44 protein-coding genes and 1 pseudogene (1 of these 45 running past the window's edge) are annotated in these 57,671 nt (G+C 44.3%); 24 read left to right on the top strand and 21 right to left on the bottom strand.

Annotation, left to right across the window (positions count from 1 at the left end):
• Both AB4558_RS14370 and AB4558_RS14375 read left to right on the top strand, forming a co-directional pair.
• Window positions 1-470 (top strand): annotated as a pseudogene (locus AB4558_RS14370) (hypothetical protein); the annotation flags it as partial.
• 2 nt (window positions 471-472) lie between these two features.
• Window positions 473-2,152 (top strand): BatD family protein, encoded by a 1,680-nt coding sequence (locus AB4558_RS14375; RefSeq protein ID WP_372158876.1) that lies wholly within the window; start codon window positions 473-475, stop codon window positions 2,150-2,152.
• A 69-nt stretch (window positions 2,153-2,221) separates the two neighbouring features.
• Here the strand turns inward: AB4558_RS14375 and AB4558_RS14380 are convergent, their stop codons facing one another.
• From AB4558_RS14380 to AB4558_RS14400, 5 genes are all read right to left on the bottom strand, one after another.
• Complete coding sequence (locus AB4558_RS14380) at window positions 2,222-4,366, bottom strand: GGDEF domain-containing protein (RefSeq protein ID WP_372158877.1); 2,145 nt, start codon at window positions 4,364-4,366, stop codon at window positions 2,222-2,224.
• Between the two features lie 336 nt (window positions 4,367-4,702).
• A complete protein-coding gene (gene pstB, locus AB4558_RS14385) occupies window positions 4,703-5,452 on the bottom strand; it encodes a phosphate ABC transporter ATP-binding protein PstB (RefSeq protein WP_004732036.1) in 750 nt (249 codons plus the stop codon).
• A 90-nt stretch (window positions 5,453-5,542) separates the two neighbouring features.
• Window positions 5,543-6,406: a phosphate ABC transporter permease PstA gene (pstA, locus tag AB4558_RS14390; RefSeq protein ID WP_017064256.1), complete on the bottom strand. Its 864-nt coding sequence runs from the start codon at window positions 6,404-6,406 to the stop codon at window positions 5,543-5,545.
• A 15-nt stretch (window positions 6,407-6,421) separates the two neighbouring features.
• On the bottom strand, window positions 6,422-7,351 hold the full coding sequence (pstC, locus tag AB4558_RS14395) for a phosphate ABC transporter permease subunit PstC (protein WP_019822958.1): 930 nt from the start codon (window positions 7,349-7,351) through the stop codon (window positions 6,422-6,424).
• Between the two features lie 111 nt (window positions 7,352-7,462).
• The gene (locus AB4558_RS14400) at window positions 7,463-8,284 is read right to left on the bottom strand and encodes a phosphate ABC transporter substrate-binding protein (RefSeq protein ID WP_086714882.1); all 822 of its coding nucleotides are present in this window, start codon (window positions 8,282-8,284) and stop codon (window positions 7,463-7,465) included.
• A gap of 480 nt (window positions 8,285-8,764) precedes the next feature.
• Here AB4558_RS14400 and AB4558_RS14405 point away from each other — a divergent pair, with 480 nt between their 5' ends.
• The gene (locus tag AB4558_RS14405; protein ID WP_372158878.1) at window positions 8,765-10,408 is read left to right on the top strand and encodes a methyl-accepting chemotaxis protein; all 1,644 of its coding nucleotides are present in this window, start codon (window positions 8,765-8,767) and stop codon (window positions 10,406-10,408) included.
• A gap of 107 nt (window positions 10,409-10,515) precedes the next feature.
• Here the strand turns inward: AB4558_RS14405 and AB4558_RS14410 are convergent, their stop codons facing one another.
• Together AB4558_RS14410 and AB4558_RS14415 are read right to left on the bottom strand one after the other, a co-directional pair.
• Window positions 10,516-11,403 carry a lipase secretion chaperone gene (locus AB4558_RS14410; RefSeq protein WP_065583797.1) on the bottom strand — a complete coding sequence of 296 codons (888 nt, stop codon included), beginning with the start codon at window positions 11,401-11,403 and terminating at the stop codon, window positions 10,516-10,518.
• Window positions 11,404-11,441: 38 nt separating this feature from the next.
• Window positions 11,442-12,383, bottom strand: coding sequence for a lipase family alpha/beta hydrolase (locus tag AB4558_RS14415; RefSeq protein WP_372137852.1), 942 nt, complete (start codon window positions 12,381-12,383; stop codon window positions 11,442-11,444).
• A gap of 503 nt (window positions 12,384-12,886) precedes the next feature.
• Between AB4558_RS14415 and AB4558_RS14420 the strand changes: the two genes are divergently transcribed.
• Entirely contained in the window at window positions 12,887-14,134 is a 1,248-nt protein-coding gene (locus AB4558_RS14420) for an SGNH/GDSL hydrolase family protein (RefSeq protein ID WP_372158903.1), read from the top strand.
• 115 nt (window positions 14,135-14,249) lie between these two features.
• Here AB4558_RS14420 and AB4558_RS14425 read toward each other — a convergent pair whose 3' ends face one another.
• On the bottom strand, window positions 14,250-15,581 hold the full coding sequence (locus AB4558_RS14425) for a DEAD/DEAH box helicase (protein WP_017061883.1): 1,332 nt from the start codon (window positions 15,579-15,581) through the stop codon (window positions 14,250-14,252).
• Between the two features lie 361 nt (window positions 15,582-15,942).
• Between AB4558_RS14425 and AB4558_RS14430 the strand changes: the two genes are divergently transcribed.
• Window positions 15,943-16,209, top strand: coding sequence for an Lpp/OprI family alanine-zipper lipoprotein (locus AB4558_RS14430; protein ID WP_017061882.1), 267 nt, complete (start codon window positions 15,943-15,945; stop codon window positions 16,207-16,209).
• Between the two features lie 157 nt (window positions 16,210-16,366).
• On the opposite strand, the gene AB4558_RS14435 is transcribed toward AB4558_RS14430, so the two are convergent.
• A complete protein-coding gene (locus tag AB4558_RS14435) occupies window positions 16,367-17,341 on the bottom strand; it encodes a L,D-transpeptidase family protein (RefSeq protein WP_137001438.1) in 975 nt (324 codons plus the stop codon).
• A 346-nt stretch (window positions 17,342-17,687) separates the two neighbouring features.
• On the opposite strand from AB4558_RS14435, the gene deoD reads away from it, so the two are divergent.
• The 4 genes from deoD (at window position 17,688) to AB4558_RS14455 (ending at window position 23,186) form a co-directional block, all read left to right on the top strand.
• On the top strand, window positions 17,688-18,398 hold the full coding sequence (gene deoD, locus AB4558_RS14440) for a purine-nucleoside phosphorylase (protein WP_017061880.1): 711 nt from the start codon (window positions 17,688-17,690) through the stop codon (window positions 18,396-18,398).
• Window positions 18,399-18,480: 82 nt separating this feature from the next.
• A complete protein-coding gene (locus AB4558_RS14445) occupies window positions 18,481-19,950 on the top strand; it encodes a lactate dehydrogenase (protein WP_017061879.1) in 1,470 nt (489 codons plus the stop codon).
• 186 nt (window positions 19,951-20,136) lie between these two features.
• The gene (locus AB4558_RS14450; protein WP_017061878.1) at window positions 20,137-21,606 is read left to right on the top strand and encodes a hypothetical protein; all 1,470 of its coding nucleotides are present in this window, start codon (window positions 20,137-20,139) and stop codon (window positions 21,604-21,606) included.
• Window positions 21,606-23,186: a diguanylate cyclase domain-containing protein gene (locus AB4558_RS14455; RefSeq protein WP_372158879.1), complete on the top strand. Its 1,581-nt coding sequence runs from the start codon at window positions 21,606-21,608 to the stop codon at window positions 23,184-23,186. Before AB4558_RS14450 ends, AB4558_RS14455 begins: the two co-directional genes overlap by 1 nt.
• A 32-nt stretch (window positions 23,187-23,218) precedes the next feature.
• Here AB4558_RS14455 and AB4558_RS14460 read toward each other — a convergent pair whose 3' ends face one another.
• Window positions 23,219-24,121: a DMT family transporter gene (locus AB4558_RS14460; protein ID WP_017061876.1), complete on the bottom strand. Its 903-nt coding sequence runs from the start codon at window positions 24,119-24,121 to the stop codon at window positions 23,219-23,221.
• A 250-nt stretch (window positions 24,122-24,371) separates the two neighbouring features.
• Between AB4558_RS14460 and AB4558_RS14465 the strand changes: the two genes are divergently transcribed.
• The 6 genes from AB4558_RS14465 (at window position 24,372) to AB4558_RS14490 (ending at window position 29,973) form a co-directional block, all read left to right on the top strand.
• Window positions 24,372-24,767 carry a DUF3302 domain-containing protein gene (locus AB4558_RS14465; RefSeq protein ID WP_017061875.1) on the top strand — a complete coding sequence of 132 codons (396 nt, stop codon included), beginning with the start codon at window positions 24,372-24,374 and terminating at the stop codon, window positions 24,765-24,767.
• Window positions 24,767-25,897 (top strand): HlyD family secretion protein, encoded by a 1,131-nt coding sequence (locus AB4558_RS14470; protein WP_372057065.1) that lies wholly within the window; start codon window positions 24,767-24,769, stop codon window positions 25,895-25,897. The genes AB4558_RS14465 and AB4558_RS14470 overlap by 1 nt, the downstream gene beginning before the upstream one ends.
• A 302-nt stretch (window positions 25,898-26,199) precedes the next feature.
• Complete coding sequence (locus tag AB4558_RS14475; protein WP_017072411.1) at window positions 26,200-26,748, top strand: ECF-type riboflavin transporter substrate-binding protein; 549 nt, start codon at window positions 26,200-26,202, stop codon at window positions 26,746-26,748.
• A 6-nt stretch (window positions 26,749-26,754) separates the two neighbouring features.
• A complete protein-coding gene (locus AB4558_RS14480) occupies window positions 26,755-28,449 on the top strand; it encodes an ABC transporter ATP-binding protein (RefSeq protein WP_017061873.1) in 1,695 nt (564 codons plus the stop codon).
• Window positions 28,446-29,285 (top strand): energy-coupling factor transporter transmembrane protein EcfT, encoded by an 840-nt coding sequence (locus AB4558_RS14485; protein ID WP_017066577.1) that lies wholly within the window; start codon window positions 28,446-28,448, stop codon window positions 29,283-29,285. Before AB4558_RS14480 ends, AB4558_RS14485 begins: the two co-directional genes overlap by 4 nt.
• Before the next feature lie 223 nt (window positions 29,286-29,508).
• Entirely contained in the window at window positions 29,509-29,973 is a 465-nt protein-coding gene (locus tag AB4558_RS14490) for a TetR/AcrR family transcriptional regulator (protein ID WP_017061871.1), read from the top strand.
• A gap of 98 nt (window positions 29,974-30,071) precedes the next feature.
• Here the strand turns inward: AB4558_RS14490 and glgB are convergent, their stop codons facing one another.
• The 3 genes from glgB to AB4558_RS14505 all read right to left on the bottom strand — a co-directional run bounded on the left by glgB (window position 30,072) and on the right by AB4558_RS14505 (window position 37,247).
• The gene (gene glgB / locus AB4558_RS14495; RefSeq protein ID WP_017061870.1) at window positions 30,072-32,252 is read right to left on the bottom strand and encodes a 1,4-alpha-glucan branching protein GlgB; all 2,181 of its coding nucleotides are present in this window, start codon (window positions 32,250-32,252) and stop codon (window positions 30,072-30,074) included.
• A gap of 175 nt (window positions 32,253-32,427) precedes the next feature.
• Window positions 32,428-34,608, bottom strand: a complete 2,181-nt coding sequence (gene malQ / locus AB4558_RS14500) for a 4-alpha-glucanotransferase (protein ID WP_017067441.1) — start codon at window positions 34,606-34,608, stop codon at window positions 32,428-32,430.
• Between the two features lie 185 nt (window positions 34,609-34,793).
• The gene (locus AB4558_RS14505; protein WP_017068933.1) at window positions 34,794-37,247 is read right to left on the bottom strand and encodes a glycogen/starch/alpha-glucan phosphorylase; all 2,454 of its coding nucleotides are present in this window, start codon (window positions 37,245-37,247) and stop codon (window positions 34,794-34,796) included.
• A gap of 567 nt (window positions 37,248-37,814) precedes the next feature.
• On the opposite strand from AB4558_RS14505, the gene malT reads away from it, so the two are divergent.
• From malT to AB4558_RS14540, 7 genes are all read left to right on the top strand, one after another.
• Complete coding sequence (malT, locus tag AB4558_RS14510; RefSeq protein WP_372158880.1) at window positions 37,815-40,523, top strand: HTH-type transcriptional regulator MalT; 2,709 nt, start codon at window positions 37,815-37,817, stop codon at window positions 40,521-40,523.
• A gap of 599 nt (window positions 40,524-41,122) precedes the next feature.
• Window positions 41,123-42,043: a DUF368 domain-containing protein gene (locus tag AB4558_RS14515; protein ID WP_017066617.1), complete on the top strand. Its 921-nt coding sequence runs from the start codon at window positions 41,123-41,125 to the stop codon at window positions 42,041-42,043.
• Between the two features lie 203 nt (window positions 42,044-42,246).
• Complete coding sequence (locus tag AB4558_RS14520) at window positions 42,247-42,687, top strand: hypothetical protein (protein WP_017061864.1); 441 nt, start codon at window positions 42,247-42,249, stop codon at window positions 42,685-42,687.
• The gene (locus AB4558_RS14525; protein ID WP_372158881.1) at window positions 42,684-43,280 is read left to right on the top strand and encodes an SCO family protein; all 597 of its coding nucleotides are present in this window, start codon (window positions 42,684-42,686) and stop codon (window positions 43,278-43,280) included. Before AB4558_RS14520 ends, AB4558_RS14525 begins: the two co-directional genes overlap by 4 nt.
• Window positions 43,281-43,363: 83 nt before the next feature.
• Window positions 43,364-43,822: a copper chaperone PCu(A)C gene (locus AB4558_RS14530; RefSeq protein WP_017068936.1), complete on the top strand. Its 459-nt coding sequence runs from the start codon at window positions 43,364-43,366 to the stop codon at window positions 43,820-43,822.
• Window positions 43,823-44,291: 469 nt separating this feature from the next.
• Window positions 44,292-45,356, top strand: coding sequence for a ribosome small subunit-dependent GTPase A (gene rsgA / locus AB4558_RS14535; RefSeq protein ID WP_017072405.1), 1,065 nt, complete (start codon window positions 44,292-44,294; stop codon window positions 45,354-45,356).
• 387 nt (window positions 45,357-45,743) lie between these two features.
• The gene (locus AB4558_RS14540; RefSeq protein ID WP_372133773.1) at window positions 45,744-46,277 is read left to right on the top strand and encodes a DUF4136 domain-containing protein; all 534 of its coding nucleotides are present in this window, start codon (window positions 45,744-45,746) and stop codon (window positions 46,275-46,277) included.
• Between the two features lie 331 nt (window positions 46,278-46,608).
• Here the strand turns inward: AB4558_RS14540 and AB4558_RS14545 are convergent, their stop codons facing one another.
• Both AB4558_RS14545 and AB4558_RS14550 read right to left on the bottom strand, forming a co-directional pair.
• The gene (locus AB4558_RS14545) at window positions 46,609-46,800 is read right to left on the bottom strand and encodes a hypothetical protein (protein ID WP_102394268.1); all 192 of its coding nucleotides are present in this window, start codon (window positions 46,798-46,800) and stop codon (window positions 46,609-46,611) included.
• Between the two features lie 148 nt (window positions 46,801-46,948).
• Window positions 46,949-47,917 carry an alpha/beta fold hydrolase gene (locus AB4558_RS14550; protein WP_102394267.1) on the bottom strand — a complete coding sequence of 323 codons (969 nt, stop codon included), beginning with the start codon at window positions 47,915-47,917 and terminating at the stop codon, window positions 46,949-46,951.
• A gap of 284 nt (window positions 47,918-48,201) precedes the next feature.
• Between AB4558_RS14550 and AB4558_RS14555 the strand changes: the two genes are divergently transcribed.
• The gene (locus AB4558_RS14555; protein ID WP_017072401.1) at window positions 48,202-49,209 is read left to right on the top strand and encodes an AraC family transcriptional regulator; all 1,008 of its coding nucleotides are present in this window, start codon (window positions 48,202-48,204) and stop codon (window positions 49,207-49,209) included.
• Between the two features lie 56 nt (window positions 49,210-49,265).
• On the opposite strand, the gene AB4558_RS14560 is transcribed toward AB4558_RS14555, so the two are convergent.
• The 3 genes from AB4558_RS14560 to AB4558_RS14570 all read right to left on the bottom strand — a co-directional run bounded on the left by AB4558_RS14560 (window position 49,266) and on the right by AB4558_RS14570 (window position 51,697).
• Window positions 49,266-49,928, bottom strand: a complete 663-nt coding sequence (locus tag AB4558_RS14560) for an OmpA family protein (RefSeq protein ID WP_029235518.1) — start codon at window positions 49,926-49,928, stop codon at window positions 49,266-49,268.
• 224 nt (window positions 49,929-50,152) lie between these two features.
• Window positions 50,153-51,376 (bottom strand): HlyD family secretion protein, encoded by a 1,224-nt coding sequence (locus AB4558_RS14565; RefSeq protein ID WP_372131746.1) that lies wholly within the window; start codon window positions 51,374-51,376, stop codon window positions 50,153-50,155.
• Window positions 51,377-51,697, bottom strand: a complete 321-nt coding sequence (locus AB4558_RS14570; RefSeq protein ID WP_017072398.1) for a hypothetical protein — start codon at window positions 51,695-51,697, stop codon at window positions 51,377-51,379.
• A 636-nt stretch (window positions 51,698-52,333) separates the two neighbouring features.
• Between AB4558_RS14570 and sstT the strand changes: the two genes are divergently transcribed.
• Window positions 52,334-53,548 carry a serine/threonine transporter SstT gene (gene sstT / locus AB4558_RS14575; protein WP_004732110.1) on the top strand — a complete coding sequence of 405 codons (1,215 nt, stop codon included), beginning with the start codon at window positions 52,334-52,336 and terminating at the stop codon, window positions 53,546-53,548.
• 192 nt (window positions 53,549-53,740) lie between these two features.
• Here sstT and AB4558_RS14580 read toward each other — a convergent pair whose 3' ends face one another.
• From AB4558_RS14580 to AB4558_RS14590, 3 genes are all read right to left on the bottom strand, one after another.
• Complete coding sequence (locus AB4558_RS14580; protein WP_372057082.1) at window positions 53,741-54,961, bottom strand: tetratricopeptide repeat protein; 1,221 nt, start codon at window positions 54,959-54,961, stop codon at window positions 53,741-53,743.
• Window positions 54,962-55,273: 312 nt separating this feature from the next.
• A complete protein-coding gene (locus AB4558_RS14585; RefSeq protein ID WP_017064231.1) occupies window positions 55,274-55,876 on the bottom strand; it encodes a response regulator transcription factor in 603 nt (200 codons plus the stop codon).
• Window positions 55,877-55,887: 11 nt separating this feature from the next.
• On the bottom strand, window positions 55,888-57,671 hold the 3' portion of the coding sequence (locus AB4558_RS14590) for a PhnD/SsuA/transferrin family substrate-binding protein (protein WP_372158882.1). 88 nt of this gene lie beyond the right edge of the window; the window shows 1,784 of its 1,872 coding nt (coding positions 89-1,872); its start codon lies beyond the right edge, outside the window; it ends in the stop codon at window positions 55,888-55,890.

The raw sequence follows: 57,671 nt of genomic DNA on the forward strand, positions 1-57,671 counted from the left end.
AAGGTCAGCAAGGTCAGCAAAATGATTCTTCGCAAAGCTCTCAGGATCAACAACAAAGCTCCGCTGACAATGGCAAGTCGCAAGATCAAAGCAGTAACCAAGATCAACGCGGTAGCCAAGACCAAAACTCATCTCAAGGCCAACCTGAAAATCACTCTGACTCTGAAAAGTCTAAACAAGACGACAAGCAAGCCGGTCAACAAAGTAACAGTGACCAGCCGAAACAGAGTGACCAAGAAGGCGCTACACCTCAAAGTGCTAGCGCACAACAAGCTTCAAAAGAAGATGGTGAGCAAAGTGGTCAGCAAGCTGTAGCACAAACCTCAGATCAACCTCTGTCGAGCGACCCTGACATGCGAAAACTTGAGCAAGTAGAAAGCGCCCGTGACCCGAGCCAACTGCTTAAAGCGCAAATGATTTTACAAGCACGACAAAAAAGTGCTCCTAACAACCAGAACAAAAAGTGGTAACCATGCGATTTCTAAACAAGCCATTTTTATCCGTACTCCTAACATTGTTGTTGGGAGCTTTCTCGTCCTTCTCAGTATTGGCTGCAAACGCCGTGGCGAGTGTTTCACATAACAGTGTCACCAAAGATCAAGTATTCCTTCTTAGAGTCGCAACCGATGAAAAGGTCTCTTCTGATGCTCTAGATCTAACAGCGCTCCAGCAGAATTTCTATGTCGGCACACCAAACTTTGGGTCATCGATGCGAATCGTCAATGGCAGCCGTTCGGTGTCAAGTGAATGGAACATCAGCCTTGCTCCTCTGCGTTTAGGCAAGATCCAGATTCCTAGCTTCGATATTGAAGGGGCGAAAACTCAGCCTATCACCATCAATGTTGCCGTTAATAAAGCTGCGCCCACTCAACATGACATGGCAGAGTTCCAGCTTAATCTCAGCAAGAACTCGCTGTACCCACAAGAAGTGGCTGAGCTTGATGTAAAACTCATCATCAAAGCTGATCCAAGAAGGCTGCAAGATCCTAAAATAGCGCCACCGAGCTCGCCGGGTTTAGATGTGGAACCTATTGGTGAATCGAAGCAATTTCAAGATGTTCTCAATGGACAAGAGGTGACGGTAGTTCAACAGTCTTTCCGTATCTCTTCACAAAAGGCCGGACAGTTTAAGCTGAATGGACCGAAGCTGACTGGAGCCGTTGTTTACTCAACCAACAACTCCAGTACAACGCGTCTGTTCCAGCTCGACACGCCCGTTGAAATCTTAGATGTAACTGTGAAGGACGTACCAAAAGGCTACCAAGGTGAGTGGTTACCAACATCAAACTTCAAACTGATTCAACAATGGTCAGATAGCCAAGGCAATCAACTGGGAAATAGTAATGGTTTAGAAGGCGACAACCAAACCATTGAAATGGAAGCGGGTGATTCGTTAACTCGTACCATCACGATGACGGCTAGCAACTTAACGCAACACCAGCTGCCAAAACTGAATATCACCTACCCTAATTCGGTACGTGTTTATGAAGAGAAGCCGCAATTTGGCACAACTCAGTCAGGTGATTCTGTCGTTGTTTACAAGCAAGTCTTGATTCCGAAAGAGGCAGGAAACATCTCGCTTCCTGATGTGTCTCAAGCTTGGTTTAACACCGATTTGCAATCAGAACAAACAAGCAAAGCGCAGGGGCTAGAGTTAGCGGTAAAAGCAAGTGATCGCGCAACGTCAAGCACTCCACCAGTAACTGCTACGCCCGCCCAACAAGTAAGCCCGACGGTTGTTACTGTAGATAGCCCTGGGATCTGGCCTTATCTCACCGCCCTATTTGCAGCTTTGTGGCTAATCAGCTCAGCATTGGCATTCTACTTCTGGTCACGCCGCGGCGTAACGACAAAACCAACACACACTGTTGAACGTCAATCAGATACCGCAGAAGCGCTTATTGAAGCTCTAAGAACGAAAGATGGCGTGATGACCAGAACCTTATTTGAGCAATGGAAATCTGAAAATACAGATCTAAGTGATGAGACGTTACAAACCGTTGAAGCCGAACTCACCAAGCTAAACCAAAGCCTTTATGGTGAAGCCGGTTCACCAGCCCAAACATGGAGCCCTGAGCTGGCAATCAAAACGGTGAAGAAGCCCAAGAGAGTTGCGAGTAAAAAGCATAATAGTTCGCTAGAAAATCTTTAGTCGACGCTGTTCATCAAGAACAGTAAAGCACAAAGGCCGTTGATCATCTTGAGATCAACGGCCTTTATTTTAAGAAAGAGAGGCTGTGACTTTTTTACGTTTTAAGGCAGAAACGATTCGATTTCTCCCTGAGTCTTTGGCTTGATACAAGGCTTTGTCTGCCTTGCCATACAGTAGGTCGAAGTCAAACTGGCGCTGATCAGAAGTTATAGAAGCATACCCGACAGACGCGGTTAGATACTGGCTAGTACTGCTTTCACAATGGAGGATCTTCGCCTCTTCAATGCACTTTCTAATCGACTCGGCACGCTGCTTCGTTTCAGAGTGATTAGTGCCGATCATCAACAACATAAACTCCTCTCCCCCAATACGACAGAAAGTCTCTTGTTCATTGTAAACATGGTTATTTAGTATCTTACCTATCGAGCGTAAAGCAGCGTCACCTTCGGTATGGCCATAAACACTGTTGTACAAACCAAAGTGGTCGAGGTCGACAAGGATCAATCCAAATGTGACTTCATATTGTGTGGCAAACGCTCCTTGATCGTCGCAGTTCAAATCTTCTAACACTTGCGACAACATACGGCGGTTTCCAAGGCGCGTCAGCGGGTCTAATTTAGAAATGATATCCAACTGTTCGTTGGCTCTTTCAAGCTCTTGAGTGCGCTTACTAACCTCTTGCTCAAGCGTTTCATTGAGCTTTTTAAGCTCCTCTTGCGCCATGGTTCTTTGCAACACCTCTGCAAGGCTAGAAGCAAAGATACGAATCACTTCGCGAAGCTGGGAAGTTAAAGGGCTGCGTGTTAACAAGTTATCTGCGGCAATAAATGCAATCGGCTCACCCGTATTGGTGGTGAGCATGGTCATTGCCGTCCAACCTACCCCAACAATATTAAAGTCATGATAGATAGGTACTGATTCTTCAAACGCAACTTGATTGGGACAAGCGCGAGCCGCTGAAACAATGTTGCGTTCCACCAGCTCTGAACGATAGTAGGACTCGTCGACAATATCGCCTTTTATATCCGTACCCCAAGTACCTTGCATGTAGCTGCAATTCTTATCGGTCAGGAAAACCGCCAATCGGTCGATGCCTAGGTGTTGAATAGCAAAGCTAACCGCAGACTTACACACCTCACTAACACTGTCGCAGCGAGACAACTCCACCATGCTCGAGTGCAGCATGCGTATGTTCTGCTCTTGGCGTTTACGAATGTATATCTGAGAGAGCAGCGAGCCAAAGGACTCAAGCATCTGCTTTTGATAATTGGTTATGGGTGAACGGTGGATGTAGTTATCCATCGCAATCCAGCCGACCGGTTTATCCCCTTCACGCAAGATAAGCATCCCATTCCAGCCCTGCCCCACCACCTTGCCTTCGGTGTAGAGTGGCGCTTGTTCAATAATGACTAAGTTGGTGTGGTTGTCAGATAGCGCCTCAATGTATTCGGCCTCAAGCTGGTGTAAATCATATTGAGTATGATGTTCACTGTTGGTTTTACCCGTTTCGTCAGTGCCGTAAGTACCACTAAAACAGCGCTTTTTCATATCAAGTAACATGAAGATCGCACGATCAAAGCCTAGGCGATCGCGTACGGCTTCTACTGATGCTTTATAGAGTGCATCTAAAGTTTCTGGATTAGAAAGCTCTAACGCCACCTGATGAACTAGCTTCATGTTCTCGACAAACAATTCACGAAGCTTAATCTCATCAAGGTATTGAGCTTCTCGTGTGTCTCTGTGTTTGATCTCAAGTGCCGCGTTCTTCTCAGCACGAATACACTGCCAGCGAGCGGCGGCAAGTTGAAGAACATCTAGATCTTGGTCGAAGGTTTGATTGATCTTTTCGGCATCGCAATTTTGAATAATTAAATAAGTTCTACAGGCAGGCGCATTGTCGAGCATCATGATGAACGACTCCCCACCGAGCACTTTTATGTGATCCCAGTTACAAGTATTGATTGCCATAGGTAAAACACCGTCTGCGGTATCAAACTGTGAAACCCAAGGCCAAAATGTAGAGGGGTAATACTCAAGAGAGGTTAATTCGCCATGACAAAACAGCGGCAACGAATCGCTTTCCGGTATCGGCTCAGCAAATATCCCTATCCCTTTTGGAGCAAGCATTTTAGCCAAGTACTCAAAAAGAGACTCTGCCAATAAACGGTGATCGCGCGTAGCAGATATTTGTTTTGCAAAGGCTTTTACAGGCACAGCTTCCGTCCATTGGCTATTGAGAATACAGCAAAAATACAGAAGCCTTGATATGCAATCAATGTAACTAAAAATGAGATGTTAAGCGGGTCGCAATTTCACTTTTTACATTATCACAAGCATGAGAAGGACTACAAAAATGGGATTTCCTGCCCAAATTTTCATCGACATTGAGGCTTTTTTAAAGGCATAAAAAAGCCCCACATAAAGTGGGGCAAAACTTCCATCGCTTATAGTTATAGTGATAATTCTGTCGATCTATTCGATTATCTAACCTGCGTATCAGTTAGCGTGCTGGTTTTGCTAATAGGCCAAACACAGCACTTAAATAATCAATTAACCAAAGTCACCGTTTACGTAACCTTTAGTACGATCATCTTTTGGTTCGCTGAAGATAACACTCGTTTCGTTGTGCTCTACAAGCTCTCCCATTAGGAAGAAAGCAGTACGGTCTGAGATACGACGCGCTTGCTGCATTGAGTGCGTTACGATAACGATAGTGAAGTCTTTCTTCAGGTCTTCCATCAATTCTTCAATCTTGTGCGTCGCGATTGGGTCAAGAGCCGATGTAGGTTCATCCATCAGGATTACATCCGGTTCCATTGCAATAGTACGAGCGATACATAGACGTTGTTGCTGACCACCAGACAAGCCAAATGCGTGTGCTTTAAGACGATCTTTTACTTCGTCCCACAGTGCTGCACTGCGCAGTGAGCTTTCTACTACTTCATCAATGTGCTTCTTGTCTTTGATACCTTGAGCACGCAAGCCGTAAGCCACGTTCTCGTAGATGCTCATTGGAAATGGGTTTGGCTTTTGGAATACCATGCCTACACGAATACGTAGGTCAGCCACATCAATATTGCCGTAGATGTTTGTACCATCCATATCCAGCTTACCTTTGATAGTAACGCCTTCAATTAGGTCATTCATGCGGTTCAAGCAACGTAGTAGCGTTGACTTACCACAACCAGATGGGCCAATCAGTGCCGTAACCTGACGAGTAGGAATTGGCAGGTTGATAGATTTAAGCGCTTGGTTGTCGCCGTAAAACAGGTCTAGGTTCTCAATATCAAATTTGTTCATGTTCGTAATCTCTAAATTCTTAAATTCGTGTCTAACTTGATGCTTTCTTTATCACGGGGGCTCTCTCTATTGTTGAGCCAGCTAATGAGCTTAGTAAGTTGCCGTGTTGAAGCGTCTCGCAATCAGTTTTGTAACCATGTTGATCAAGAGAACCAATACGATTAGGACTGTCGCCGTGCCGTAGGCTTGGTTCCACTCATCGATAGTAAATAGCTCTGTTGTCAGCTTATATAGGTGAACCGTTAGTGTACGGCCAGAATCGAATACCGACTCAGGAACACGTGCCACCATACCTGCTGTTAAGAACACAGGCGCTGATTCACCAATTACACGACCAATACTAAGAATGACCGAAGTTAAGATACCTGGCATTGCGCTTGGTAATATCAAACGCCAGATAGTGTAGATTTTTGAAGCGCCAAGGCCGTATGAGCCTTCACGGTAAGTTTGTGGTACTGCCATCAATGCTTCTTCTGTAGTACGAATGATTACAGGAAGAATCAAGATACTTAGCGTTAGTGCGCCCGACAGAATCGAGAAGCCAAGACCAAGAATCGAAACAAAGAAGGTCATACCGAACAGACCAAAGATGATCGATGGAATACCAGCTAACGACTCAGTACAGAATCGAATCACTTTCACCAATCGGCTACCTACTTTCGCATATTCAGTTAGGTAAATCGCCGTCATGATGCCTAGTGGCGCAGCTACCGCAATCGATGCAATAACCATGTAGATCGTGGCAATGATCATTGGGAAAATACCACGTTCTTCACCAGTACGAGTGTAATCGTCAGTGATGAAGTTCCAATCTACGTATTGCAGACCGTTCGATAGGATGTACCAAATAATCCAGAATAAGAAACCAACGGTTACAGCTGCAGCTGCCCAGATAAAACCTTTTAGGATGTTATCTTTGGTTTGACGTGCTTGTTTTAGTTTTACGCGATCCATATTACTTATCCTCGCCTACTTCGCTTTTTCACGGTTAAGATAAAGTAGAGCACCATTTAACATCATGATGAACACTAGAAGTACAACACCTGTTGCGTACAGTGCGTTAGCGTGAACGCCACTTGCGTAAGACATTTCAATTGCAATGTTTGCTGTTAGCGTACGAGCAGAGTCCAAAATGCCTTCTGGCATTGCTGGCGCGTTACCCATAACCATGATGATTGCCATCGTTTCGCCAAGTGCGCGGCCGATACCCAAAATCACACCAGTCATAATGCCTGAACGTGCAGCAGGAACGAGTAGCTTAAAAATCGTGTAGATTTTCGAAGCACCCAGTGCAAGTGAACCTTCTTTGTATGTACGAGGTACAGCACGAATCGACGTTTCAGAAACCGTGATAACGGTAGGAAGAATCATGATACCCAGAACAATGATACCGGCTAGGATGGTGTTACCCGCTGGTACTTGGAAAATGTTCTGAATCATTGGAACGATAATTACTAGACCGAAGAAGCCGTATACAACCGACGGGATACCCGCTAGAAGCTCAACTGCAGGTCGAATAATATCTGCAAGACGCTTAGGAGCAATCTCAGCAATAAAAATAGCGGTTAGTACACCTACTGGTACACCAACAACTACAGCTCCAAGTGTCGAAACAATCGATGCAACAATCATGGTTGCAACACCGAATAGAGCTGGAGGTAACCAGTCAACACCCAGAACAATGCCAGAAACGCCGGCCTCTTGGAATGCAGGGATACTCTCTGCAACGATAAAGTAAGCGATAACGGCTAGTGATACGATGCCGATTACAGCACTCGATAAGAACAAGCCGTGAAAGATTCTTTCTCTCCAGTCGATGCGCTTCTTAGCACGTAGACTTGGCTTGTTGATTTGAGTCGCTTCAGTATTCATAAGCTTTTCACTATTTGCGATGGTCATATATAAAATCTCAAACTTTGTGGCTCAATAAGAGCTCGAAATAAACAAAGTTGAAAGAAAAGGCTCAGCCTAAAGCAGGCTGAGCAATAATTAAGATTGAGTCAGTTAAGATTAGTTAACTGTGATGTAGCCTTTCTTACCAGCGATAGCTTGAGCTTCGTCTGCAACCATCCAGTCTAGGAATTGTTGAGTTTCAGCTGTTGGAGCGTTTGCTTTGTAAAGGACTAGGAATGGACGAGCAACTTTGTAAGAACCGTTCTTAACGTTGTCTACAGTTGCAGCAGCGCCGTCGATAGTTAGAGCTTGAACAGATTCGTCAACTGTACCTAGAGAGATAAAGCCGATAGCGTATGGGTTGCTTGCTACAGAAACTTTAAGTGCGCCGTTACCGTTTGCAACTTGTGCACGTTGAGAGATAGCCGATACTTTCTTATCGCCGATCTTCTTCTTAAGCTTCATGATGTCTTCGAATGCACCACGTGTACCAGATGCAGTATCACGAGTGATTGCTACGATTGGCTTGTCAGCACCACCAACATCTTTCCAGTTAGTGATGTCGCCTTTGTAGATTGAAGTGATTTGCTCAGCTGTAAGAGCAGATACTTCGTTATTTGGGTTTACAACAACTGCGATACCGTCACGAGCGATAACGAGCTCTTTCAGGTCAGCTGTTTTCTCTTCTTCTTTTAGGTCACGAGAAGAGATACCAAGGTCAGCACTTCCATTTTTTGCTGCTTTGATGCCTGCAGAAGAACCTGGTGCTTGAATTTCGATGAACACTGGTTCGCCTTTATTCATGTAGGTTTCTGCAAAAACTTCAACCAGTGGAGAAGCACTGTTAGAGCCAACTACAGAGATAGTTTCTTTAGCTGAAGCTGTATTCACTGTTAGAGCGCCTAGTAGTGCGATTGCACCGATAACTGTCTTTTTCATCACAAATTTCCTTTAGTGGCGTTATTGCCGTAATGTTTTGCTTGAACGAGGCCTACTTTAGAATCCGAATGTGACAGTTGTGTTTCACTTAATTGAAGCCTATATGACAACTACAAATTAATGGCTAATTTCTCTCTTACTCGATGAATTGATAGTCGCGCCCCCATCAGATGCAGTTATTGAATGCAGGTGTCACCATCGTTTGAGCACCAAAAAACTAGATTCCCTTCCCTATTTATATCGAACACTAACCAATATACTTCTCTATTTATCAATCAAGTAGCCCTAACACGATGGATAAAAAGATGCACCTTTATCGCCATTTAGAACAATAAACAACCACCTATATCAAATACCTATCGCATATAACGAAATCAAAGCCTTTACTGATTGAATTGTCAGTCTCATTAGTTAGAATCGCCAACTAATTCTAATAATAATAATTCTCATCTATTTATTTTATTCAAAGAAGGACATTACATGCGCCAACTTCTCAGTGGCTTATCAATCAAAATACAAATTCTTATACCCGTACTATTTTCCGTCGTTTTACTTTTAGCCGGTGTCATTATCGGTGGTGAAAAGCTAGAAAGTGCATTCAAAGATGTGTCAGTAGCAACCGACCAATTAATCTTACATAAAGAAGAACTCAGCGAAATCGTCGACAACAGCTATGGTATGCGTATCAAAGCGATTTACAGTCTATTCAATGCTGATGACGTAAAAACACTGGTTGAAACGCTAAACCAAAAACGCGACCAGAATACTCGCCTACTGAATTCATTAGACACAGTGCCAGGCATGCAAGCTGAAGTGGCCGCGATGAACAAAGCGATGAATCACTATGTCGATTTTTCTCGCACCACCATGCTTCCTCTATTAAGAGCGAAACACGGCGATGCATCACTCTCGTCAGATTTTGAAAACCGCTACCAGATCGCAATCGACCAATACCGACATGCGGGTAATGAAATGGTGCAAGCGATCAACACTCTGTCTAAGAAGCTGAACTTGCTTGCCACTCAAGAAGTCGACATCAACGGCCAGCAACACGCTAGCACACTGACTACTGCGACCATTGCACTGTTGGTGATCCTGTCTGTAGCACTAATTATCAGTTGGACGCTGGCTGGCATCATTGTTAAGCCGATCAGCAACATTCAAGAAACCATGCGAGAAGTAGCAAAAGGTAATTTGTTGGTTAAAGCAGAAGAGTATGGCGACAACGAAATCTCACGCCTAGCGCAAGACGTAAACCAGTCTGTTGAACAATTGCGTGACACGGTAAGCTCGCTGTCTCGAATCAGTATCGAAGTGGCTTCTGCGTCGACAGAATTAGCGGCTGTAATGACACAATCGAGCGTTAACTCAGACCAAGAGAAGCAAGAGGTTGAACAGGTTGCTTCTGCTGTAAATCAACTTGAGAGCACAGCAGCACACGTCAACGAGAATGCAGTACAAGCCGACTCAGCTTCCAAGCAAGCCGACGAAATGGCAACACACAGCATGAGCTTGTTTAACGAGAGCAACCAAGCTAATGAGCAAATGGCGATTCAGCTGAGTGAAGCGGCAAACGTTGTAGGCACGTTAAAAGAGCACTCCGAGCAGATTGGTAAGGTAATTGAAGTAATTCAAAGCATCTCTGAACAAACTAACCTTCTTGCGCTTAATGCAGCAATCGAAGCCGCTCGTGCTGGTGAAAGTGGTCGTGGTTTCGCAGTGGTAGCCGATGAAGTTCGAATGCTGGCTGCTCGTACGCAAGATTCAACCAAAGAGATCCAAGCAATTATCGAAGGCTTGCAGGTTCAATCGGGTAACGCCAATGAAAGTATGAGCAGTTCACTGTCTATGTTAGAGCATAACCAAACGCTCTCTGGCGAGGTAAGCGCTGCCCTTTCAGGTATTGCTAACTCAGTAACCGACATGACAGAAATTAACACTCAGGTTGCCTCTGCCGCAGAAGAACAAAGCCAAGTGACTGCAGACATCAACCGTAATATCTCAAACATCTATAGCCTAGTAAGCCAAAACGTAACCGGTATTACTCAAGCCGCAGCAGCAAGCCACGAGCTTTCTAACCTAGCAGAACAACAGAAGCAGCAGTTGGATTACTTTAAGGTATAGGCTTCAAGGTACGAAGTTCAAGGCAAACAGATTCAGGCTGTATGCTCTTTAGAACTCGCCGATAAACAAAAAGCCAGCCATCATGGCTGGTTTTTCGCTTTTAGACACTACTGACGAGATTCAGCCGCTCGAATTCTTTCAATCGCTTCTACCCTTCTAAGCTGTTCTGGTAGGAAATGTTCAGTCCTAAGTTGCGCAATCTTCTCTTGTTGTTCGGTTTTTGATAGGAATGAATCTTTCAAGACATCATTTCGTTCTGCGAAGTAGACCTCTAACGAGTCTTCAAAGGCCGCTCTTTGTTTATCAAGTGCTTCAAGTCTCTGGGTTGCTTCTTCACCGACAAGTTCGCTTCTCTTTAAGTATTTACCCTGTTCATCGAGACCTTCAGAGCTAGAGAGCTGTTGGAGTAACACCTGATTCTGGTGACTCGACTGAACATAATCAGGTTGCTCAGATAGATAGGATTCGAGTCTTTGTTGGTATTCTTCATCCTCTAATCCCTCCTGTTTCAGAAGTAACTTTTCTAAGGCGATTTCTCTCATTCTGTTGTCGTGCGTAAACAGAATACTTATCTCGCTCTCACTGAAAAACTGAGCTTGGAGGTCAAGGAGCGCTTGATTGAGTGCACGTAGATCATCAGCGGAAATGGATGTGGTACCGAACTGCACGTCCAACGATGTCAGTGCCGACTTATACTCAAGATATTTGGCAAACAGTGCTTCATCAACCACGGTTGTTGATGATTGTTCGTGGTGTTTCGCCACGTTGTCTCGAATATCTTCAAGGGTTAATTCTGTATTACCTGACACGAAATATTCCATCATGTCTTTTGCTGATGCGTTATCGATGTCGGTATCTTGCTGAGAGGTGACTTTCAATGAGGAGACGCGTTGTTCGTCGTCAGTATGTGTATCTTGATTATTTAGATATAAAAAGACCGCCGCTGTGCTCATCAGGGCTATCGTGGTTATCGACAAAATGGCGGTCTTTTTCATCATACTTCCCTTGTTTTCTTGTTAAACGGCTTTGCAGACTACAAGCCAGCCAACTTCAATCGATTGGCATGCTGACGATATAGAGTTACAGGATCTGTCTCAAACAAGTGGTGAATTCCCAATAACCCATTAATCTCATCTAGGTGGTTCATTTTGTAATCATCACCAATCACTTTGCCCAAATGCGCGCTGCATGCTCCTACTAAGCCATCATTAGGTTCGTTGAAGGCTAAGCCTAGGATTGTCATCGCTCCGTCGGTAGGATCAAGAAGGTTGGTAAAAGTGGAAGACCCTGTCCATGAATAGTAATAAACGCCGTTACTTGCTTGCCACTCACCATCGCCACACTCAGACGTCGGAACGCCCTCAGGGTAAAACTGGTTGAAGGCTAGCGAGCCTTCTGTGGTCAATGCTTCAAGAGAAGCGAGGCCGTCTTGGTCGAGATCCGTTCCACCAGATAAAAGGTTAATCAGTGTCGTTAATCCACCTGCTAATTTAACCGCGATACCTTCTGTGACAGAGCCTTCAGATACGTTCCCTCGAACGAGATCAGCGACCTTAGAACCTTTATGCACACCGCCAATACTGGTCACTGAAGCAACAAGATCAGGTCGAACTGACGCAACATAACGAGCCGTAGGCCCACCGTGGCTATGACCAACCAGATTCACCTTACTTGCTCCTATTGCAGCTAACAGCGTTTCAACTTGGCTGAGTAACTGTTCACCACGGACCTCTGAACTGTTGGTTGCAGAGACGTGAGCGACATATACGTTCGCGCCATCTTTGGTTAGGGATTCAGGTACGCCATAGAAATAGTCAACGCCCGCTAATGTATCGAAACCAAACAGACCATGTACCAACATAATGGGGTATTTCGTTTCAGTGTATCCGCTGGCTTCTAATGCTGATGCGCTCGTTCCGGCATATACGCCAAAACTGGATAGGCAGGCTATCGTCCAAATTAATATCTTTTTCAATGCTCTTTCCTTAAACAGATTAGACCTCTGATGAGTAAAAGAACCGTAGATGATGATTTTATAAAACAGAAAGTAACGACTTCATATTTGTGATGGCGAACTTGAATTAAACAGGTGCGATGAACATCAGGCAAACAGAATCAGGAGAAAAAAACATAAGCAATTGATTAAATTAACATTTAACTAAGGTTGATGAGATTGTTCTTTCAATATCCCGACTCAAATATCAATTCAACATTCTCAATAAACCAAAATTATTCGACAAATAACCGTTTGGAAACAGGTATTTTTCAACCAAAACTCGTTGATAACTTGAGGCTTATTCCATTAACGACACACCACAACCCTGAATATATTGACGCTAATTATTGATTTTAGATATAGGTCGTACCAGTTATTTACTTATCCACTTATCCACTTATCCACTTATCAAGAAACAAGCAACAAGCAACAAGCAACAGCGTTTCTGTTTGGCTCATCTAAATATAAAAGAGAATACAGTGATGAAAAATACGGCTTTAATACTCACGTTAGCCCTGCCTTTTGGCGCTTATGCCGCTGAAGACTCAATACCAACACCTGAATCAATTACATCTGCACAAGTACTCAGTGCACAAGGCTCAGAGACCTATTCATATGTTAGATGTTGGTATCGAACCGATGCCTCTCATGATTCCCTAGCCACCGACTGGAAGTGGGCAAAGAAAGAGAGTGGTGATTACTACACGATCAACGGATATTGGTGGTCTTCTGTTTCTTTCAAAAACATGTTCTACAGTGATGCGCCTCAATCTGAAATCAAACAGCGTTGCGAACAGACGCTCGACATCCAACATGACGCCGCTGACATCACCTACTTTGCCGCAGATAATCGCTTCTCTTACAACCACTCCATCTGGACCAACGATAACGCGTTCCAGGCCAATAGCATCAATCGTATTGTCACCTTTGGTGATAGCCTGTCCGACACTGGTAATCTATTTAATGGCTCACAATGGGTTTTTCCGAACGCAGATTCGTGGTTTTTAGGGCACTTTTCGAATGGTTTAGTCTGGACGGAGTATTTAGCAAAAGCGAAAGATGTCCCTCTGTATAACTGGGCTGTGGGTGGCGCCGCAGGTACCAACCAATACGTGGCATTGACTGGTGTATATGATCAAGTCACCTCTTATCTGACCTACATGAAAGTCGCCAAAAACTATCGTCCGGAAAACTCACTGTTTACTTTAGAGTTTGGCCTCAATGACTTCATGAATTACAACCGAGAAGTCGCCGATGTAAAGGCTGACTTTAGCAGCGCGCTGATCCGCTTAACAGAATCTGGTGCGAACAATATCCTGCTGTTCACCTTACCCGATGCAACCAAAGCCCCTCAATTCAAATACTCTACCGAACAAGAGATAATAAAAGTTCGTGGCAAGATCTTAGAATTCAACCAGTTCATCAAAGCTCAAGCCGAGTATTACCAAGGTATGGGGAAAAACGTGGTGTTGTTCGATGCAAGTGCGTTGTTCGCCAGCATTACCGATAACCCAGAACAACATGGCTTTCGAAACGCGAGTGATGCTTGTCTTAATATCAATCGAAGCTCAGCCGCGGACTACTTGCGAAGCCACAGCTTAACCAATGACTGTGCCACCTATGGTTCAGACAGTTATGTATTCTGGGGCGTGACGCACCCAACCACCGCCACACACAAATACATTGCCGACCACATCTTGGCGTATTCGTTCTCGACGTTCAATTTCTAACTAAATATCGAAAAGTAATGGCTGAGCCAAGGTCGAGATACAAAAAAACCGCCTAATATTGGCGGTTTTTATTTATGTCAGTTTTACTAGCAAACGCTTTAAAACTGGCTGGTGATTACTCGTCGTCCACTTTTGGTGCGACTTTCTTCTTAGGGATAAACACGGTATCACCCACGGCCACATTTTGGTGGAAGCTCTTATCGCGCTTAACTGGTTTCTTCGGCGTTTTCTTCGCTTGAGTGTTGGTCTTCTTCTTAGCAGGACCGCCTTTAGCAAACGCAGGTTTACGTGGCTTAATGCCTTTGAATTTACCTTTTAGGCCTTCAAGTACAGAGAAGGTCAAATCTTGTTGAAGGTAAAGTTCAACACGCTTGAAGCTGTCCCAGTCTTTTGGACCAACCAAAGAAATCGCATCGCCTTTGTTACCCGCACGGCCAGTACGACCTACACGGTGCACGTACTCTTCCGTATGCTTAGGCATATCAAAGTTGATAACGTGGCTCACGTTTGGAATATCAATACCACGTGAAGCAACATCGGTAGTTACCAAGATCTTGTAAACCGCACGCTCGAACTGGCTCATAATAGCATTACGTTGCGTTTGGTTTAGGTTACCACTCAGTGCTACCGCTTTAAGCTTCTTCTCGTTCAACTTATCTGTTAAACGGTCAGTATCAGCGCGTGTTGCTGTGAAGATCATTACCTGACGGTATTCAGCTTCTTCCAGTACACGGTCTAAAATCGCTTCTTTGTGATCTAGGTGATCACATAAGTAGAATTTCTGTGTGATATCTAAGTGTTGCTCGTTAGAAACACCAACAGAGATACGCTTAGGTGCGTCTAGCATTTCATTTGCAATGCCATTTACTTCAGCGTGATCTAACGTTGCAGAGAACATCAACGTTTGACGACGACGGTGTTTAGCTGCATTGGCAATGCGACGAAGTTCTGGAGCGAAACCCAGATCAAGCATACGGTCCGCTTCATCAAGGATTAGCGTTTCAACACCATCTAGGAACAATGAACGATGTTCTAGGTGGTCAGCAAGACGGCCTGGAGTCGCAACGATAAAACGAGGGTACTTACGCAGTGCTTTAACTTGGTCGTTAAAGTTCTCACCACCTAAGATAAGCGCCGCTTCATAAGACAGACCACCAAGCATGCTACGCAGTTCGCCGTAAACTTGCTTCGCTAGCTCACGAGTAGGAGCCAAAATTACACCACGAGGATCTTTAGCAGAAAACGCTTTTGTTTTTAATGCTTTATGTATCATTGGCAACACAAACGCCAATGTTTTTCCTGATCCCGTTTTTGATGAAGCCAATAGATCCTTACCAGCAATAGCAACAGGGATCGCTTTTGATTGGATCTCTGTCGCCTTCTTGAAGTCGTAATGTTTTAAGTTCTTCAGTAAGCGGTTATCTAAGCCTAAATCTTTAAAGTGCAAAGGACTCTCCAGTCATGATGGTATTGAATAAAATTAATTTAACGTGACATGATACCGCGAAAGTACTTTATAAGGATAGAGATCACAGTAAATTTATCCCTTTATCTATCTTTAGCTAGAACAACGTATGCATTGCTAGCAAAGGGATAGCTCTCCAAAAACACCTTCAAGTCGTCTCTAAATCCTTCATCTCATAAATGAGACACAACGTGATACTTAGCTAATTACCTCAAAAATTTAGCAATTTCTTTAGTTATTGTTTTTGCAGTTAAAAAATTAGTCGCTACAATCATTAATGAAGCGACTATATGATAAAGAATGTATAGCGCATCTTTTGATGATAAATAAGCAAGGAGTTCTTATGAATAAGACGTTAATCGCAGCTGCAGCATCAGTTTTCATTTTAGCCGGTTGTTCTTCAGAACCAGAAGAAGCTGCAGTGTCAGAAATGGATCAACTAACTAACCAAGTGGCTCAACTTACAAGCGAAGTTGAAGCACTTAAGAGTGACAAAGCAGCCGCAGAAATGAAGGCTCAAGAAGCAGAAGCAGCCGCTATGGCAGCGAAAGAAGAAGCGGATCGTGCTAACGAACGCATCGACAACATCGCTGAGTCTTACACTAAGTAGTTTGAGATCTAATCGCGATTAAGCTGTAGATTAAATAAGTCGCAAAAAGCAGTATATAGACAGCACCACTTCTTATCGGATGTGGTGCTTTTTTTGGGTGACACTAATGCGAGTAAACAAGATAAAACCGCCCCTTGTTGCAGAAGAGGCAATCGAATTAAAACTCAATCACAGGTGGTGCTATCTCTACAGGTACGCCGTTTTGAGCAAAGATAACCGCTTTCGCCTTTGAATTTGGCAGTTCTGCGTCTTCAAGCCACCATTTTAGTTCCACAGGGATCTGTAATGATTTCTTTGAACCATCACTTCGAGTTAATGGCTCGTGCGCTTCTACAAACACACTTCTATCAGGCTCTAATGACACCTTAATCGGCTCATTGATAATGGTGACCTGTTCACCACGGTTCACTTGCTCAAACAGCCACTCAATGTCTTTAGGTTCCATTCGGATACAACCAGAGCTAACTCGTAAACCTATCCCGAAATCTTTGTTTGTACCATGGATCAAATAGTCGCCAGCGCCATAAGCAAGCCTCAAAGCGTACTCTCCCAATGGATTTTCCGGCCCGGCAGGAACCACTCTCGGTAATTCAATGCCCTTTTCAAGATACTCGTTGCGGATTGAATTTGGTGGCGTCCATGTTGGATTCGGTCTTTTTTGGCTTATCTTGGTGATCATCTCGGGAGTATCACGCCCCACTCGACCGATGCCGACAGGGAAAACATGCACCTGATTTTTCTCAGGCTCAAAGTAATACAACCTTAACTCAGCAAGATTGATGACAATCCCCTTTCTTGGGGTGTCAGGCAAAATCAAGCGGCTTGGAATGCTTAACACATAGCCTTCCGCGGGAAGAAAAGGATCCACCCCTTTGTTGGCTGCCATTAAAGAGAGAAAACCAATATCGTATTGCTTGGCAATGATGGCCAAGGTTTCGCCCGCCGCCACTTCATGCTGCTGGATTCTGCCCACAATGCGGCTTTCCGTTGGTGGCAATTCAAAGGTTGCAGCAGACACCCACGATGAAGCTATCCCGCTGGCAAGCAAAGTAGTTCTTACAACAAGCGACGCCGCCCTGTGGAGTCGTGTTTTCATTGACTGAAAAGGCGTCGAGTTAACGCAATACGACATACAAATCCTTGGTTTGTCTTTTATCAAAGTTTAGATTATCTCTGATCAAACGTCTCTACAACGTATTGTTGTCTCGAAACTAATAGGCAACAAGTTTATATGTAAGCCTTTTCTTCTCATTCACTTGCAATTTACCCATACAAAATCGATTGCCTTTACGCTTTCAACATATTTGGTTATCAATATTAATAAAACTATAATGGCAGACCTATTTTGTGACTAAAGTCTCATGGAGCCACGTTCTAACTCGCTAATATTGCCTCAACAAAACGAATTCAATTCAACAGAATCGGTAATTGATTAAATCCTGTTCCTATAATTACCGTTTAAACTTTGGAGAACGACCATGGCTACACCTCATATTAATGCTCAAGCTGGTGATTTCGCAGAAACAGTACTTATGCCGGGCGACCCGCTTCGCGCAAAATACATTGCAGAAACATTCCTTGATGACGTGAAGCAAGTTTGTGACGTTCGCAACATGTTTGGCTACACAGGCACTTACAAAGGTAAGAAAGTTTCTGTAATGGGCCACGGTATGGGTATCCCATCATGCTGCATCTACGTACACGAGCTAATCGCTGAGTTCGGCGTGAAAAACGTTATTCGTGTAGGTAGCTGTGGCGCGGTACGTGACGACGTTAAACTAATGGACGTTGTTATCGGCATGGGTGCATCTACTGACTCAAAAGTAAACCGCATTCGTTTCAACAACCACGACTTCGCTGCTATCGCTGATTTCGGTCTTCTAGAAGAAGCAGTAAACCAAGCTCGTGCACAAGAAGTTCCAGTTAAAGTTGGTAACGTATTCTCTGCAGACCTTTTCTACACTCCAGAAGCTGACCTTTTCGAAAAAATGGAAAAGCTAGGCATCCTAGGTGTTGATATGGAAGCGGCTGGTATCTACGGCGTTGCTGCAGACCTTGGTGCTAAAGCACTAACTATCCTAACAGTATCTGACCACATCATCCGTGGTGAAAAACTAAGTTCTGAAGAGCGTCAAAAGTCTTTCAACGACATGATGAAAGTTGCTCTAGAGACAGCAATCAACATCTAACGATTTGATAAAAGATACATTGAAAAGCGTTACCCCGCAGCCAGGCTCGCTTGGCTGCTCAAATAATCCCGAGGGGGAGATCGTGTCTAACGACAAGCTGCCAAAAGATGCGGATGGTTTGCAACTCAACTTTTGTAAAACATTGGCGTGTGACAACTTTGGCTTGAGCGATGCAAAACGGTATGTTTTGCAACACGCGAACCCTAAGCGTCCAGCGATGGTTTGTCGTGAATGTGGAGCTTTCCCCCCCTTACTTAACAATCGTGAAGTGTTAAGCGAACTTCATCGCCTAAGACAACTTCACAGCGACGGGCTCCCTGCTTGTCGTAATGATGATTGCGATAACTTCGGCTTATCGGTTCATACCCATAAACACCTTTATCATGCCTTCGGCTACAGTGGCGACAGGCAGCGTTATCGATGCAAAGACTGCCAAACAACCTTCGTTGATAAATGGTCTGGATCCAATAAAAAACTCCAATTTCAAGAGAACCTCATGGGCTTACTGTTCATGGGCTATTCCGTACGTGAAATCTGCCGAAAATTAGAGATCAACCCAAAGACTTTCTATGATCATGTTGACCATATCGCGAGCCGTTGTCGTCGTAAATTAGCGATGATCGATGCACGATGGGTTAACCATGCGAAAGATTACGAGTTCGCATCTCACTACCAGCGTCTGCAACCACAAAGTAACAACGGTGTGGTGTGGATAGCGACGGGCGAGGCGCATTCTGGCTATATACTTTGCCAACACGTTAACTACTCTCAAAATGAAGAACCATCAGGAAACGTCGACCATAACCCTTATGATGATGTGGCACGATTTGTATCCAAAGAGCACTCTTCAGAAGCAAATCTCGAACTGCCTCAGCCCTCTGACAAACTAAAAGAGCGCATTGAACAGCAGTACCAAGTGATTCTTGCGAGAGGTAACGTTGAGGACCCTATGGGTAACCTCACCACATTTAGTTACCCTTCAAAAGGCGCTCTCATTCGACCGCCTTATACCTCTTATGCTCACTTCTTACATGTGTTGGATATGTGTAACGAAGACAAGCATGTCGCCATCTATATGCCACAAGATCCATTACTAAGATCTGCCGCTTTAAGTGTATGTTTGCCGCGCATTCAGAGTCAAAATATTGACCTCATGTATGTCGAAGAAGATTCAGGCTGGCAAGACGACCAAAGTTTTGAAAAGATCGACATCGTTCACATGAGTTGGTGGCGAGATCGCTGGGCTATTGCCAATCAGGGTGATAACCAGAAAGGTATCTGCTACCTAACCGGTAACAATCCAGAACCAAAACAGTGGTTTAACACAGCCTCAATTCAACAAACTAAGTTCTATCAACAGCGCTTTCAGTTGTTATTTGATAGCTTTATTAATGAGCCCAGACGTAAGCTTCGTCCTGGGGGCATTCTTCCATTGCTCGACATATTTAGAGCTTGGCACAATCTGTGCTACCAAGATAAGCAAGGGCTCACGGCAGCACAACGCTTAGGCGTAGGGGAGCTGCCATTAACTCTAAAGCAACTACTTTCATAGCAACAAAGCCTCTAGGTAATTATTCGGGAACTCATTGATTTTAAAGCGACAACATGAGGTAACACCCATAATTAGAAAAGATCGATGTTCCTTTGACGCTCTACGAAAGATAATTGGTGCTTATCTCAAATTACACTCTTATAATGATTGTGTTATCAATATGTTCGATAATCATGGATGTAAGTCTTGGACAAAAATCAGTACCTTCTTGAAACAGAATTAGAAAAACTCAAAACTCGTGTCGACTCTGAGCCATCGGTGATCCTAGAGATTGCCCAACAGTGCCTAGTCCGATCAGAGCAAGTTCTGTTTGAAGAGGGTGCCATCCAGTCATTAATGTTAATGGCAAGATGTAGCTGGAACCTGATGGATTACCAAAAAGGTTTAAAATACATCAAGGAAGCCTACAAGCGCCAAAGCCGATTAGATACCGACCTTTTTCTCCCTGAAATCCTCCATTTACACGCGCTCCAGTTCTGGGGACAAGCCAAGTACTATTCCGCCCAACAGTTCTGGATCAATGCTTTAGAGCAGTCCGCGTTGGTTGATGAAGTCGAAATTCAAATTGAATGCCTCATTGGCCTTGGCAATATTTGGCGGATGACCCACGAATATAAACTTGCACGTTCTACCCACCAGCTTGCCGTTAAAGTGGCTAACAACAGCCGCATTGGTTGGTTAGAGGGTAAAGCCAGAATACTGCTTGCGTGGGATTACTACCTGCTCAACAACTATGTTGAAATGCTGTCGGTATTGGACGGTGCAGAAGAAGCATTAAAAGACCATAAAGATAACACTTGGCATGCAGAGGTATGGGACTTTCGAGGCCTTGCCCTACTTGGTCTTGAACGCTTAGATGACGCGGAGCGCGCCACGGCCAAAGCGCACAATCTGGCAGTTGAACACAACCTAGTTTGGATGAAGGCGCACTCATACATCAGCCGAGCTAGATTGGAGCTCCTGAGAAAAAGACCAGAACAAGCGGCGGAATTACTGAGGCTCGCAGAACAATCCGCAAACGAGTTCGATAATGGCGAGTTGCTGAGCCAAATCTGTTACCAACAATCCTTGGTGGCGGAAGAAAACCAAGACTTCCAAGCCGCGCTCGTCGCCTTTAAAAAGTACCGTCAATATTCTATCGGCATGCTCAAAGAGCAAACGACACGTGTCGGTTTGGACAAAGCACGCAGTTCAAAACGCCAACTTGAACAGAGAGCACGAAAACTGATTAATCGTATTCGCGGTCAGCACGAGTACGATCCTGAAAAGCACCTCTCTTACGTTGTCTCTGAAACCTTTTGGTGGGAAAAGTTGGTGCTGTTCAAGACAGAGCTTAAACGTTCAAACCACAGCATCATTATGTTCCATCATGTCGATACTGATTACTTAGATGTCTGTACCGAGATTGCTCATGCTTTATGTAACCAGAATGACTTCATCGCAAGGCTAAGTTCTGAACGTGTGGCCCTTATGCTTTCCGAAAAAGGCGAAGCCGCAGAGCAAACCTTCCAAACTCTCAGCACCATGCTTGATATCTATCCATGGCATAGAAAAGGACTAAAGGGTTCGAAACCGACCGTCAGCCTCAATGATATTTTGACGTTCCCGTTCACGCTTGAACAATTAGAAGAAGACGATGCTGAGGTAATAGAATAATGGAAACTCTATTAAGCAAGATCACAGACGCCGGTTTAGACCCTTCATCAGTATCAGGTGAAGAAGCGATCATCTTCTGGAACCACATTCGTCAGCACGTTTCGACAACGCAAACAGAGCAAGCGCACTGCTATATCATTAGCTCTGAATACCGTGCCGAGTTACAACAAAATCAAACCAGTATCGAAGAGTTGAGACGAGCACTCGATCTGCTCCACCTTCCTGCCGATATCGAAGATATTCTGACAGTCAAAACCAGTTTAAGTGACCGCTTAGTTGAAACTGGTGATTACACCTCAGCACTCAATGAATTCGTCAGTTCATCGACTATCGCGGTTGAACACGGTCATATCGATGAGTATGTATTAGCTATTTTAGGCATGGGCAACCTGTGTGATTCCTATGGCGATCACAACAGAGCACTTCGTTACTACCAAAAAATCAGCAGCATAGACCATGCGATAAGCAGTCGCTCACTTCGCCTCAAATTCAAGCTGCATATGGTAGCAAGCCTACTTCTACTCAATCGCATTACAGCAGCCAGCGATTTACTGAATGAGTGCGAAGAACTGAGTATTTTGGTCAGTGACAAGTTGCTCACAGCTCAAATACTGCTTTACCAAGCAAAGGTGCTGCGCGCTAAGAAAAAACACCATGAAGCGCTACGCTGTCTGTCTAAGGTTCAATACCCAGCCAACAGCACTCAAGCAAGCTGGCTTGCAACCATGACTCGTCTAGAGCTCTCACATTGCCTAAGTGCAACCGGCAAGCAAGACTACGCGAGCATGATTTTGTCGAGCACAGACAAACGCGTGAAAGCCTACTCGTCGCCAGTACTTGCAAAACGATTCTACGATTCGCTGAGTGATGTGTGTATGAATCAAGGGCGTTTTCAAGAAGCGCTAAGCTATGAGAAAAAAGGCTACCGAATTGAAACCGATCTGATGAAGCAGATCCCGATCAGTGAACTCGGTTCAAGCCAGCTACGCCGACTGTCTCGTTTTGAGTTACAACTCAAACTCATTCTCTCTGAACAAGAGAACAAAGAGCTCAAAGAGACAACCGAACAACACAAGAATGCGGTGGCTCAGCTTCAACAAGACGTATTCACAGATCCATTAACAGGGTTGCACAACCGCCGCTGGTTAGATGTGAAACTGAAAGACATGCTGCTGCACGATACCTCTTTCGCGCTGATGGTTATTGATATTGACCACTTCAAGTCTATCAATGATGAACTGAGTCACTTAGTGGGCGATAAAGCGATTGTTAGTGTGTCTCAAGAGCTACGTTCATACTTTAAGTTTAGAGGCGCGTCATGTGTCAGATTTGGTGGAGAAGAGTTCCTCGTCATTCTAGAGAACACTGATCTTCCGAAGGCAGAAATGCACTCTGAAAATTATCGAGAGCGCATCTTCCAATTTGGATGGCATGAAATACTTGGGGAGCGTGGTTTGACCGTGAGTATTGGTATCACTTTGCATCGTGACGGAGAGAATACTCAACGCACCTTCTACCGTGCGGATAAAGCGCTATACCGAGCTAAAGCCAACGGCCGTAATCAAGTGTGTACAGAGTAGTGGCATATAGCTCTGTAGCTTAGGCCAACTGCTTATTGATAAAAGAACAGAGAAATACCAGCAAGGGCGGCAAGTGTGCCTATGATACTTTGCTTTGACACCTTCTCCCCTTTCAGCGCATAAATCACCAAAATAAAGACCGGGCTGGTCGCTATCAACGTTTGTGCAATCGCAGGGTTAGCATTCTTCAACGCCACTTGTTGAAGCCATAGAGCGAGAAACGTCCCGACAAAGATTGCTCCTAATAACCACAGTTTATCGAGCTTGGTCATTTCCCATAAATCTCTTTTTATCGATGAATACGGCTTCTTTTCAACGAAAGGGATAATCAGCATCACAGCAAACACGCCAATCGTCAGGCGAATCAAAGCACCTAACAATGGTGGAATATCACCCGCCACTAACGCGTAATGAGAAATAACCACACCAGATGCCTGACAGACACTCGCCACAAGCCCATAACCAATGCCACCCCACTGCGCTTTGTTATTCGATTCACCGCTCGCCGATTTTGATGGCTGGAAGACAACGAAGGTCACCGCTAGTGTTGTAATCACGACACCGAGCCAACTTTGCACTGTCAATACAGCGCCCAGGAACATTAATGCCAGCACACCAGAAAGAGGCGGGGCTAAAGATTCCAGTAACAGCGTCTTATTGGCACCGATTCTTTTCAACGCCGCAAAATAGGCGCTATCTCCAATCGCAATGCCAATCACACCTGAAATTGCCAATATCAGAAAATGGTTGGTACTCAGTTCAAACTCCGGCATCGGAATAAGAGGCATCACCAGCAACATCATCCCTGACGCCACTACACCCTTAACAATGTTCAATTGCATCGCAGAGAAGCGATGACCAAACTGTCCATAAATCCATGTCGCACACGCCCACACAATCGCAGCACCAATAGCCGCCAATTCACCTATATACATCCGTGTTTATCCTTTGTGGTTGTGCACGTCATTTAGAATCGTAGCTGTCATCATTTCAGCTAAAATACCAACCAGAAAGCCGAAATAGCCTCTTCAAACGCGATGAGATTTTATAAGATTCGTCAATAATTTTGCTCACATTAGAAGCGAACACTCATCATTTATAACTCAGCAAATCATTTTTATAACAATTACTTGGATGATAGCGTACTATATTTATAACTAACATCTAACATTACAAGGATCTGTTATGTTTTTAGACTACTTTGCACTCGGCTTACTCATTTTCGTTGCTCTAGTCATCTTTTACGGCATCATCGTTATTCACGATATCCCTTATGAAATAGCCAAAGAACGTAATCATCCTCACCAAGACGCAATTCACGTCTCAGGCTGGGTTAGCCTATTCACTTTGCACACAATTTGGCCCTTTCTATGGATTTGGGCAACATTATGGCGGAAAGACCGAGGCTGGGGCTTCGAAAAACTCGAAGAAGAGCAGCACGATATTCATCACCGAGTGGATGTTTTAATCGATCAAGTTAGCACCCTTCAAGAAGAGATCGCACAGCTCAAACAAGCAAATACTAAACAAAGCAGCACAAAAAAAGAGTCAAACAACGTTCAAGATCAGGAGGCTAAGTAATGGATTTACTACTGATAATGACCTACGCGGCACTTTGTATCACTATTTTCAAAGTATTTAATATCCCACTAAACAAATGGACAGTGCCTACCGCAGTGCTCGGTGGTGTGGTCATCGTAGGAACATTGATCCTATTAATGAACTACAACCATCCTTTCACACAACTTGGCAACCAAGTTTACTCAACGACTCCAATTGTTTCAGGCGTTAAAGGTAAAGTCATTGAGGTTCCTGTTGAGGCGAATTCTCCTTTAAAGAAAGGAGACATCCTCTTTAAAATTGACCCTATCCCTTTTGAAGCAGAAGTCGCTAAGCTCGAAGCGAAAGTAAAAGAAGCAAGCCAAGGAGCACTTGGGCTTGAATCTCAAGTTGCTGAAGCTGAAGCTGCTAAAATCAAAGCGATTGCAGAAAGAGACAAAGCGCAACGCGAATTTTCTCGTTATAAGCGTGGCTTTGAAAGTGGTGCGTTTACCGAACAACAATTGGATACTCGTAGACAAGCTTATAAGGCATCGGAAGCAGCAGTAAAAGTAGCAGAAGCAAGTCAACAACAAGCTCAGATCGCTCTAAATTCTGAAATTGGTGGCGAGAACACCGCAGTGGCAGGATTACTTGCAGACTTACGTAAGGCTCAATTCAACCTTGACCAAACGGTCGTGAGAGCACCAACGGATGGATATGTTACACAACTAGCACTGCGTCCAGGCGTAATGGCTGTACCGCTACCTCTTGCTCCTGTGATGACATTTGTCCATACGGAAGAAAAATACTACATCGCAGCATTCAGACAAAACTCATTGCAACGACTGCATCCTGGTTTCGAAGCTGAATTTTTATTCAGAGCACTACCAGGCAAGATTTTCAAAGGACGCATTGATGAAATAATCCCAGCTATTGGTGAGAGTCAAATTCAAGCGCGCGGGACACTTATTGGTACCAATGCACTTCGTACTAATGGACGCGTATTTGCTAAAATGACCATCACTGATGACCTGTCTGACTACCATTTACCTATGGGTACCGCGGTTGAAGTTGCCGTTTATTCTGACAGCTTCACCCACGTTTCAATCATGCGCAAGGTCCTTATTCGCATGAAGAGTTGGCAAAACTATCTATACCTAGACCACTAAACGGTCAAAGGTACGTGACGAACCCGCTTAACACATTGTTAAGACGAATGAAAAAGTCAGACTCGCTCTGGCTTTTTTGTTGCTGGATTAACCGTAAAATTACGCTTTTTACACGATATTTAGGTGTTCAGATGGAATTTTAGACATCTAGACACTTACCTTCCCTTATGGAAGGGTTCTACTGTATAATGCGCGCCTTATTTTTTATATTTGCCCAAAAAACGTTCTCATTGAGACGCATATTAATAATGGCGAATATTTATTCTTTATTTTGCTTTATTTTTCAGAATTCGAGGTTATCTATGAACTTTTCAGCTAAAACAGTGGTCGTTATCGCCATTGGCGCGGCACTGTACGGCATTGGTGGTTTACCTATGTTTGGTGTCCCAGTGTTTGCTAACACGACATTGAAACCAGCAATGGCAGTTCTAGCACTGTTTTCTGTTTTGTTCGGCCCTATTGTTGGCTTCTTAGTTGGCTTTATCGGTCACTGGGTAACGGATCTGTTCGCAGGCTGGGGGGTGTGGTTAACTTGGGTTTTAGGCTCAGGTATCGTAGGCATGGTTATCGGCTTATTCCCGATGTTGACCAAGAACCGCCTTCAGCAAGGTGAGTTGCCTATGAAGGACTTCGCGCTGTTTGTGATACTTGCCCTTGCCGGTAATGTGGTTGGTTACGGCTGCTCTGCATTCCTAGATACCATCCTTTATGCAGAACCGTTTACTAAAGTCTTCACTCAACTCTCTATCATTGCTGCGGGTAACACCGTTCTGATCGCTGTTGTTGGCTTACTGATCCTAAAATCAGTCGCTAAACGCAACAAACAAAGCCGTAACCTGACTGAGGCATAAGCGATAATGACTATAGCATTTTCGAACTTCTCTTTTAGATATGAGTCGCTGGATAAACCGACGCTAAAAAATATCAATCTAAGGATAGAGAAAGGAGAGAAAATCGTCATTATTGGACCAAGCGGTAGTGGTAAATCTACCCTAGGTCAATGCCTTAACGGTCTGATTCCTCATGCTATCAAAGGTGAGGTGACTGGCTCTCTAGAGATCAACGGTAAGAACATTTCTGATTTTTCTATGCACGACTATACCGAGCAGGTTGGCACAGTATTACAAGATACTGATAGCCAATTTGTCGGTTTGAGTATTGGCGAAGACATCGCATTCGCACTGGAAAATCAGTTAGTGTCGAACATTGATATGTACCCTCTGGTTAAGTCGACAGCAAAAATGGTCGACTTAGCAGATATGCTTGATCGCTCGCCACATGATTTATCCGGCGGCCAGAAACAACGCGTGTCATTAGCGGGCATCTTAGTTGATGACGTTGACATCCTGTTGTTTGATGAACCTTTGGCTAGCCTTGACCCGAAAACGGGTAAAGCGACTATCGAAATCATCGACCAACTTCATAAAGAAACCAACAAGACTATAGTCATCATCGAGCATCGCCTTGAAGATGTACTACATCGCGATATCGATCGAGTGATCTTGATGGAGCGCGGTGAAATTGTCGCGGACATGACACCCGATGAAATCTTAGCTTCTGAACTGCTTGAAACACACGGTATTCGTGAACCACTTTATTTATCTGCTCTGAAGGCAGCGAAAGCACCTTTGACCAGTGAAGATAAGCTATCAAACCTCAAAGCTCTCGATTACAAAAGATTCCGCCCTGCGGTTCAGGCTTGGTTTGCAGAGCGCCCGACTCCAGTTGCCGAGAAGCAGTACCAACCTTTGCTTGAGGTCCACGGCCTGACTTACTCTTACGATGGTGAAAAGAACGCTCTCGAAGATGTCAGCTTTAAGATTGGTAAGGGTGAGTTCGTTTCAATCTTAGGCAAAAACGGTTCAGGCAAATCTACCATCACTAAACTCATCATGGGTGTGATCGATGCCGATTCAGGCTCTTCCTATCTAAATGGTGAAGACCTATCTGAGCTTTCTATCTTTGAAAGAAGCCAGAAAGTCGGTGTCGTGATGCAGAACCCAAATCATATGATCTCGCATCATATGATTTTTGATGAGATTGCTTTTGGTCTTCGTAACCGCAACATTGCAGAAGAGCTGATCACAGAAAAAGTAGAGCATGCTCTTGAGTTGTGTGGGCTGAGTAAGTTCCGCCACTGGCCGATCGAAGCACTGAGCTACGGTCAGAAAAAACGAGTAACCATCGCTTCTATTTTGGTGCTGGAGCCTGAGCTTCTTATCTTGGATGAGCCGACAGCAGGTCAAGACTACCGTAACTACACATCCATGCTGGCATTCATCCAAAAGCTTAATCGTGATTTGGGTATTACCGTTGTGATCATCTCACACGACATGCACCTCGTTCTCGAGTACACCACACGTTCAATCGTAATCGCAGACAGCAAGTTGATTGCCAATGCCGCGATGACGGAAGTATTTAGCCAACCATCACTTCTAGAACGTGCAAATCTTTGTACCACCAGCATTTATGAACTCGCGACTATGATGAAAATCGACGACACCAATGCGTTTATGCAGTACTTCATCGACTACGAGAGAAGCGCTCAATGAACGCATCAAAAGTAAAATTCGGCATCAATTACATTGATACAAAATCACCGCTTCATGCACTTAACGGCATCACCAAATTTGCGCTCTTCTTAGCTTGGGTAACCGTGGTCTTAACTACGTTCGACCTAAGATTGATTGCACTGCTTATTGTGACTGGTTTATACCTGCTAAAGCTGACCAATGTGCCTGTACGCGTGTACAAGCCTTTGTTATTAGGAACGGCGAGTGTATTAAGCCTAAATGCTCTGTTCATGTACCTACTGGCTCCACAGCAAGGTACTGAGCTCATCGGCAGCGAGACCTTATTGCTGACATTGCCGGGTAACTACTCGTTGAGCCAAGAGACTCTGTTTTACTTAGTCACTGTTACGCTCAAATACATGAGCATGTTCCCGATAGCGTTGATTTTTGTCTTCACAACGCATCCAACGGAGTTTGCTGCGAGCCTCAACCGTATCGGTGTTCCCTACAAGATCGCCTATGCGGTCAGCTTAACACTGCGTTACTTGCCAGAAGTTAAGAAAGACTTCATCAATATCATGCATGCTCAACAGGCTCGTGGTGTAGAGCTCTCAAAGAAAGCGCCTCTAATTACTCGAATCAAAAATGTGGCTAAGGTTCTAGGCCCGCTCATTTTCTCTAGCTTGGACCGAGCAGACGAGATCTCTAACGCAATGACGTTACGAGGTTTTGGCCGACACAAAGCTCGCACTTGGTATAGCTATGCACCTTTGAAACGTATCGACTTTGTTTGTTTAGGTGTCATCGCTTTTATCGTGGTGTTAGCCATTGCGAAACGCATTCTAGAGCCGCAGTTATTTTGGTATCCGTTCTAGTCATCTGAATTAGCATAGATAAACAAAGACTTTAAATAACACACCGCTCAATAGGGCGGTGTTTTTGTTTATGCCAAAATCTGATTGATAATTGAACCAATGACACAATACTGACTATATTTAACGATAAATTGACCAGTTATTTACCCTTGGAGTTTGAGATTTAATTCATAAGCTCTTAATATACTCGTTTACAGAATGTTACACTCAATAGAGATTTGTAATGGCTCGAATTACTCAAGTACAGAAACTAGAAAATCAAAAAAACTACGATGAGATCGTACTAAACCTTTTTCTGGCTGAAGGACATGAAGCACTAACTTATGCAAGGATTGCTCAAGAGATTGGCATTAGTTTAACGACGCTTCAGGGCTATTATCCGTCGACCCGCGCTATTCGCTCAGTACTTCACGAACACATGCTATCGATCGTTATAGACAGTCTAGACTTTTCATCGGAAGCGCTTTTTATCCAATCTTGGCAAGCCGCTCTAGATAATGAGCAGTTTCGATACGTGATTAAATTGATGTTTTTCCATGCTTCGCAAATCAAGAATCCTGAGCAATTTAACCTCAGCTCGAACGGCGAATTTCGTGAAAAGATGTTGGACAGTTTCGGCAACAACTCAGTTCGAATCCTTGAAATGGTAGTCGGACGCTCAATGTTCTATCTCACCAACTTCAAGTAACGCTAACCAGCTTACTGAAATAGAAAAAGGGAACCCTAGGGTTCCCTTTTTTAGACTTTCAGAAAAGTGAGCAGCGATGACCTGCTCAACTTATAGACCTAATTTAGCTTGTAAAAAACGGTCGATAACGGCGGCAAACGCAGCTCAATCGATGTGTCTAGCCCTTCGCTTTCTACAGATTCAATCTCAGCAGTCTGCTTCACTTCAAAACCGCTGCCTGCATAGTCGACAGAGTCTGTATTCAACAACAATGCGTATTCACCTTTTGCAGGAACACCTAAGCGGAAATGCTCGTGAGGCACTGGCGTAAAGTTAGACACTATCAATACTCGCTCACCAGATTCACTGATGCGCTCGTGCGCAAGAATGCTCGCTTCAGCAGAGTCCTGTAGACGCCATTCAAAGCCTTTCGGATCAAAATCAAGATCGTGCATTGCAGCTTCAGAGCGGTACAGATTGTTCAGGTCTTTCGTTAAACGCTGAACACCTTGATGACGCTCGTAATCCAGCAAAAACCATTGCAGCTGGTCGTCATGGTTCCATTCAGCCGTCTGACCAAATTCTGCACCCATGAAGTTCAGCTTCTTACCTGGTTGCGCATACATGTAACCCATATAAGCACGTAGGTTTGCCGTTTGCTGCCATTCATCACCAGGCATCTTGTTGTGGATAGAACCTTTACCGTAAACCACCTCATCGTGAGACAGAGACAATACATAATTCTCACTGTGTGCGTAAACCAGTGGGAAGGTAATCGTATCGTGGTGATATTTACGGTTGATTGGGTCTTCTTGAATGTAAGACAAGCTGTCGTGCATCCAACCCATGTTCCACTTAAAGCCAAAGCCTAAGCCGCCCATAAAAGTCGGTGCTGAAACACCAGGGAAAGCCGTTGATTCTTCAGCAATCGTCATCGCATTCGGGAAGTGTTTATACACTTCTTCGTTCATCCACTTAAGGGTTGCGATAGCGTCGTAGTTTTCGTTGCCGCCATCCGCATTCGGGATCCATTGGTCATGGCTACGCGAATAGTCGAGGTACAACATCGAAGCAACCGCATCAACACGGATGCCATCGATATGGAATTGTTCGAACCAGTAAAGAGCGTTTGCTACCAAGAAACGACGAACATGCTCTTTGCCTAAATCGTAAATGTACGAGTTCCAGTCTTGATGCCAACCACGACGTGGATCTGGATCATGGAACAATGGCGTACCATCGAAGTTTGCTAGGCCGTGATCATCACTTGGGAAGTGAGCAGGAACCCAGTCCAGAACAACGCCAAGACCCGCTTGGTGACATTGATCGACGAAGTATTTGAAATCATCTGGAGAGCCAAAACGGCTAGTCGGTGCAAAAAGACCAACAGGCTGATAGCCCCAAGAACCGTAGAATGGATGTTCTGAAACTGGCATTAGTTCAACGTGCGTGTAGCCAAGATCCGTTAGGTATGGGATCAGCTCTGCCGCAAGCTCGCGATAATTTAAGAATTCACCTTCAGCGTTACGCTTCCAAGAACCTGCATGCAATTCATAGAACGAAAGCGCTTCTTTGCGCTTTTGCGTTACCGGGCGATTTTGCCATTGAGTATCTTGCCACTGGTAACGAGCGTGATCGTAAGTTACAGATGAGAACGATGGGTATTGCTCAGAGTAGAAACCCCATGGGTCAGCTTTGTGTGGTAAGCCTTCGCCATTTGGTCCTTTTAATTCAAACTTGTATTGAGCGCCTTCTTCCAGTTCAGGAATGAATAAGCCCCACATACCGTAATCTAGGCGTTGCATTGGGTGGCGGCGACCATCCCAAGCGTTGAAGTTACCCACCAAGCTTGCCGCAGTTGCATGCGGTGCGTACACCAAGAAACGCGTACCTGAAATCGTCTGTCCATCACGCTCTAGCGTAATAAACTGAGCCCCCATGTGATGATACATATCTTTCGGTGTATGAAGATCTTCATAACTCGCATATAGATCGTGGTACTGATACGGATCATCAATGATCTGTTCTACGCCAGCCCAATCAACCGCAAGCTTATAGTGAGTGAAACGTAAGTCTCTCTCTTGCTTAAGAATGAAACCACTTTCACCCTCTCGCGCTAACTCAATACGAGGTTCCTTTCCAACAATCAACTCGACTTTATCTGCCCCAGGAATCCACACACGTAATGCACCTTGCTCAGAAGGTAGGTATGGCCCTAAAAACGCGAATGGGTCTGTGAAACAAGCCTGTGATAGTTGGGTATATATTTGTTTTTGCTTTGAAATCGAACTTAGTTCCAAAACGTTTCTCCCTAACCAAACATCCAAAAAACATAATACAAAAATGCCCGCTATTAGTGCGGGCAATATAACGACGGTTTATTCTACCAGATGAGCATTCATTATTGAGTGACCGAGGTTGTAGTTTCGTACGGCGTAAGCAAAAAACCACCTAATTTCAAGTCACTCAATGTCACTACTTACCTGCTTTTTCTCGAACGTCAGTCAGCTTAGAAGCGATACGATTAACACCTTCGTGAGCAAATATTTCGTCCAAGTTCATTGATAGTTTACGACGCCAGTTAGGGTACTCATCAACCGTGCCAGGAATGTTTACTGGCTTGTCCATCTCTAGCCAATCTTCTAGCTGAACACTCAGTAGTGTTGAACCACCAGCCGCTACATGCAGTTGAAGTGCCTCAGCAAGGTAAGAGTCCATCGGTACTTGGCTCGCATCGCGGCCCACACCTTCTGGTAGGAAACCATGCCATGCTACTGAATCTAAGATACCTTGCTTGCACTCTAGACGGTCATCGAACAGGGTTTCTAGTTGTTCTGCATCTGGGTATAAGCCAATCTCTTGGCCCATTTTCAGGTCATCACAGTGCCAGAAGCCGCGAAGCGTTGGCATATCGTGAGTACACAGTGCCGCCATCGATTGTGATGCATAGTGTTTTGGTGAGATGAAACCACCGTCGTCTTCTGATGTTTCGAAGAAGAACACTTTGTAAGAATGCACGCCAGCATCCGCTAGGATGTCGACAATCTCATCCGGTACCGTTCCTAAATCTTCACCGATAACGCTACATTGGTAACGGTGAGATTCAAGCGCCAGAATAGACAGCATATCTTGTACTGGGTAGTAGATGTACGCGCCCTTAGTTGCGTTCTCACCCTTTGGAATCCACCACAAGCGCAGTAGACCTAAAACGTGGTCAATACGCAGTGCACCACAGTGCTTCATGTTCGCACGAAGTAGCTTGATGTAAGCGTCGTAGCTTGTTTCTTGAAGCACTTCTGGATTTAACGGAGGTAGACCCCAGTTCTGACCCAAAGGACCAAGAATATCAGGTGGAGCACCGATGCTCGCATCCATCACTAGGTTGCCTTCGTCAGCCCAAGTTTCGCTGCCTGAATCTGCAACACCTACCGCTAAGTCACGGTACAGGCCAACAGCCATGCCCTTCTCTTCTGCAAGAGACTGTGCATCGTTGATCTGGCAATCTGCTAGCCATTGCAGGTACATGTACAGATGAACGTTTTCTAGGTTCTCTTTGATGTATTTCTGTGTCGCTGGGCTGTCGAATGTACGGTACTTCTCAGGGAATACCGGCCATCCCCACATGCCAGAATCTTCTGCATGCAGTTCACCATGTAGAGCATCAAACGCCGCTTGATGCATCAGGCTATCGCCACCCTCTTCTACGAAGGCTAAGAACGCTTGTGCACGGTCGCTGTTTTTGTCTAGATGACGAGTCTTAAATTCTGCGAATAGCAGAGGCAAGATGCTCATCTTAAGCTCAGACACTTCGGTGTAGTTTACCCAGTGTGCTTCACGCGCTTTTTGTAGACGCTGTTGGAACTCTGCGCTGCCGACTGTTTGTTGTGCTTCTGCACTTAGTGCAAATTCAGGAACTGAACTCACATCAATGTATAAGATGTTCAACCAGCGACGAGAAGATGGGCTATATGGGCTCGCACCTTCAGGGTTCGCAGGGAACAATGAGTGAATTGGGTTTAGACCAACGAAGTCACCACCACGAGAAGCGATATCCGCAACAAGCTGTTTTAGGTCTCCGAAATCACCAATACCCCAGTTATGCTGAGTTCTTAGGGTATAAAGTTGAACACTGGGTCCCCAAAGCTTTTTGCCTTGCTCGATTGGTGACTGCTTGAAACACGCTTTTGGCGTAATAATCAGTGTCATCTCGTAAGGCTTCTTACGGCGCTTACGGCTCACAATGAGCTTGTGATAACCCCATGCCAAATCACTTGGCAATGCAAACACTAAAGGGCCACCCTCGGCACGCTCGTCACGAATGACTTGAGATTGAAGATAGCCTTCAAGTACCTCTCCTTGCTCGGTTTCTAAGCGCCAGCTGAACTCACTTTCACGAGCACTTACACCTAGATTAAGCGCCACTTCTACTGGCTCACCGTCACGCAAGACAAGAACTGGGTCTAGTACATCTTTTTTGTGTTTTCTTTCTGCTGACTTAAGCAGTGCATCATCGCTGCTTGTATCGTAGCCCAACGAAGCCAATAGAGACGTGATCGTCTCGTCTGATACTTGTGCTTCATCGCCCCACGCACTAACGTAACTGTCGGCAATGTTTGCCATTTCTGCGACTTGTTTTAATACGGTCTGTTCTTTCATCGCTCTCTCCGAAAACGTTCTGACGCTTTCTATTTTGTAGGGTTGTTAATTTAATTTTTACTAATCAATTAGCTTGTGACAATCGGTTTGTAAGCAGCTTGTTTATAAACGAAACCTTTAAGCCTTTCGTTTGCTCACAAGCTAATTGAGCCAAAGCAGAAACTGCCTTGGCTACTTTGGAAGTATTAACGGTTAACCGCTTCAAGTTTCCAGATGTTGTTCACGTAGTCGCGGATAGAGCGGTCTGATGTGAACTTACCAACCAATGCTGTGTTAAGAATTGCTTTCTTAGCCCAACCTGCTTGGTCTTTGTATTGCGTGCCCATGTCTTCGTGCGCTTTCACGTAAGATGCGAAGTCAGCAAGACATAGGTAAGGGTCACCACCGTCTAGCAGGCTATCAAACGTTGCACGTAGAAGGCCTGGTTGACCTGGAGTGAACTCATCGCCAGTCAGTAGGTCTAGAGATGCTTTCAGTAGTGGGTCTGCATTGTAGTAGTCGTATGGGTTGTAGCCTTGAGCTTTCAGAGCTTGAACACCATCAACGTCTAGGCCGAAGATGTAGATGTTTTCATCACCCACTTCTTCACGAATCTCAACGTTTGCACCATCCATCGTACCGATAGTTAGCGCGCCGTTTAGAGCCATCTTCATGTTGCCCGTACCAGATGCTTCTTTACCCGCTAGTGAGATTTGCTGAGAAACGTCTGCTGCAGGGATGATGATTTCAGCCATGCTTACACGGTAGTCAGGAATGAATACCACTTTCAGTTTGTTACCGATGCGAGGGTCGTTGTTGATCTTCTCTGCAATCTTGTTAACCGCGAAGATGATCTCTTTCGCTAGGTGGTAACCCGGTGCTGCTTTCGCTGCGAAGAAACATACGCGTGGCTCACACTCGAAACCAGGTTCGTTAAGAATACGGTGGTACAGAGATAGAATGTGTAGCAAATCTAGGTGCTGACGCTTGTATTCGTGAAGACGTTTGATTTGAACGTCAAAGATAGCGTTAGTATCTAGCTCGATACCCATGTTCTCTTGAACCCAATCAGCTAGGCGCTGTTTGTTTTCTTTCTTAACAGCCATGAATTCTTTTTGGAATTTCGCGTCTGTTGCAAACTTAGCGATGCCTTCTAGCTGCTCAAGTTTTGCTGGCCATTCAGTGCCGATCTTACCCGTGATTAGCGCAGATAGACCTGGGTTACAGAACTTCAACCAACGACGTGGCGTGATGCCGTTCGTTACGTTAGTCAGTTTACCTGGGAAGATTTCGTTGAATTCAGGGAACAAGTCTTTCTTAACCAGTTGAGAGTGAAGCGCAGCTACACCGTTTACTTTGTAAGAACCAATCACACATAGGTTTGCCATGCGAACCATACGGTGGAAACCTTCTTGGATGATAGAAAGCTTCGCTTGCTTCTCACCATCACCAGGCCACATCTTGCGAACTTCTTGCATGAAGCGGTGGTTGATTTCAAAGATGATTTCCATGTGACGTGGAAGAAGACGATTGATTAAAGATTCAGACCAAGTCTCTAGCGCTTCTGGAAGTAGTGTGTGGTTCGTGTAAGCGAACGTGTGAGCACTGATTTCCCATGCTTGATCCCAAGATAGACCTTTCTCGTCAATCAGGATGCGCATTAGCTCAGGAATCGCGATCGTTGGGTGTGTATCGTTCAGCTGAATCGTTTCTTGCTTAGGCAGATCTTCTAGAGAGAAACCTGCTGCTTCGTGGCGACGTAGAATATCGCGAACCGATGCTGCTGAATGGAAGTACTGCTGCATTAGACGCAGTGTCTTACCTTTCTCGTGGTTATCGTTCGGGTAAAGAACCTTAGTGATGTTACCTGCATCGATTAGCGAGTGTTGCGCTTCGAAGTAATCACCGTTGTTGAAGCTTGCTAGTGAGAATGGTGCAATTGCCTGACATTCCCAAAGACGCAGCGGGTAAACCGTGCTTGACTCGTAACCTACGATTGGTAGATCCCAAGGCATTGCTTTTACTTCCATACCTGGAACCCAAGTACGTACTTCTTTACCGTCGATGAATTCAACGTCTACATGACCGTAAAAACCAATGTGTTGTGCTAGTTCTGGACGAGCTACTTCCCATGGGTAACCTTCAACACCACGCCATGCGTCAGGTGCTTCTTGCTGACGACCGTCTTGGAAAGACTGTTTGAATAGACCGTATTCGTAGTGAAGACCGTAGCCTACTGTTGGGTATTCTTGAGCGGCACAAGAATCCATAAAACAAGCGGCTAGACGACCAAGACCACCATTACCTAGTGATGGGTCACGTTCTTCTTCTAGAAGGTCAGTTAGGTTTTGACCTAGCTCTTCCATTGCATGAGTGATCTGTTCGTATAGACCCATGCTGATCAGGTTGTTACCTGTTAGACGGCCAATCAAAAACTCAAGTGATAGGTAGTTAACGCTCTTCGCGTTCTTAATTTTTTCGTCATTTTCAGTTTCTAACAGATCAAATGTTGTGAGTTCTGCTAGCGCACGCCCCATTGCTAGGTACCATGCGCGGCTATCTGCGTTTTCAATCGTTGTTGCGTAGGTTGCAGATAAATGTTTCTTAACACTCTCTTGGAATGACACTTTATCGAAAGTTTTTTGCTGAGTTGGTTTCATTTCAGAAATCTCGCTTTTAATAGTTCTAATTCATCTGTGACATATCGTGCATGGTCACCATAAACTAAACATCCTCCCGCTAATGCAACTGACTAGGAGTAGATGGGAGGGCGTAGGGGGCGTACCGACTTAGGGTTAGTGATCTGACTCTCATGTTCTGACTGCGAACAAAAACTTGGAGTGACTAAGATCACAAGCTCCCGTTCGATAACTTAACTTCAATTGATGTGACTTTTATTTAACCCATTTAAAGTCATTGCCAAATCTGAGTTTCAGATCACGAAAATAATTTCCAACTCTCATCTTTTGCATTGATTCCCGTGTAGGGATGAACGAAGTCACATTCACAAACCAACACGCAACGTGAGCAAAGTCTCAAATAAAGGGCGTAGACACCCAAAAACATGCAGGAGTGCAAGGTTTCTGAGGAGGATCGTAGTCGGTAACGTTTGGCTTCACGTAATATGAGTAAAGACTTAAGTAATTAGGCTCATGTCATTGGAGTGCACTCAACGATAGATTGGGATATTCCAGAACATAGCCACGGAATAGGTGTAAAACTTCGATATGTGGATCCCTTCGAAACTGACTCGTCCCGGCCGCTTACATAATGCAATCCTACGACCTAGGGTTCTCGAGCTGCTTCACAATGCAGATTGCTATAAGCTTGTGTTGTTCCGCTCTCCAGCGGGCTACGGCAAAACCACCATGGCTGCACAATGGTTGGTAGATAAACCTAATGTGGGTTGGTACAGCATTGATGATAGCGACAATGATGCCTTCCGCTTTATCAACTACCTACTTCAATCACTTAATAAAGCGACTCAAAATGCCTGTCCGAATGCCCAAAAACTGGCAGAAAAGCGACAGTTTTCATCGCTGCATTCTTTATTAAGTGAAGTATTTGCCGAGATGTCGGAATTCCATCACGAGTGCTTTCTGGTGTTGGATGACTATCACTTGGTCAACAATGACGACATCCACGAAGCCATGCGCTTCTTCCTCAAACACATGCCCGATAACCTAACGTTGGTTGTCACCAGTCGTGGTACGCCACCACTTGGTACAGCAAACCTGCGCGTTCGTGACTTAATGATCGAATTAGGTAATGACTCGTTGGCGTTTGATACCGAAGAAACCACACGCTTTTTCAACCAACGCGTAGCCGACGGCATTGATGACACCACGGCAGATAGCATTTGTAGTTATGTAGAAGGTTGGCCTTCTGCACTGCAACTTATCGCGCTACAAGCACAACACCAAAAACGCACTCTTGCACAGTCCGCGGAGTCGTTCTCTCACTTTAACCACGCCCATCTTTGGGACTACTTGGTTGAAGAAGTATTCGACCTGCTAGACAAAGAAACCCGACAGTTCTTGATGCAGTGTTCAGTGCTTGATCACTTCAACGACGAGCTTGTTTGCGCACTAACACAACGTGAAGACGCGCTCGGTATGATCGAATCACTTAACCGATTTGGTTTGTTCATCTACCCTCTTGAGGGCGAGAAAAACTGGTACCGCTTCCATAATCTATTTGGTGAGTTCCTCGCCCACGAGCGCCAAGCTCGAATTCCTCAGCAAGAAGCTGAACTGCATCGAAGTGCTGCAAAAGCGTGGATCAAGCAAAACACACCACACCAAGCACTACGTCACGCACAGCGCGCTGAAGATCCAGAACTGATCATTCAAATCCTGACTGAGCACGGTTGGCCGATGTTCAACCAAGGTGAGCTTTCGTCATTAGAAATGGCGATCAAACAGCTAACCACAGATCAACTATACAGTGAGCCAAAGCTTTCGATGTTGCGCGCTTGGCTTGCACAAAGTCAGCACCGTTATGACCAAGTGGGTACTTTGTTGGAAGAGGCTGAGACTCAATATCAAGCGCGAAACATTGAACTCGATACTCAGCAGCAAGGCCAATACAACGCCTTACGCGCACAAGTTGCCATCAACAGCAATGAGCCTGAGAAAGCATTGGAATTGGCTGAGCTTTCGTTGAGTCAGTTGAACACCACCGTTTATCGTAGCCGCATTGTCGCAACCTCGGTTGTGGGCGAAGTGAATCACGTAATGGGTAACCTAAGCCGTGCGCTACCGATGATGCAACAAACAGAAAAACTGGCACGTCAGTATCAGGTTTACCATCAGGCCCTGTGGGCGATTCTGCAACAAAGCGAAATCTTGATTGCTCAAGGTTATGTTCAAGCTGCATTTGAGCTACAAGACAGTGCATTCAAATTGATTGAAGAACATCAGCTGCAATACGTACCTCTGCACGAATTCTTGCTGCGTGTTCGCGCTCAGATCTTCTGGTGTTGGAACCGACTAGATGAAGCGGAAGAGTGTTGCTACAAAGGCTTAGATATCCTTGGTCACCACTCTCCGAGTAAACACCTGCACAGCTATTCTATGTTGGCTCGTATTTCATTGAGCCGTGGTGAGATTGATAAAGCGTCGAAATTTATCGACCAGATTCAGCACCTATTGCGTCAATCGACTTACCACGTAGATTGGACGGCAAATGCTTCTCTTTCTTTGATTCTGTTCTGGCAAGTAAAAGGCGATAAAGAAGCTATCCGTGATTGGCTGAGTGTGGCTGTTCGACCTGAATCGGCAAGTAACCACTTCTGCCAACTTCAGTGGCGAAACATCGTTCGTGCTCACATCATCCTTGAGCAGTATGAAGACGCAGAAGAAGCGCTGACCTTCCTTAAGAGTGAAGCCCAGCGTTCGCACCTGATTACAGACACCAACCGCAACTTGATCGTTGAAGCCGTGTTACGTACACAAATTAACGATGAAGACAGCGCACGAATACTACTCGAAGAAGCGCTTCATATGACTAACCAAACCGGTATGGTCGGTAACTTCTTGGTAGACGGTGGGACTATCGGGCATATCTTGGATAAGTTGAGCAACAAGCCAGGCTTAGGTGATTTAGAACGTCACCGCGCACAACAAATCATGAAAGATATTTCCGCGACCCAACGCAGCCGCTCGGTTCACTTCGATGAAGACTTTGTTGAGAACTTGGTTAATCACCCGAACATTCCTGAGCTTGTGCGTACTAGCCCACTCACCCAGCGTGAATGGCAAGTACTTGGTCTGATCTACTCAGGATTCAGTAATGAGCAGATCGCTCAAGAACTCGATGTAGCGGGTACCACAATCAAGACTCACATCCGTAACCTTTACCAAAAGCTCAACATTGCTAACCGTAAAGAAGCAATCAGCACAGCGGAGAACTTGCTGCAGTTGATGGGGTACTAAAACGGATTCGAGATTCGAGATTCGAGATTCGAGATTCGAGATTCGAGATTCGAGAAAAGTTTAAGCTAGTCACCTATGGTGGCTGGCTTTTTTTCATCTGAAGTTTAGAGCCTAAAAGTGTAGGAACGGGAAATGAAAAAAGACAATCACCAAATGACAAGCAAAAAAATAGCCAACCGCAATAATCGCGATTGGCTCTATATATTTGTGAACAAATCATAAGTTCACTAACAACGTCAGTTGGCTAGGTGACCCTCGGCTTAAGAAGGGTCAATGTATATAATGCAGTTAGCGTGCCAACTTTTATTCGACGTTTTATAAGCCCTGCATCGCTTAAAAACCATGAATTTGTCATGCGAATTGCAAAGTGCATTTGCATAATGCAACCAAGATGCAATATCGATAAGAGATCAGTTTCATCGCTGCTCTTAATGACAAATCACTAAGTGGTTGTTATCTAAATGTTAGGCAAATATTCACTTCAACTTATTGCCTTACAATTAATAGAGTAATAAAAGCCCTTCCCCAAAAGCATATTCATACTTTTTTTACACTAAAGTTTGTATACTGCACAAAATCATCCTCAACTCTATGAAGCAATGAACTACTTAAGTACTTTTTTCAAAGGCATGGCTATGGGCGCAGCAGACGTTGTTCCTGGCGTGTCGGGCGGAACCATCGCATTCATCACTGGTATCTACGATACGCTGCTAGAAAGCATTCGAAGAATTAACCCTAGCGTACTTGGCTTATGGAAACGCGAAGGCTTCAAAGCCGCGTTTAATCACATCAATGGTTTCTTCCTAATTTCACTGTTCGCGGGCGTATTCACGAGCATTGCGACATTCGCAAAATTGATTTCTTGGTTATTAGTCACCCACCCTGTTCCACTGTGGTCTTTCTTCTTCGGCCTGATCTTGGTCTCGGTTTTCCATATTCTTAAGCAAGTAGAGAAACGCGATATGATTCGCTTCGTGTTTTTGCTGCTTGGCGTTGCTTTCGCTTATAGCATTACCGTGCTTAAACCGCTGCAAATGGAACCAACCAGCATCAACGTATTGATTGCGGGTGCGATTGCTATCTGCGCGATGATTTTACCCGGTATTTCAGGCAGCTTTATTCTGCTCCTGATTGGCATGTATGGCCCCGTGCTTGGCGCCGTTAAATCATTTCAAGTCGATGTACTTGCGCTATTCCTTGCGGGCTGTGTGATCGGACTGCTGACTTTCTCACATGTACTGTCTTGGCTATTGCGTTCATTCCGCGACTTCACATTGGTATTCTTAACCGGTTTGATGATCGGTACGCTGCCTAAGATCTGGCCTTGGAAAGAGACCATCAGCTGGCGCACAAACTCAAAAGGTGAACAAGTTCCTCTGATTCAAGAAAACCTATCACCGTTTGATTTTGAAGCCGTAACTTCTCAGCCTTCTCAGCTGGTAATGGCTATTGTGATGATGTTTGTTGCGATTGCATTGGTTCTAGGACTAGAGAAGTTTGCAGAGCGTAATGCTGACTAATCATTCAGCCAGCTTCTGGAAAGCGTTTAGAACGGATAATGCTTAGAAATACTAAGCTCACATATCTATTAAACAGACAAAAGCGAAGCCAATGGCTTCGCTTTTTTAGTTCTACCATACGCACAAAATTGCTTTTTGATACAAGCACGTATTGAGGGGTGTGATAACATCGCCGCTCTTATAAAATTAAATGAGAACACGACATGCACTCTGCATTAAAGGTTGCTGCTGTTGGGATCGCTCTCGTGGCAGGCTTTTATGGGCCGCAAGCAATTCAGCAGTTTAAATCAGCGATGGAGCACTCAACTGCCGACGTCAGCTTGGATGATTACTGCATGCTTTCAACCACATCGTGTGAGCAGGAATCCATTTCAATGTCGCTTGACCGAGAAACCGCGCAACCTCTTCTACCCACAAAGATAAAGGTCGTTTGGGAAGGTGCTGCATCTGAGACACTGGTGTTATCGCTCACAGGTTTAGAAATGGAAATGGGATCAGCGCGTTTTCAATTAAAGAGCATTGGCAACAATACCTATGAAGGTGATGTGATTTTACCTGTATGTACTTTAGATAAAATGACATGGATCGGTGAACTCACTGATGGTGTCGATACTGTAAACCCTGCAATAAGGATGGCAAGATGAGTAGAAATTGGTCGTTAGCATTGGTTGTCGCTTTTGTACTTGGCTTTGGTGTCAAAAGCTATCTTGATGGGCAAAACGAAGTTCAAGAACAACACGCTGCAAAACAAGAGTTCTCCGCAACGACTCTTTTCGGCAAAGACAACCAACCAACGGAAATCTTTGACCAAACCGATGACAGAATTCGTATCGTTTACTTCGGTTTCACACGCTGCCCAGATGTGTGCCCCACTTCTTTGGCTATGTTGGCCGGAGCACTTAACCAAGTCTCTGATGAAGCAAAAGCCAAGATTCGCCCGATGTTTGTCTCTCTCGACCCTGAGCGTGATGCAGCAGAAGCCTCATACGAATACGCACAATACTTCCACCTAATGATGGAAGGATTAAGTGGTCCTTTGGATGTGACAACCACGCTTGCACACAACTACGGTGTTATTTTCAGAAAGACCAAGCTGGAAGGTTCAGAGTTGGAATACACCCTAGACCACAGCTCATATTTTTATTTTTTAAAGCCCGACGGTACCTTGATTACCAAAGTACCGCACACGTTGACGCCAGCGCCAATTGTTGAGGCTATCAACAAGCTGACGCAGTAAAACGTAAAAACAAAGAACTTACTCAATAAAGTTCAAAAAAAGTCAGGTCCCAGACCAAAAACATAAAAATTAAGGACAACAACATGAAGTTAAAAGCACTTGCTCTAGCAGGCTTATTGCTCACCCCTTTTGCTCAGGCTAGTAGCGATATTATGGTTCATGACGCGTACGCTCGTGCAACCCCGCCTTCAGCAGTGAACAGCGCGGTGTTCACGACTCTGATGAACCACAGCGATAAAGATCGCGCTATTGTTTCTGCAACAACACCTGCAGCAGGTAAAGTAGAACTTCATGATGTAATCATGGATGGCGATGTTATGAAAATGCGCCAAGTTCAAGAGATCACCATCCCTGCAAACGGTGAAGCGGTACTTAAACCTGGTAGCCTACACATCATGTTGTTCGACCTAAAAAGTAGCCTAAAAGAAGGTGAGCAAATCGAGATGACTCTGACTTTCGCCAATGGTGAAACGCAGACCTTCGATGCCCCGGTTAAGAAAGTGATGAGCGGCATGAAGAAGATGAACCACGACCATCATTAATCGTATTCACAATTGATAAAATAATTTAAGCCACGATGACTTCTCGCCATCGTGGCTTTTTGTTAAACTGAGCGCGCTTTTTATTCAAAGCCTGAACACATTAATAAACCAAGGAGAATAGAAGATGATTGTAATGAAAACACTAAAACTGGCAGTAAAAGTAACGCGTTAATTTGTTTGGTTAATCAAACTTTAATCTCGAACTACCAACATTAAGCCATCAGCTGGCTACCGCACACTTTTACCCGGTTTACTGTTGATCGTAAGTGATCAATATCTGCATGCCTGTAAAGCATGACTCAAATCCGGGGTCCTATCGATTTTGAATTCGACCCAAGCTCAAACATTTTTGACGTCTCGACGCTTTTTGAACTGACCAACGCTTTTCGATCTCATCGACAACCTGAGATCTTACAAGACGTTAATGCTCTCACAAGAAAAGAAAGCTCGCACGTCTGGGTAAATAGACATGAATTCACAAAACGCATTTTCTCATCCAATGTCACTTCAACAACTTGGATGGCAACCTGTATTCCAACAACAACTGACACTCGAAGACTATGATCACTCCGTCATTGCTCGTATCGTCGCACATCATCGCAATGGCTATACATTAGCGTCAGAGCAAGGTGAAATTGTTCTACCCATCCACCAAAACCAACCGGCAATGACCGTTGGCGACTGGGTAATATTGAACTCTGAACTGCAATTCGATCGCTTACTAGAACGCCAATCGCTCTTTAGCCGAAAAGCTGCGGGCAGTCGTGTGGCTGAACAATATATTTCAGCCAATATCGACACAGTGTTTATCGTGGTTTCATTGAACAACGACTTTAATCTGAGTCGCATTGAACGCTACCTGGCACTCGCAAATGAAGCACAAGTTGAAGCGGTTATCGTCCTGACGAAGAAAGACTTGTGTGACGACTACGAAGACAAAGTACAACAGGTACAAAGCTTAGACCCGATGCTGATGATCGAAGCGGTCAACAGCCTAGATCAAGACTCAACCCAAGTACTTTCACCTTGGTGTAAAATCGGCAAGACCGTCGCGCTAATGGGCTCTTCTGGTGTGGGTAAGTCGACTTTGGTTAACTCATTGCTAGGTGAAGCATCGCAGGCAACTGGTGGTATTCGTGAAGACGACAGTAAAGGTCGTCATACAACCACATCACGATCACTCCACTTGCTCGCATCAGGTGGCTTGCTTCTCGACACTCCAGGAATGCGAGAGCTACAACTTGCAGACTGCGCTGAAGGCGTGAGTGAAACTTTTTCAGACGTCGAAGAGTTAGCAATGCACTGCCGCTTCTCTGATTGTCATCATGAATCAGAGCCGGGATGCAAGATAAGGGCTGCCATTGAGAGTGGTGAACTGTCTGAAAGACGATTTACTAACTATCAAAAGCTACTGAGAGAGCAAGCAAGAAACGGCGCTTCTCTTGCAGAGCAACGCGCTAACAATAAGCAGCTTTCCAAAATGTACCGAAACGTACAGTCAGAAAGCCGCAATATTAAGAAAGGCTCAGCTTAAGCAGTTGGATATTGACGGTAATCTGAGTTAATCGCTCAACGCTGAGCTGAAACACCGAGCCCCACGTGTCAATCGCGTGGGGCTTTATCTACAAATTCCCTTCCTCATCAACAAGGGATATTAAGATATCGTCTGCTTCCGAAAGTAAAAATTCACCATTTATAATAGTTGGAATTTTTCTTAGCGAGTTAATCATCACGTTAATGTTTCTCTTTATCCAGTTCAATATAATTCCCCCTTGAACAATAAAGTTAAAATACGATTAATCGCGTCACTTTTACTACCAGATTGACTGAATATAACGAACATAAAGTATCGATTACCGGACAAGTATAATCACCTTCAGAAGAAAATTTCATTTCAAACCACCTTCCAAGGAGATAGAAAATGCTTCGTCTAACCACCATATTATTAACGCTTCCTCTAGCTGCCTGCTCTACAATAAATACTGACTTCGAAAAGCAAACCGATTTCTCAATGTATAAAACCTATGATTTCAGCTCGCCCGGGACTGCGAAAGAAGAGAAGAACAAAATACCGATTAGTATCGACTCAATCAGGATTGAAAGTGCGATCATTAAAGAAATGAGCCGCACAGGGGTTTCATTTGTAGAGGACGGAGGCGACCTATACGTCCGCTACCAACTTCAGCAAGCATCTGAACTTGTGTCTTCCGGCTCGTCAGTTGGTATTGGCTATGGTTGGAACAATTTCCGTGGGGGAATGTCCACTCCACAAAATTATCACCGACAGACGTACGGACAATTGGTTGTAGAACTGATCGATGATAGAACCAACATCGTTGTATGGACAGCGAATTCAAGCCGAAAATTGACTCGCTCAATGAGTTCTAAGGAACGTGAAGAGCTGATTTACGAGGAGATCGCTGAAATGTTTCAACAGTACCCTTCGTACAAATGATTGAAAACTTCTAGGTGATAACTTCTTCAAATATCGGCCATTGAATGTGCAGATAGAGGAAGCCTAGGCATTAGAGGAAGAAGGCACCAAAGCCACTAATGCAATAGATCAAAGCTGCATCATATTGTTATATACCCTCAACCTTAAAGCTAACGCTGTAACTCACGTCCGAGTGACGAGTTTCACTCCAATCACGTTAGGATCTCCATTTTCGTCTATATATAGCGAGACGTTTAAGGGCATGCCTAACGTACTCAAATGCTCTTTATGTACCAGGCTCGACTCTAAAACAGGATCGTGAAACATAATTGTTAGCGAGGGCAAAAAGCGGCTATTCAGCTTGATTGGCAAACCTAGAATATTCAAACGCGATAGCATTTAACAACTGAGGTAAGTCTTTAATATTGTGTTTATTAATTTCGATATAATCATCAACGAAGTGGTCTTTTTCTTCGGCTACCTTATTGATAGAACAACCTAATAATAGAATACAACTTAGCGCTAAAAGGGTTAGCTTCTGCATTTACCATGCCTTGATTAGTTTTAGATAAGGGATGAGGATAGAAGTGGTAAAAAGCTCGAAAGGCGCTCAATAAATCGACATTCACTTTTATTGAGCATGAACCTTCTCGTAGTTCCATTTCAATCATATTTACTCAGTCATTTAACTGTTATTGCGTCTTATCAATCCAATATTTCACCATTACCGAAAACTCTTGATACCTATCTTGATAACAAAAATGACCACTGCCTTTGAATACTGTTAACTCAGCATTCGACATACGTTTAGCTAAACGTTCTCCATTATCGACGTAAAGAATTGCATCGTTTTCTCCCCAAAATATCTGAGTGGGTAACTCTATTTTATCGAGCAATGGATCAACCGTTGCTAGACTTTTTGGGTAGTCTTTAAACCATTGCATGACGGCAGGAATTCGATTGCGATAAGAAGCAATATAGTCGGAAATCTCTTCTTGATTGGGGCGATAGTTCGTATAGCAAACCTTGATACAGCCTTGAACTAAAGAGCCAGCCCCTGTCACTTTAAAAACAGTGCGCCAAAACGATGAGTCGACCATTTTTCGGATGGCGCTTGCATTTGACGAAGGATTAATTGCTGGACCATCGCCTATCAATAAACTTTTGACATCATTGTCATATGTGCCCACGTAGTAAACGATCGCGGGCATACCAACGTCAGGCCCCAATAAATGTGGTTCTTGAATATCCAAATGATTTAAGAATTCTTTTAAAAAGTCGCCTTGAGCCTTGAAAGACATGTATTCAATCCCGCCCGCACTGCCGCCGAACCCAGGCATATCGTAAGCATATAGGTTGTAGTGTTCAGCCAACCCACTCCAGATAGGGGCATACGCAAGAATGCTTTGAGGAAAAGGGGAAAGCATCACAAGAGTCGGTTTACCAATCGCTTCAGAATGTGCGTATCGAATATCGACACCATTTATCTTGGTTCGCTTTATTGGCATGGATGGTGTCGTTTCAAATGTTGGGAACATTGGATAGTCGTTTTTTCTTCGCAACTGCTCCAAGCTTTTATATTCAGAAGTCAATAACATCAGTGCCGATGCGTTAATACGATCAAACACGCTAATTTTTTCTATCTTAGGAGTATGTGTCATTAATTAATCTCTATTTAATTCTCTGAAGTTAAAAGACGCTGAAACCATGATTAAAAATTTCCATCCAATTTATTTCTGGTTCTCAAAAATAGTATTGGGGTTTACTCAACTCAGTATTTACAGCTATCAATAATTGTAGTTAACACCATTATTACTAATATTATCGCCACTACTTTACCGATATATTTGATGTTAACTAACATCGTTGGGGTCTGTTAAAACTCGTTAAATTACGTCATTTATGCTATGTTTATGACCTAATTCACAGAGGTTTGGATGGATCAATGACTATCAACACAACTTACTTTATAAGGGTAAATAGCCTGATGAATTTGTATTACAACGTATGTAATCAATATTATTCAGATCCAATCTCCCCACAGACAATTCCCCAATCCGCGTTTAATCACACAATGAACCTGTTGCCCATTTCTGAGGTATTTCAGCTTTATGAAGAACTCGAATGCTATACAAAAAATCCAAACTTTATGCTCGAGGCTGTGCGCCATTTCCGGGTCGAAGACTTGGGCGGATTAGGCCAATGGATGTTCTCTGGTCATGACTTAATGTCGACGATAAGAAAGGTAAATTACGGCATGGGGTGTATTCAATCCGGTGCTTTTTGGGTTGCTGCACCTGCGGGGTCTATCATCAAGTGGACTTACAACAATCAGTATGATGCAGAACACTTAGACGTTCATGACAGTATTAGAGTCGCTGTTTTGATGTCAAAAATATTGAAAAAATACCTTGGGGCAGACTTTGCTCCGATGCGCGTACTACTTTCAGGAGAGCGTGCGGATGAGAAACTATATCAAGATTATTTTGGCTGTGATGTCGCGTGGAATCATCATCAAACAGAGATCTGGTTTCATTCCAGCTTACGCTTGGCAAACCTGGCTGATAATCAAGATACCAAGCAAACCTTTTCGCTGAATTTTGAGGATTTGGACCGATGTTTAGACATGCCCGATCCTAGCGATGACACTAAGTTAGTTTATGAAGCCATCAACTACTCATGTCATTTTGGTTTACCGACACTCGAAAGAGTATCGAACCTGTTGGGCCTATCAATTCAGCAGTTTCAACGTAGATTCCATAAATATGGCCACAACTTTACCGAAATGTGTGGTTTTGTCTTAAGCAACAAAGCGGTCAAAATGCTAAGCCAATCAATACCAGTCGAAGAAGTTGCAAGCAGTTTAGGGTATAACCATCTCGATAGCTTTACGCATATGTTTAAGAAGCATCGAGGCATGACACCCAAGCAATATCTCAAATCATTGGAATAAAATAAAACATCCGCAGAGTGTCTCTACTTGCGGATGAGAAAGGTTGCATCACCTCGCTAGATGGCTTGGATACTGATCTCGACACGGCGATTGCAGGCTCTTCCGTCTTCGGTTGCATTGTCACAAATAGGGTAACGTTCACCAAGGCCGCTGGTACTGATGCGTCCACCTTTCACTTTTTGATTCACTAAGTAAGCTTTTACTGAATCAGCACGTTTCTCAGACAACTGCTGATTAGAAGCATCATTGCCAGTACTGTCGGTATAGCCTTTGATCTGCAAATACGAATCTGGGTACTCGACCAATATTCTCGCAACACCATTCAATGAATTGTATACCGTCGCTTCAAGTAGGTATTCACCAGAGCGAAAACCGATGCCGTTTTCCATCACCAACACTAACTCATTTTCACCAACACGCTTTACTTGAACGCCTGAATCTAGCAACTCCTGACGCAAAGCTTCCTCTTGTTTATCCAGTGAGTAGCCGACTCCTCCACCGATGAGACCGCCAGCCGTTGCCCCAATTAACGCTCTCTTTTTCCGTTCTTTTGAATTATCTCCAGACAGGAGACCAATCGCAGCACCAGACAAAGAACCAATCGCAGTCCCTTTTGTTGTGGAATTCGTTTCCATCTCACCAGTCGTTGCGTCCTGACGTTGAGTCGCCTGACAGCCCACCAAGCTCGTTAATAGCAACAGAGAGATAATAGGTTTAATGCATCTTTTTATTTCAGAAGATATGAATAGCATAAATATATTCCAGTTAAATTTAGACTTTCGATTAAATATTCACTGAATAGCAAACATATTAAAATTACAGACCACGACTGTGGCCCGTAATTTCATTAATAATCTTATTTTGAATAATTCGGAATTAAATAACCGAATTAACTCTAGCTCTAGCTCTAGCTCTAGCTCTAGCTCTAGCTCTAGCTCTAGCTCTAGAAAGAGTAGAAGTAGTAGAGCTGCGACTTCATACGTAAAATGATTCCACGTATTACATCAAGAAACGCCATAAGCTCTGTTGGCTTTTCTCCGCTAATCCAAGCTAAACCAACCGAGCCGACTGGTACGCTGTAGCCTTCAGGTTCAAAGACTTTCAACCTAACAAAGTGATGTTTGTTTTGTAGGTTCTTGCCTGTCGTAGAGCGAACATTCTGGTCAAAGCCAAGCAAGTTACTTTGCGCTTCGCCGGTTGCTTCAATAATACCTTCAACCTCTGCCGTGAATACTTTCCCTGGATAAACTGGCGTTGTAAATTCAGCCAATTGACCCGGTTTAACATTTCTAATCGCTTGATGATTCACTCTCATCAATACGTATTTCTCGTTGGTGTACATCTGCAATCGTGGAACTCTAGAAACAAGCTGACCTTCACGAAGAATAAAGTTAGTCACAAAGCCATCAGCGGGTGCATAAATCTTGGTGCTATCAAGATCCCATTTCGCTTTATTCACCTTCTGAATTGTTTCGTTAAAGTCTGACTGACGGGATTCAACCGAGAGTTCCGCTTTGGTTATTTGTAGCTTGGCTTTCTCTACATCAGATTTCTTTTTGCTCAGCTGTGACTCATGCTTGGCCACAGTGTACACAGCAGAATCGGCGACCGTTTGCTGGTTATCAATCATGCTTTCAGTGATCGTATTACGCACGACTCGGTTTTGTTCAAGATAACGCTTCAACGTTCTTTTCTGTAAGTCTCTATTTGACTGAGCAGCTGAAAGCTCACTTTGTGTCATTTCAAAATCATGTAACGCTGCCTGATAGCTGGATTCAGCGATTTTTACTTCTTCAGCCGCAGTGCTAACCGCTACGTTTGCCGAGTCGCGCGAAATCTTCGCTTGTTCATAAGCAATTTGATAAGGCTCGTTTTCAATCTCATAGATTAACTGCCCTTTCTCAATGCGTTGGTTAGGGGTGATATAAATCTGGTCGACCTTACCCGAGACATTGGTTGAGGTTGGGCGAAGCTGAATGTGAGGAGACTGCACCACAGAGCCTCCCGACAAATCCATTGGTGTATAGTTAATTAATCCTACCCACACAAATAACAACCAACCACTGCCTCCTAGATAAGCGAATGCTTTCGTCCCTGTGTTCCAAGGCATGCCAACAAGTCTTAATAAATAGATGAACAAACACCAAACCGCTAAACCTTCTAACATTTAGACATCCTCTGATTGATTAACTTGAGCCGGAGAATTCCATAAATCACGCAGTCGGATAATGGCTTTTTCAAAATCTACAAAAGCAATGATAATGGCGAGCACCCACACCCAGTGCCAAATGAAGCCAATCCAAGTGAGCGCGGTAATCAACCCTATCTGATGGTGGTCAGTCTTATGAGCCTTTTGAATAGGGATCTCGTGAAGCTTCCAAAAACCGAACAGGCCAGCCGCTATGGTGCTGATCAGCACGATAGCGGCTGCTATATGTAAAACGGTATCTGCAGAGGTCTCTACATAAGGGATACTGATTAAACTCATTGCTCATACTCTTGTAAATTAAGACCAACACAGGATATATGCCACCCACTTACAACGGCAATTTTAGATAAATTACGTCATATAAAATAACATGATGATATAGATCACCAGATAAGGTGTGCGATATATCAAAGTAGCAAGGTATTAAGTTCAGTAGCCTGACGCTATTAAGGAGAGCTGATGAGATTCAAAGCTAACGCTGCTTAAGTAGGTGGGAATGCCGATAGAAAGATTAGATAACGACAAAACATGGCAAGTCATGCACCAACGTAGATTAAGCAAAGTAGGTGATGTCTATGATGTCTGTTGAAGTGGCTTTTTTACCTATACAAGTTTAGGCAGCTATTTCCGAACACAATGTTTTTATCAGTAATGGTTTACACACCATAAATACTAGAACATTAAGCCAATGGAACATTATTCAGCAGACTTATACCTCAACAAAAGCACAAAAATTTAACATTTAGCTCTAAAAACACCACGCAGCGCAAACAATCACCCTAAAAGTAAACTATTCCTAGACACCCTCTTAGATCCCGCTAATATGACCGCCCATTCCACTAGTGTATAGTTGGATTTGGTACAACTTTATAAAAAAATACATCACTATAATAAATTAACAATTGCAGGTATTTTATGCAAAATCACAACATGCTCGCCCGCATCGCTCGTGGAAATCTCGTTCTACAGATCCTTGCTGGTATTGTTTTCGGTGTCGTTCTCGCCATGGTTTCTCCTTCAGCAGCTCAAGATGCAGGCCTATTAGGTAGTCTGTTTGTTGGTGCTCTGAAAGCTGTTGCCCCAATTTTAGTATTCATTCTTGTTGCAGCTTCTATCGCAAACCAAAAGAAAGGTCAGCATACTCATATGCGTCCAATCATTGTGCTTTACCTGATTGGTACGTTCTCTGCAGCACTGACTGCTGTAGTACTGAGCTTCATGTTCCCAACCACTTTGACACTGGTTGCTGGCGCTGAAGGTGCTAACCCTCCTCAAGGTATTGCAGAAGTTCTTCATACGCTTCTATTCAAGCTTGTAGATAACCCAGTTAGCGCACTAATGAACGCTAACTACATCGGTATTCTTGCTTGGGCTATCGGTCTTGGTCTTGCACTGCACCACGCATCTGCAACAACCAAAGCGGTTTTCGAAGACCTTAGCCACAGTGTTTCACACATTGTTCGCTTCATTATTCGTCTTGCGCCATTCGGTATCTTCGGCCTTGTTTCGACTACATTCGCAACAACGGGCTTCGATGCACTAGCAAGCTACGGTCAACTGCTAGCGGTTCTACTAAGCTCAATGCTGATCATTGCTCTTGTCGTTAACCCACTGCTTGTCTTTGTAAAGACAAAACAGAACCCATACCCACTTGTACTGCAATGTATTCGTGAGTCTGGTGTAACGGCATTCTTCACTCGTTCAAGCGCTGCAAACATCCCAGTGAACATGAACCTTTGTAAGAAGCTAGAGCTAGATGAAGATACTTACTCTGTATCAATCCCTCTAGGCGCAACCATCAACATGGCGGGTGCTGCAATCACCATCACTGTGTTAACGCTTGCAGCTGTACACACAATGGGTATTGAGATTGATATCTTCACTGCGATTCTACTAAGCCTTGTTGCTGCAATTTCAGCATGTGGCGCATCAGGCGTTGCCGGTGGTTCACTGCTACTGATTCCTCTAGCTTGTGGCCTATTCGGTATATCAAACGATGTAGCGATGCAGGTTGTAGCGGTTGGTTTCATCATTGGTGTGATTCAAGATTCGGCTGAAACAGCACTTAACAGCTCAACTGACGTAGTGTTCACTGCGGCTGTATGTAAAGCTGAGCAAAACAAAGCTTAACAGCTCTTGGGTATTAGGCTTTAGCTCTAAGCTCTAAGCTCTAAAAGCAAATAGCACACAAATAAAAAGGGAAGCATTCGCTTCCCTTTTTTGTTGTCTTGGTTTTCTAGATTACGGTTAGAAGCTATATAGATTTATAGATTTATAGCTTCAGTCATTTTTGTCTAACTCATCAAAGCTAACCAACACGTTTTAGTGGTTGCTTTTCCAGCTTGGATCCACGGCTGCCTGACTGAAGTCTAGAGGGTCACTATTTGGGGTCGCTTGTCTCTCTGTTGATGCTTGCTCGGAATTAGGTTGTTGGCTGTAATCAACATTCGTATCTTGAGCACTCGCCGTTTGAGTATCTAGATGGCTCGCATCTACTTTTAATGCCTCACCTTCTTCATCAGACGCTTCTTTCACTTTCTTAGGGATCGGTATATTGCGCTTGTAGAGCTTATTGAGCGCTTTAATGATTGAATGCTTAGTGATCGCTTCTTGAGTCAACTTAGTCATGATCGGCTTAGTCAGAGCTTGTAAGCCCACGACGGCATCGACACCCAGTTCACCACCAACTTTATCCCGCAAATGCTTCGCTTCTGAGTAGCCAAAATGAGCAGACAAAAATAGCCAGATATAAGCAATCGCGTTGCCGTGTTCACCATGGTCAATCCAAGCTTCGCCAGCTCTAAACATGGCTTCTGCACTGTTCTTTTCTGCGGCAGTTTCAAACCAGTACACCGCTTCGCCGTGATTCGGTTCAACACCAACACCGTTCAAATAGCTCATACCCAGTTTGATCTTGCCGTCTAGGTTGTTTTTTTCAGCGGCCTTTTGGTACCACTCGACAGAGCTTTCAGCCGAGTAATCTGGATTCTCTTTGTCTAGGCACCAGTCACCCATGAATAGCATCGCTTCGGTATTACCACCAGCGGCAGACTCTTCAATATAGGTGTAGCCTTTGGGGATGTTCTTCACGGTCCCACGTCCATGAACCAGGGCTTTACCCATCTCAAATTTCGCCGACATATCGTTATCTAAGGCAGAGATCGCAAGCTGCCAAAAGTTGGCTTGTTCTCTCAAGATCAGATCTTCTTTGCGCTTCATACTTAAGCGAACAATGCCATACATGCCGTTGACGTTATCCAAATGCGCCGCTTTATCGTACCAATATAACGCTTCCTTGATATTGTTACGTTCAGCCTCTTTCGCTAAATATAGAATCGACGGGACATGCCCTGTTTCTGCTTTAAAGTGGCGCTCTTTTTGCTCTTGGATACGTGCTTTTTCAATCGCCTTTCGGTAAGCGACAGCTCGCGCTTTACGTTCTTGTTCCAAGCGCTGCTTTCTTAGTGATAAAGAAATCAGCCACACAGCAACAAGTATTAACGAAAGAGCGGTCGCACCAATTGCGATTCCCATTGTACTCATAAAATATTTAACCTAACTCGGCAGATACAAGACTCGACGTTGAGAGTGTGTTCTACCCATAGTGAATGTTATGTTTCGAATTACAGGGAAAAGTGCAGTTACTGGCACGTTCCGCCTTAAAATGAACTTAGTTCAGTATCTCAGGATTACATTGCGATAAGAAGCCTAGGAGGTTCAATCCGTATGCAGTCCATAGACGATGTGATCTTGCTTCAATATAGATAAATTATGAAGGCTGCCTTTCATCAGGAAAGTCCTAAAGCTTGGTGACGAAATTGATGGGTTTCCATCAGGAATTTCGCACAGTGATAGTTAAGTCAATTGCCCGTATATGTAAGCCAACTCGGCAACCGTCTTCGCTGAGAATTTCTTCATCAAGCTTGCTCGGTGTACTTCTACTGTTCTCATCGCGATGCACAATTCATCAGCGATTTTCTGGTTACGCTTACCATCAATGATCTGCTTAAGGATGTCGATTTCTCGTTCGGTCAGCGACGCATAAGCTTGGCGATACACATTCATGTGAAGATGCTTTTCAGAAGCCTTTAATCCTTGCTTGATTGCCTCGGCCAATTCCCCTCCTTTAACCGGCTTTTGGAAGAAGTTCATCGCACCTGCTTGCAAAGCTTCCACCGCCATTGGCACATCGCCATGCCCTGTGAGATAGATAACCGACAGCGGACTCTGCGCTTTCACCATTAACTCATGAACTTGTTGCCCTCTCATCTCTGGCATTCTGCTGTCTAGCACTACACAGCCCGACTTTGTGAGATCCACAGAGTCTAAAAAGCTTGGACCATCTTCATAAGCTGACACCGTGAAATCATGCTCTTCCAATAAGAACACCAGCGAATCACGCATCGACTCATCGTCATCAACCACATAAACCGGCAACGTTTGATGAAGTTCAGGCATAACAAGATTCCTTATGAATCATTTGAAAGAGAAAAAGGTAACGTCACTGCAACGTGACAGCCATGAGGAATCAGTGACTTAATGGTCATTTGACCACTGTGATCTTCAATAACATCTTGGCAAATCGCGAGCCCAAGCCCCAAGCCATTTTCTTTGCTGCTCACAAAGGCTTGAGTCACTTCTTGTTCAGTGAAATCTAAGCCCGTTCCGTTATCGATAATCGACAACATTATTTTATCCGGTTGATACTCGGTAATCACTTTAATTGTCGATGGTTCGTTGTTTTTGTTACCAATATCAGACGTAGCGCTTTGTTCGCGATGCATCTGAGCATTACACGCATCAGTCGCATTGTTGATCAAATTTACAACCACCTGCTGCAATCCGACGGGGTCAACATGTAGCGTGATAGGTTTACCCACGACATAACGTTCAATGGTTATCTTGTGTTTCTGTAATCGAAATTGCAGTAGCTCGATGGTATCTGTAAGAAGAGCTTCTATATCAGTTTGAGATTTATCTGATGAGCGTTTTTTGATCATGTTTCTTAAGCGCTGGATGATCGCATCAGCACGGTCCACTTGCGACTGGATCTTCTCAAATACAGGCTCTATGTCAGTCAGCGGTTTGTTCTTCGAAATCCGCAGTAAACCACCTTCGCTATAATTCCGAATAGCTGCCAAAGGCTGATTAATCTCGTGTGCCAAGCTACTTCCCAGTTCACCAACTACCGCGATACGTTGTGAGTGCTCTAGTTGTTCACTCTTACTTTTCAGCTTATACAGCGTCGCTTCTAGTTGCTTTTTGCTGCGACTGAATTTGTATTCTAGCCAGAAGTGGTAAGCATTTAGAGACACGACAAGAATAAAGAACGCCCATGCCCACTGTTGATTGTACTTGAGCCAGATTAACGCTTCTTTCCACCAAGGTTGTTGCAGTGGATGCATGTCGAGTTGTTGATATAGCTTGTCGATCGACAGCAAGCTTGTCGGTGAAGTCCAGCCCGATGCATTCGCTGCAATGGCCGGTGCACTGCTCTTTGGCATCGAAAACAGCACCTGACTCATTTGTTTAGCCAGTGCCGAAGAGGCTCGTTCTGTTTTGGCAAACGACCAATTAGAATACAGAGGTGTAGACACTTGGCATCGGAAGCCTTCAGGCGCTTGATTACCGATGATTCGATATTGCCCAGCCACCAGCAAACCTTCGCTGATCATGTTTTCAACCAAACAAGCAGGGACGACTGCCGCCTCAATGTGTCCTTCTCGCAGTTGGTACAAACTGGCATCAATAGGGAAACCCAAGAACTGAGTATTAGAGAAAAAGTGATTAGGGTTCAGCCCTTGTTGCATTACTTGGTAACGCATAGTCAAGTAACCGCCAAACGCATTTTCAGAGACAGCAGCAATCGGCTTTCCACTAAGTTGCTCAAACGAGATATACGGTGACATTCTTCTGACCACTAATGCAGAACCGATACTGCGCGTGCTGCTCACACCTTGATCGTCGTAATTGTGACTGGTCATGGTCGCCATCCAAGAGAGCGCGTATTGACGTCCTAAACGCACTGCTTGGCCGGGATTGGTGACAACAAAATCGACCGTGACATCTTTCACCGCTTCCGCCATCTCTTCTAAGTTGAAAGGCTTGAGAACAAAGTGTTTGCCGGGAATGCGCTCCGACAACCAATCCATCGTCGGCTGCCAACGCTGCTGCGCGGAAAGCTTGCCTCGAATAGCCAGCACACCGACCTCAATCACCTGTTCCGACTCAACAGTGTTTGATGTTGTAATCT

Source organism: Vibrio sp. 10N.222.51.C5, from assembly GCF_041474575.1.
GTDB lineage: Bacteria > Pseudomonadota > Gammaproteobacteria > Enterobacterales > Vibrionaceae > Vibrio > Vibrio crassostreae_C.

Coding starts and splice junctions, on each gene's coding strand:
- AB4558_RS14375 (WP_372158876.1), top strand. CDS start 473: ATGCGATTTCTAAACAAGCCATTTTTATCCGTACTCCTAACATTGTTG.
- pstB (WP_004732036.1), bottom strand. CDS start 5,452: ATGAACAAATTTGATATTGAGAACCTAGACCTGTTTTACGGCGACAAC.
- pstA (WP_017064256.1), bottom strand. CDS start 6,406: ATGGATCGCGTAAAACTAAAACAAGCACGTCAAACCAAAGATAACATC.
- pstC (WP_019822958.1), bottom strand. CDS start 7,351: ATGACCATCGCAAATAGTGAAAAGCTTATGAATACTGAAGCGACTCAA.
- AB4558_RS14400 (WP_086714882.1), bottom strand. CDS start 8,284: ATGAAAAAGACAGTTATCGGTGCAATCGCACTACTAGGCGCTCTAACA.
- AB4558_RS14405 (WP_372158878.1), top strand. CDS start 8,765: ATGCGCCAACTTCTCAGTGGCTTATCAATCAAAATACAAATTCTTATA.
- AB4558_RS14410 (WP_065583797.1), bottom strand. CDS start 11,403: ATGAAAAAGACCGCCATTTTGTCGATAACCACGATAGCCCTGATGAGC.
- AB4558_RS14420 (WP_372158903.1), top strand. CDS start 12,887: ATGAAAAATACGGCTTTAATACTCACGTTAGCCCTGCCTTTTGGCGCT.
- AB4558_RS14430 (WP_017061882.1), top strand. CDS start 15,943: ATGAATAAGACGTTAATCGCAGCTGCAGCATCAGTTTTCATTTTAGCC.
- AB4558_RS14435 (WP_137001438.1), bottom strand. CDS start 17,341: ATGTCGTATTGCGTTAACTCGACGCCTTTTCAGTCAATGAAAACACGA.
- deoD (WP_017061880.1), top strand. CDS start 17,688: ATGGCTACACCTCATATTAATGCTCAAGCTGGTGATTTCGCAGAAACA.
- AB4558_RS14455 (WP_372158879.1), top strand. CDS start 21,606: ATGGAAACTCTATTAAGCAAGATCACAGACGCCGGTTTAGACCCTTCA.
- AB4558_RS14460 (WP_017061876.1), bottom strand. CDS start 24,121: ATGTATATAGGTGAATTGGCGGCTATTGGTGCTGCGATTGTGTGGGCG.
- AB4558_RS14465 (WP_017061875.1), top strand. CDS start 24,372: ATGTTTTTAGACTACTTTGCACTCGGCTTACTCATTTTCGTTGCTCTA.
- AB4558_RS14470 (WP_372057065.1), top strand. CDS start 24,767: ATGGATTTACTACTGATAATGACCTACGCGGCACTTTGTATCACTATT.
- AB4558_RS14475 (WP_017072411.1), top strand. CDS start 26,200: ATGAACTTTTCAGCTAAAACAGTGGTCGTTATCGCCATTGGCGCGGCA.
- AB4558_RS14480 (WP_017061873.1), top strand. CDS start 26,755: ATGACTATAGCATTTTCGAACTTCTCTTTTAGATATGAGTCGCTGGAT.
- AB4558_RS14485 (WP_017066577.1), top strand. CDS start 28,446: ATGAACGCATCAAAAGTAAAATTCGGCATCAATTACATTGATACAAAA.
- AB4558_RS14490 (WP_017061871.1), top strand. CDS start 29,509: ATGGCTCGAATTACTCAAGTACAGAAACTAGAAAATCAAAAAAACTAC.
- malQ (WP_017067441.1), bottom strand. CDS start 34,608: ATGAAAGAACAGACCGTATTAAAACAAGTCGCAGAAATGGCAAACATT.
- AB4558_RS14505 (WP_017068933.1), bottom strand. CDS start 37,247: ATGAAACCAACTCAGCAAAAAACTTTCGATAAAGTGTCATTCCAAGAG.
- malT (WP_372158880.1), top strand. CDS start 37,815: ATGTGGATCCCTTCGAAACTGACTCGTCCCGGCCGCTTACATAATGCA.
- AB4558_RS14515 (WP_017066617.1), top strand. CDS start 41,123: ATGAACTACTTAAGTACTTTTTTCAAAGGCATGGCTATGGGCGCAGCA.
- AB4558_RS14520 (WP_017061864.1), top strand. CDS start 42,247: ATGCACTCTGCATTAAAGGTTGCTGCTGTTGGGATCGCTCTCGTGGCA.
- AB4558_RS14525 (WP_372158881.1), top strand. CDS start 42,684: ATGAGTAGAAATTGGTCGTTAGCATTGGTTGTCGCTTTTGTACTTGGC.
- AB4558_RS14530 (WP_017068936.1), top strand. CDS start 43,364: ATGAAGTTAAAAGCACTTGCTCTAGCAGGCTTATTGCTCACCCCTTTT.
- rsgA (WP_017072405.1), top strand. CDS start 44,292: ATGAATTCACAAAACGCATTTTCTCATCCAATGTCACTTCAACAACTT.
- AB4558_RS14540 (WP_372133773.1), top strand. CDS start 45,744: ATGCTTCGTCTAACCACCATATTATTAACGCTTCCTCTAGCTGCCTGC.
- AB4558_RS14545 (WP_102394268.1), bottom strand. CDS start 46,800: ATGCAGAAGCTAACCCTTTTAGCGCTAAGTTGTATTCTATTATTAGGT.
- AB4558_RS14550 (WP_102394267.1), bottom strand. CDS start 47,917: ATGACACATACTCCTAAGATAGAAAAAATTAGCGTGTTTGATCGTATT.
- AB4558_RS14555 (WP_017072401.1), top strand. CDS start 48,202: ATGACTATCAACACAACTTACTTTATAAGGGTAAATAGCCTGATGAAT.
- AB4558_RS14565 (WP_372131746.1), bottom strand. CDS start 51,376: ATGTTAGAAGGTTTAGCGGTTTGGTGTTTGTTCATCTATTTATTAAGA.
- AB4558_RS14570 (WP_017072398.1), bottom strand. CDS start 51,697: ATGAGTTTAATCAGTATCCCTTATGTAGAGACCTCTGCAGATACCGTT.
- sstT (WP_004732110.1), top strand. CDS start 52,334: ATGCAAAATCACAACATGCTCGCCCGCATCGCTCGTGGAAATCTCGTT.
- AB4558_RS14580 (WP_372057082.1), bottom strand. CDS start 54,961: ATGAGTACAATGGGAATCGCAATTGGTGCGACCGCTCTTTCGTTAATA.
- AB4558_RS14585 (WP_017064231.1), bottom strand. CDS start 55,876: ATGCCTGAACTTCATCAAACGTTGCCGGTTTATGTGGTTGATGACGAT.